The organism is Aeromonas sp. ASNIH2 (genome assembly GCF_002934795.1).
Classification (GTDB): domain Bacteria; phylum Pseudomonadota; class Gammaproteobacteria; order Enterobacterales; family Aeromonadaceae; genus Aeromonas; species Aeromonas caviae.
In genome coordinates, this window is record NZ_CP026406.1 from 3192844 (window position 1) to 3248938 (window position 56095).

Sequence of the window (56095 nt, forward strand, 5' to 3'; positions counted from 1 at the left end):
TCATGTCGTTGATGGTGGCGATGGCCTGGAAGATGCTGCCGAGGGCTGCCTCCGCCTGATCCGCTTCCCCCACCGCCTGATGGGTCAGCTGCTGGCTCTGCTGGATGGCGTTGACCGCGTTGGTGGAGCTGTGGCGGATCTTGTCGATCAGCTCCTGGGTATTCTGCACCGCCTGCTGGGTGTTGCCCGCCAGCTTGCGCACCTCGTCGGCCACCACCGCAAAACCGCGCCCCTGCTCGCCGGCCCGGGCCGCCTCGATGGCGGCGTTGAGCGCCAGCAGGTTGGTCTGATCGGCGATCCCCTGGATGACGGTGAGGATGCTGGTGATCTGCTCGCTGTCGTGAGCCAGCCCTTCCACCACTTCGGCTCCCTTGCCCGCCTCGGCGGCCACCTTGTGCATGGAGTGGATCACCCGCTGGAAGCGTACCTTGCCCTCGTCCGCCGCGCTCTGGGCCTGCTTGGCGGAGTCGGCGGTGTTGTTGGCGTGGGTGGCCACCTCCTGGCTGACGTAGGACATCTCCTGTACCGCGGTCAGCATCTGCTCCATCTCGGCCTGATGATGCTGCAGGTTGCTGTCGGTCTGGCCGGCGATGCGATCGGTATCCCCAGCGTGGCGATGGACCTCGCTGGCGGTCTTCTGCACATCCCCGAGCAGGGCCTGCAGCTTGTCGATGAAGCGATTGATGCCCCGGGCCAGGGCCCCCAGCTCGTCCCGGGAGCGGCTCTCCAGACGCTTGGTGAGATCCCCCTCGCCGTCGGCGATGTCATCCACCAGGCTCACCATCTGGCGGATGGGGCCCGTGATGCTGCGGGCAATGACCAGCATGGTGCCAAGGGCCAGCACCAGCACCAGCAGGGCACCGATGAGCTGCTGGGTCATGGCGGCGCGGTTCATGTCGGTGAGCTGGCGTGCCAGCTCGTCCGCTCCTGCCAGCACCACCTTGTAGGGCAGGGTGACGATGATGGCCCAGTTGCGGGCCATGCCGGGCACCGCGATGGGCACCGAGATGCGAAACGCGTCGGTGAGCTCCTGGCGCTGCACGTCCGGTTTGAGGTACTGCTGCCAGCCGTTGCCGAGCACCTTGTCGGCGCGGCTGCCGAGCAGGCTGGCGTCGCCGCTGGTACCGGTGATGACGCCGGCGGCGCTGACGATCAGGGTCTCCCCCTTGCCGTCATAGATGTTGCTGTTGAGGGACTGGGCCTGGCGGCTGATGGAATCCACCGCCAAATCCAGCGCGGCGATGCCCTTGAACCGGCCATCCACAAGGATGGGGGTGGTGATGGTGCTCACCAGCACCTGCTGGCCGTTGATGTCCACCTTGAAGGGGTCGATGAGGCAGGGGCGCCCCTCCCGTTTCGGGCAGGCGTAGTAGTCGTTGGCCGGGTTGCCGAACTCGTCCGGATCGCTCTTCTCGATGGAGAGCAGCAGGTCGGTGCCTATGCTCTCCTTGTCGCGATAGAAATAGGGAACGAAGCGCCCCTTGTCGTCACTGCCGAGCGCGCTCTGGCCGGCGAAGCTTTCGTCCTGGCCGTCGAAGCCGTTGGGCTCGAAGCCCGCGAAGGCGCCATAGAGCTGGGGCTCCAGGGCAAGCTGGGCCTTGAGCAGATCGGTGGCTTGCTGGCGATCCAGCGGCAGCTTGCCCTCCTGCTGGCGGGCGAAGACGCTGGCCATCTGCTGGGTGTAGGAGAGCCCCTTTTGCAGCAGCTGGGTGATGGTGGCGGCCTCGGCACGGGCGTTGGCGCTCACCTTCTGCCACGCCTCCTGTTGCAGGGCGGCGCGGCTGGAGTCGATGGTGAGCTGCTGGGTCTGCCGGCCTGAATACTGGTTGAGCAGGATCAGGATGACCAGGGCCGTGGTCATGGCGACACCGGCCAGTACCAGGATACGATTCTGGATAGAACGAAACTGCTTCGCGCGTTCCTTGTATCGTTGAGGGTTCGTTGACGGGGTGACTGAAGTATCGGCTGTGCGGGAGATCTCTCCAGCGACCTCGCCTAGCTAAGCGGGAAAAAAGGGAAAATTCTGAGACATCACTCTAAAACAGCGGTTTTTGCGTGAATAGACCCTATTTTCCCCTCTGCCTCGCCATGGTTTTCCCATCCGTCATTGTCGGTGCTAAAATGCGACGGTTTTTTAACGAATTGGCCCAAGGCCCTCTACACAAGGCTTAAAGATGAAAGTCAAAACCCGTTTTGCTCCCAGCCCGACCGGCTTTTTGCATGTCGGCGGTGCCCGTACCGCACTCTATTCCTGGTTGTTTGCAAAGAACCAGGGCGGTGAGTTTGTGCTGCGTATCGAGGATACCGATCTGGAACGTTCCACTCAGGAGGCCATCGACGCCATCATTGAGGGCATGGAATGGCTGGAGCTGAACTGGGATGAGGGCCCCTACTACCAGACCAAGCGCTTCGATCGCTACAACGCACTGATCGACGAGATGCTGGCCGACGGCCGCGCCTACAAGTGCTACTGCTCCAAGGAGCGGCTGGAAGCGCTGCGCGAAGGCCAGATGGCCAACGGCGAGAAGCCCCGCTATGACGGCAAGTGCCGGGATGGCGACCACGATCACCCGGCCGATGCGCCCCACGTGATCCGCTTCCGCAACCCGACCGAAGGCTCCGTGGTGTTCGATGACCACGTCCGTGGCCGCATCGAGTTCGCCAACACCGAGCTGGACGATCTGATCATTCGCCGTACCGATGGCGCGCCGACCTACAACTTCTGTGTTGTAGTCGATGACTGGGACATGGAGATCACCCATGTGGTGCGTGGGGAAGACCACATCAACAACACCCCGCGCCAGATCAACATCTACAAGGCACTGAACGCGCCGGTACCGGAGTTTGCCCACGTCTCCATGATCCTGGGTGACGACGGCGCCAAGCTCTCCAAGCGCCACGGCGCCGTCTCCGTGATGCAGTACCGCGACGACGGTTACCTGCCGGAAGCGCTGCTGAACTACCTGGTGCGTCTGGGCTGGTCCCACGGGGATCAGGAGATCTTCACCCTCGACGAGATGATCAAGCTGTTCAGCCTGGATGCCATCTCCAAGTCCGCCTCCGCCTTCAACACCGACAAGCTCTTGTGGCTGAACAACCATTACATGCGCAGCCTGGATCCGGCTTATGTTGCCAAGCATCTGGCCTGGCACATGGAACACCAGCAGATCGACACCAGCAATGGCCCGGTGCTGGCCGACGTGGTCACCCTGCTGGCCGAGCGCTGCAACACCCTGGTGGAGGTGGCGGCCCAGAGCCGCTACCTGTTCGAAGAGTACGAGGCCATCGACGAAGCGGCAGCCAAGAAGCATCTGCGCGGTGTGGCTGCCGAGCCGCTGGCTCTGGCCAAGACCAAGCTGGCGGCCCTGGAGACCTGGACCACCGAGGCGCTGCACGAGCTGATTGAAGCGACCGCCGCCGAGCTGGGTCAGGGCATGGGCAAAGTCGGCATGCCGCTGCGTGTGGCCGTCACCGGTCTGGGCCAGTCTCCTGCCATCGATGCCGTGATGGCGCTGGTGGGCAAGGAGCGGGTCCTCGCCCGCATCGATCGCGCCCTGGCGTACATCGAAGCGCGCATGGCCGCCGAGTAATTCAGAACGCCGGTACGGGCCAGTCCCCTGGCATCGCCGACGCCGTGATGGCGCTGGTGGGCAAGGAGCGGGTCCTCGCTCGTATCGACCGCGCCCTGGCGTATATCGAAGCGCGCATGGCCGCTGAATAAACATTGGCCATGGCATGAAAAGGGCTCCCTGACGGGGGCCCTTCGTATTTTGGCCTCAAGCGGATTTGCGACGTAAAACAGCGACATAGCGACGAGGTTGGCGGTAAAAACAGCTAACTGCCTGAATTTTGACTAAACGCTCCAGTGGGCGAGAATTTTGGGTTGACAGCAAAGCGGGTGATGCCTATCATGCGCCTCCGTTGCCAGAGATAACTTTGGTAGCGCCGAGGTGAGTTGGGGTTATAGCTCAGCTGGGAGAGCGCTTGCATGGCATGCAAGAGGTCCGCGGTTCGATCCCGCGTAGCTCCACCAAATTCTTCTCGAACAATCTGGAATCCAAGGGGTTATAGCTCAGCTGGGAGAGCGCTTGCATGGCATGCAAGAGGTCCGCGGTTCGATCCCGCGTAGCTCCACCAGGTTCCCGATTGACATGAAGTACCCAGGGCAGTGCGGTGTGTATCACCCAGGCCGACCTTTGTGGGGTTATAGCTCAGCTGGGAGAGCGCTTGCATGGCATGCAAGAGGTCCGCGGTTCGATCCCGCGTAGCTCCACCATTATTGAGGATGAATGGCCGCCAGAACCATTCATTGAGTACCGAATTTGGGGTTATAGCTCAGCTGGGAGAGCGCTTGCATGGCATGCAAGAGGTCCGCGGTTCGATCCCGCGTAGCTCCACCAAATTCAGAGTGATTCAGTGTCACTCACACACATCGGGGTTATAGCTCAGCTGGGAGAGCGCTTGCATGGCATGCAAGAGGTCCGCGGTTCGATCCCGCGTAGCTCCACCATCTTTCGCAAGAAAGCACCAAGGCCACCGCATTGCGGTGGCCTTTTTGTTTGCCTGTCATTTGGATTTCCCATGATCTCGCCCTTTGCATTTGTCTGGCAAATGGCGTTTCACCCTGTCCGCGAGGGCATCAGCGGCCCTGGCCGCCGCTGACGGGGGTGAGGGTGGGGATTGGCGCCGATGCCGCCATGGCCATGGCGCGGGCTGCACGATGCCATCCTCTGCCGCGTGGCGGTTGGCTCGTTCGGCAGCCTGCGATGGCGCTTCACCTTGTCCGCGAGGGTATCAGCGGCCCTGGCCGCCGCTGACGGGGGTGAGGGTGGAGATTGGCGCCGATGCAGCCATGGCCAAGGCGCGGGCTGCGCGATGCCATCCTCTGCCGTGTGGCGGTTGGTTCATTCGGCAACCTGCGGGATACGCTATCCGGCCCCTGGAGTCAGCACCGGGTTTCCCCGTCGGCAGGGTGCCAGCCCCCCGGGAAAGGGGTGAGACGGGGCAACAGGGCATTTATTAATCCCATGATGTGGCCCTTTGCATTTGTTTTTCAAATGGCCTTGGCACAAAAAAAAGCCCGCGATCATCGCGGGCTTTGCACCTGGCATCGAGGATGCCGCGTCTTAGCGACGGCGCCGCCAGGCGAGCGGCAACAGGGCCAGCAGCAGGGCGCCCATGGCGCCGCCACCCCCCTTGCTCGCTTCCTTGAGCTTGAGGTCGACGATGACGGGGTCGTGGTCCGAGGCGCTGAAGGGGTTGTCCGACTTGATGAGATCGCCGGTGTAGGCGCTGCCATATTCGAACAGGTTGCTCTCGAAGGAGTTGATGTGCCAGTCGGCCACCGCCACCACCTTGTCAGCCAGCGCCGGGTTGGCGAGGGCGTAGTCCAGGGTGCCGAGCTCGGCCTCGTAGCTGTAGGAGATGGCCTTCTCCTGGTTGAACTTGACGTTCAGATCCACCAGGCCGTAACCCTTGGCCACCGTCCGGCCCATCTGCTCATAGGGCTTGTCGCCGATGTAGGTGTGGGAGGCGGAGCGGATCTGGCGCTCCCCCGCGACCGGCGCATAGTCGGTCAGCACACGGATGGGATCCTCCTTGGCGTAGGAGTTGAAGTCCCCCACCAGCAGCACCTGGCCCGGCATCTTGCTCACCGCCTCCCCCAGCACCTTGGCGGCGCTCACCCGAAACTCGGTGCACTTGCCCTGCCGATCCGCAGGCTCCGTCTTGCCATCCCCGTTCTCATAGCAGCCCGACCCCTTGGACTTGAGGTGGTTGACCACCAGGGTCAGGGGGGCGTCGCTGCCCGCCACGGTGAAGCGCTGGACCAGGGAGTCCCGCTGACCGGCGCTCTTGGTGACGCCGCCCGTGGTGTAGCGCTGCTGGGGCAGGGGGATGACGTCGGCATCCCCGCTCGGGGTGAGCAGGGCGGGGCGGTAGATCATGGCCACCATGATGGCGTCGCCGCCAAAGAAGCGATCCTCCGTGAGCAGGGCCTTGGGCAGGGTGACGAAGGCGTAGTGCTTGCTCGCCTCCTTCTGCCTGGCGTTGAGGCTCTCCACCAGATCGTGGAGGGCGGCGTGCTCGTCAAAGCCGTTGTTCTCCATCTCCATCAGGCCGAGCAGGTCGGCGTCCATTTCGGTGATGGCGTTGACGATCTTGGCGCGCTGCAACTGGAACTCCTCCAGGCTCTTGGCGCCGCGGTTGCAACCCTTGGCGCTGTCCGCATCCGCCTGATCCGCACAGAGCACGTTGAGGGCGCCCCCCACGCTGGAGTGGCTGGTGAAGTAGTTGAGCACGTTGAAGCTGCCGATGCGAAGGTCAGTGCCATCCACGCGGGCCGGGGCGCTCTGGCGGTCGTTGTCGCCGGTGCGCAGCAGATCCCCCGCGGTGATGGTCTGATCCCGGGGCACGATAAGGCGGTACTCGTTGTAGCTGTAGCCGACCATGGCCTCCAGATTGATCGGGGCATCGCCGATGCGCAGGTAACCCTGCTCCGGCTCCCAGGCGGGCAGCCAGGGGAGCTTGCCGTCCCCCGCCTTGAAGTCCGACTCGAGGAAGACGCGGTTGCTGGCGTTGGCCTCGGCCAGCGCCACGGCCTCGGGGCTGCTCGCCACATGGCGCTGGGTCGGCTTCATCAGCGGGGCGCCGTGAGCGAGCACCAGGTTGTTGCGCCGCGCGGCATAGTCGTAGCTGAAGTTGCGGCTTATCTTGAGGGCGCTGTCGGCGTCAAGGCGCACTCGCATCCCTTCGTGACGCTCCAGGGCTCGGGCCAGGGTTTCCCCCTCCAGTACCCGCAGCGCCGTGGCGGCCGGGGCGGCGCCCTGGGCCAGGGTTGTCAGGCGCGGCGTGCTGCCGTCAAACAGGGGCTTGAGCTGGGTGTGGCCGTAATACTCCTCGACCTTGGCCTCCAGACAGACCAGGGCGCCCGGCTGGATGTCCGGGTACTTGCTGGCGAAGTTCTTGTCGTTGAGGTAGACGAAAATGCCGTCCGACGTCTCGGGGTTGCCGTCCCCCTGCACATCCAGCAGGTAGAAGCCCTTGTTGAGGCTTTCCCCCAGACCCGAGACTACTGCCTTGACCGAGACGCTCTGGGCGCTTTCGAACTGATCGTCCGGGACGAGGGGGCTCTTGTCGCCACTGCCCTGGATGGCGGGGATGGGGGTGAGGGCACTGTCGGCCGGGCAACTGAAGCCGGCGGCGTAGAGAGAGGGGGACGCGAGCGCGAGCCCCACGGCCAGCGACAGCAGGGTAGGTGTTCCTTTCATGGGTATTCCTTTTTTTATTTTTGCCAGTGTTTCCATAGCCTTGGCATCGTGGCCAAGGGTGCGCATTGTCACATTTCTGGCAGCTCTGACCAGTGAACCAACGCACATTATGAGGAGACAAAGGAGCCCATCTGCCATTTTTTGACGTGGCTAACAGTTTGATATTGATGATCTATTTGTCATCAGGTGGGAGCGAAAAGTGTGAGGCCGCCAGCATTCACATATTTTCCTTCGAGAATAAAGATTGAGCAGTGGTCACTTGCTTCCTATACTCGAGCCGTTCCTCACGGAACCCAGGCAAAGGGCAAACCGGCAGTGATGCCGGGACGCAAAGCCTCCGATCTGTCCCATCCGGGCCAGACAGCGGGGTTACCCGCGAATTCAACTTCGAAGTGCGACACTCGCCTATGCCGCCTGACAGTACTCTTCGAATACCTTGACAGGCTGCCTGAATCCGAGACATTTCCGAGGTCGTAGGTTGAGCCACTGCTCCGCTCTCCTGACATCCTCGTCCGTGACCTCTCTCAGGTCTGTTCCCTTTGGGATAAACTGCCTCAACAGCCCATTGCTGTTCTCGTTCAGACCGCGCTCCCACGAAGAGTAAGGGTGCGCAAAGTAAGTCTCGGCACCCAGCGCTTCCTCTATCGCCTTGTGTTCGGCAAACTCGCCGCCGTTGTCAAAGGTGATGGTATGCACCTGCTCGATGTAGGGCGTTAACATCTCGATTATCGCATCCCGCACCACCCCAGCCTGTTTACTCGCGACCCGCTTGACCAGATAGAGCCGGCTCTTGCGCTCCACCAGGGTGACCAGTGCACCTGTGCCTTGCTTGCCCAGCACCGTGTCCGCCTCCCAATCACCGAGCCGCTCCCGGCTATCGACGATAGCCGGCCGTTCATCAATAGAGCGGGCTTCCTTGATGGGAGAACGCAGGCTGCTCGCCCCCTTGCGGTAGCGCTTGTGGCCCTGGCGCAGATGGCGGTACAACTGGCCACCCCGGGCTTTGTCGGCGGCCACATGGCGGTATATCCACTCGTGACTCACCATGAGGCCTATCTGCTTGCCCACCGCGCTTATCTGCTCCGGGCTCCACCACCAGGCGAGTGTCAGCTCGACAAACTGGATGACATCGGCAGATAGCCGAGATTTGGCCGCACTGGCCCGTCGGTGGGTGGCGTGCTGATGCGCATTGTCTGGCTGGTAGCCCTGCGGCCCGGCGTTACGACGCAGCTCCCGGTAGAGGGTGGAGCGATGAACGCCAATGGCGCGTGCGGTGGCAAGGATGGACATCCCCTGTGCGCGAAGCACCGATAACTGGTATCGTTGCCCCTCGGTCAACTGCTGATAGCTCATGGTGATACTGCTTTTACTTTGGCGAGCAGAAGGGTACCACCAATCAGCAGTTGGCCACCTCTCGCCATTCATCCATGAGTGTCGCACTTATTATCTGAATTCCCGACCCAGGGTGACTTGAGGGTTTGTGGCCCGTCCATGGCCTGTTGTCGCTCCCTTGTTCCCTGTTGCGATTGCGCTTTTCCCGGCATTGAAGCCAAGACAAAACAAGGAAGATAACAATATGCAACAGATCTTGAGGCCCAGCAGGCTTGCCATGCTGGTCGCCCTTGCGGCCGTCCCTGCCTGGGCGCAGGCCGCTTACCCCGCCTATCAGGCCGGCACCGCCTACAAGGCTGGCGACATCGTCAGCAACGCAGGCGCCCTCTATGAATGCAAGGAATTCCCTTACTCCGGTTGGTGCGGCGCGTCCCCCTATCACTATGCCCCCGGGGTGGGTGTGGTCTGGGCCGATGCCTGGAAGCTGTATGGTGGCGAGGTGCCGCCACCGTCCCTGGTCGTCGCCATCGGCTCCCCCGCCGTGGGTGCCAGCGTCAGTGAGGGGGCCAGTGTGGCCCTGGCGGTGACGCTGAGCGGCCCGGTCACGGCGCTCGCCCGGGTGGAATACCTCATCGACGGCACCCTGGTCGCCACCGCCACGGCTTCTCCCTGGAGTGCCAGCTGGTCTGCCGCCGGTGCGGGCAATCACGCCCTCAAGGCCCGGGCGCTGGATAAAGACGGCAAGGTGCTGAGCGAGGCGGATTCGAGCTTCAAGGTCGCCGCCGTGGTGACGCCAGAGGCGCCCAGGGTGAGCATCGCAAGCCCCGCCGCCGGTGCCAGGGTGACCCTGGGCCGCGCCCTCACCGTGAGCGGCAATGTCACCGACGCCAATGACGACGTCGCCAAGGTCGAGCTCTTCGTGAATGGCCAGAAGGTTGGCGAGGACACCAGCGCCCCCTGGCAACTGAGCTGGACGCCCCAGAACAAGGGGCTGACCGGCCTCAAGCTGGTGGCGACCGACAAGACCAACCTCTCTGGCGAGTCGGCCCAGGTGGACGTGCAGGTGGAAGAGGCGGCCCTGCCCCCCACCGGCGGCAACCTCTCCTGTGACGTGCGCCAGATCTACCGCGCCGACGGCAGCGAGTGCATGGGGGATGACCACGGCCGCCGCGTCATCGGGTATTTCACCTCCTGGCGCACCGGCAAAAACGGCCTGCCCGCCTACCTGGTGAGCGACATTCCCTGGGACAAGATCACCCACATCAACTACGCCTTCGCGGCGGTGGACGAGCAGAGTCACACCATCAAGGTGGATGACGCCGCCACCAAGCTGACCTGGAACGGAGTGCCGAGCGCCGAGATGGATCCGGAGTTTGCCTATCAGGGTCACTTCAACCTGCTGTCGAAGTACAAGAAGCAGTACCCGGACGTGAAGACCCTCATCTCCGTCGGGGGCTGGGCCGATACCCGCGGCTTCTACGCCGCCACCACCAAGGGCGACTGCTCGGTCAACACCGCCGGCATCAACGCCTTTGCCGACTCGGCCGTGGGCTTCATCCGCCAGTACGGCTTCGATGGGGTGGATATCGACTACGAGTACCCCACCTCCATGAAGGATGCGGGCAACCCCAACGATTTCCCGCTCTCCAACCAGTGTCGCGGCAAGCTCTTTGCGAACTATGAAGTGCTGATGAAGACCCTGCGCAACAAGCTCGACAGCGCCGGTGGCTAATAACATCATGTCGATCAGCCAATAACATCATGCCGATCACTTTTTTTCTGCCCGCGTTTATAGCGTCTTCCTTTTACTCCGCCTGATCGGCATCGGTCAAGTTGGCGCCCTGTTTTCTCATCGATTCTCCCGTTAAGGTCACGCGCACCGCTCTGTGGATCAGTCGGTCCAAGATCGCCTCGGCGAAGGTTGCCTCTCCGATCATCCCGTACCACTTCTCCACCGGCAATTGGCTCGCCACTATCGTTGAGACGTTGCCGTAGCGGGTATCGATGATCTCCAGCAGGTTGCTGCGTTCGCTCGCGTCCAGCATCTCCATGCCCCAGTCATCCAGGATCAGTACCCCTATGTTGCTTACCCGCTCCAGCAGTTTCGGATAGCTGCCATCCGCTTGGGCCAGTCGCATCTCTTCAAGTAGGGTTTTCAGCCGGTAATACCGCACGCCCACTCCTTGCCGGATAAAGTAACGGCCCAGGGCACACGCCAGGTAACTCTTGCCACAGCCTGCCGCGCCCGTTAGCAGCAGGTTTTGTTGATGACTCAGCCAGTGTCCTTCCAGCAGTTGGCGGATCTGCGCTTTGCTCACGCCTCGACCCGCCCGATAGTCGAGCTGCTCCACCTGTCCGGCTAGCCGGAACCGGGCTTGCTTCTCCAGGCGGTTGGTTTTCCTCTGCTCCCGCTGCACCAGCTCATGGCTCAGTAATAGTTGCAGCCGCTCTTCAAAACCCATATCCAGGTACAGCATGCTCTGGGCCTGCTGCTGGTTCAGAGCCTGTTTCATGCCGCTCAAGTGCAGGCGGCTTAGTTGTTCATCGAGGTGTAATTGCATCGGCTTCTCCTGATCCGTGGGGTTAGTGGAAGTAGTGCTCGCCATGGACATTGTCATGACGGATGTCTTGCAGCGGATCCTGTCGCTCGTTGGCAATGAGTTGTTGCTCCTCCAGGCCATGCTTGAGCATGCTGCGGATGTTGTGCAGCCGGTTGGCGCCGGTCAGGTGCCCCCGGAGGCAGGCCGCTTCCAGCCGCTCCTTGCCATAGGTTTTGCTCTGCCCCAGCAAGGCCAGGCAAGGGCGCACCGCTTGCGTCGAATGCTCTGCCTGCCGGATAAAGCCATCCACCCAATGCGTGGTGTAGGGGCCGATGGACGCCGCCCAGCCAAGCAGTCGCTCTGGCGACCACTCCAGCAGTGCCTGATGATGCGCGGGCATGTGTTCACGCAGGCTGCTGTGCTGGCCTTTGTGATGACTCCGCTGGTGTTCGGCCACGATCTTGCCCGCGTGGTACAGCGTGACGGTATGCTCGGCCAGATGCGCCTCCAGCCGCTTGCCCTGCAAGGCATAGGGCACTGAGTAATAGTGCTTTTCCAGATCGACGTGGTAGTCCTTACCAACCAGCACCGGCACTACTTTGGTGTAGTGATAGGGATAATCCGGCAACGGCTTGAGCGCCGGTGCATCGAGCTCGGCAAACAGTGAGGCACGGCAGCCAGGCAGCTTCTGGAAGGATTTCTGGTTGAGCCGGGTCAGCAGTTCACCCATTCGCTGATTGAGCTGGGCCAGGCTATGGAAGGTTTCATGACGCAGCACCGCCAGGATCCAGCGGGTGACGATCTGCACGCCCACCTCCGCCTTGGACTTATCCTTCGGCTTGCGGGGCCGCGCGGGCATGATCGCCGTACCGAAATGGGCCGCCAGCATCTGGTAGGTAGGGTTGAGATCCGGATCGGTATTGCGCGCCACGCTGACGGCACTCTTGAGGCAATCAGGTACCACCAATTGCGGCACACCGCCAAAGAACTCGAAAGCGCGCTTGTGGCTCATCACCCAGTCATCGAGCTGCTGGGAGCGGGTGGCCTCGGCAAAGGTGTAGTTGGAGGCCCCCAGCACGGCGACAAAGATCTGGGCCCGGTAAAGGATCTCGCCGGTATGCGGATCGACAATGGGCATGGTCTGGCCGCAGTAGTCGACAAAGAGTTTTTCGCCCGCAATATGGGTCTGCCGCATCGAGGGTTGCAGCAGCGCCGCCCACTCTTTATAGAGCCGACAGAAGTGGTTGTAGCTGTAGTGGGAGCCTGGATGGCGCTCGGCGTACTCCTGCCATAGCAGCTCGAGGGTCACGCCTTTTTGACCTGGTTTTTTGAGTTCCTGATGCAACAAGGCCCAGTTGGGAGTGGGTTTGTGCTGAGTTTTATGGACAGAGCAGGTCTTGAGAAATGCGCGCTCCAGGGAGACATCATCCCAGGACTCAGACAGGGGCCAGGTCATGATACCCAGTTGAGCCGCCCGGTTGAGGTAATAGGATACGGTGCTAGGAGAGATATGCAGGCTGAGGGCGATCTGCCGATGAGCCAGTTGAGCCTGATATTTAAGGCGAAGAATTTCTTTGAGTTTTCTCACAGTGATAGGCCTCGCAGACATGCACGTTCCTCTGTTGGAGCAGATGGGAAAGTGCGGGTTTAACGAAGCGGGGAGAAAAAGTCACCAATAACATGGATGCCGATCATGGTTTCCCATCGAGGGTAAAAAGTGATCGGCGTGGGATGTTATTGAGTGATCGGCATGGATGTTATTACGTGATCGGCATGAATGTTATTGAGCGATCGCCATGCGTGGGAATATGCAGCCGGCACCGAGGACGGTCGCAAGTACATGCTGACCATCGCCTCGCCGGCCTCGGCCTACCTGCTGCGCGGCATGGAGAACTTCCAGGTCACCCAGTACCTCGACTACGTCAACCTGATGACCTATGACTTCCACGGTGCCTGGAACCACTTCGTCGGTCACAACGCCGCCCTGTTCGACAACAAGGCGGATCCCGAGTTGTCCCAGTGGGGTGTCTACACCCAGGCCCAGTTTGGCGGCATCGGCTATCTCAACTCCGCCTGGGCGGCCCACTACTTCCGGGGTGCCATGGCGGCGGGCAAGATCAACATAGGGGTGCCTTACTACACCCGCGGCTGGCAGGGGGTCACCGGTGGCACCCATGGCCTGGGGGGCAAGGCGGCGCTGCCGAGCCAGAGCGATTGTCAGCCGGGTACGGGGGGCAGCATTGTCCCCTGCGGCAACGGGGCGGTCGGCATCGACAACATCTGGCATGACCTTGACAAGAACGGCAAGGAGATTGGCGGCGGCGCCGTGCCCATGTGGCATGCCAAGAACCTGGAGCACGCGGCCAGCCTCGGCATCACCACCCTGCCGAGCTACGGCCAGGCCTGGGGTCTGGATCCCAACAACCCGGCCCACGTGATGCAAGGCCAGTATGTGCGTTACTACGACGGCAAGGCCCATGCGCCCTGGCTCTGGAACGAGCAGAAGAAGGTGTTCCTCTCCACCGAAGATGAAGAGTCCATGGGTCACAAGCTCGACTACATCGTCAAGCGGGGCCTGGGGGGCGTCATGTTCTGGGAGATGGCGGGGGACTATGACTTCGACGCCGCGAAGAACGAGTACGTGATGGGCAGCACCCTCACAGCCTGGCGTATGAGAAGTTCAGCAAGGCCGACAAGGCGGCCCTGAAGCAGAATGATCTGCCGGCTCCGGCCGCCCAGCTCGACATCGGCGTGAGCCTCTCCGGCTTCAAGGAAGGGGACTCCAACTACCCGATCAACCCGACCCTGAAGCTCACCAACAAGTCGACCCAGACCATTCCGGGCGGCACCCGCATCGAGTTCCTGATGCCCACCTCCACCTCAGACACCATCACCGACCAGAGCGGCATGGGGCTGAAAGTGGTGGAGAGCGGCGGCAACCAGAACTCCGACGGCATCGCCAATGAGAAGGACTTCCACAAGGTGGCTCTGACGCTGCCGGCCTGGAAAGCCTGGACGCCGGGCACCGACGTGGAAGTGGCCATGACCTACTACCTGCCGGCCGCCGGCGTGCCGAGCGGCATGCGCCTGATTGCCGGCAGCCAGACCATAGGCCTGAAGTCCGACTTCCCGGCCCTGGCCGAGGCGGTGCTGGGCAGCAGTGGCGGTGGTGACGGCGGCAGCGGTGGCACCACCTGTGCCAGCCAGAACGTCAACCCGGCGGACTACAATGCCTATCCGACTTGGCCGCGCGGGGATCACGCCAATGGCAACGACCGCATGACCAACGGCAAGGCGGTGTGGCAGGCCAACTGGTGGACCAGCAGCGAGCCCAAGGCGGGCGATGGCAGCTGGAAGCTGGTGTGCAGCTACTGAGTTGTCCCGGCTGCTGTACCAGCAGCGAACTCAGAGTGGGCGACGGCAGCTGGAAGCTGGTGTGCAACTACTGAGTTGTCCCGGCTGCTGTACCAGCCGCGAGCTCAGAGCGGGCGACGGCAGCTGGACGCTGGTATGCAGTGACTGATGACCTGTTGAAGGGGTTGCCCCCTCCCAACGCAACGACCCAATCCGGGGCCCAGGCTCCGGATTTTTTTGTGCCTTGTATCAGGAGAAGGAGGGGGAAAAGGGCAGGGGCGGTGCCATAAAAAAGACCGCTCCGAAGAGCGGCCAATTGCCACCAAGGCAATCTGCGGGGTGACCCCCTTGTCGATGTGTCGCGGCCCGGATGCCGAGTCGGGGAGATCCCCGCCCCGCCAGCCGGGCCGCGCAGCTTTATTGGGTGACGGCGCCGCCCTGCTGCTCTTTCAAGAAGCTGATCCAGGGGGAAGCACGACCACTGACGTTGCCATTCTGGGCGGCCTGAGTGAAGGCGGAGAGCGCCTCCTTGGGCTTTTGCTGCTCAAAATAGGCGACCCCGGTCAGGAACTTCAGATCCGCCCGCTGCTCGCCGCTGGCGTTGGCGGCAGGCTTGGCGGCGAAGGCCACCAGATCCTGGTAGCGCTTGCTCTGGATCATCATGCGCGCCATCTTGAGCTGCAGCTCGGCATTGGGGGCCAGCTTGTAGGACTTGGCCAGGGTGTCGATGGCCGGGTCCAGCTCCTTGGCCTGATGCCAGTAGTTGGCCAGCGTCTTGTAGTTGGCCGCGGTGCTCTCGATCTGCCCCTCCTTCATGGCCTTCTCCATCACGCGGGCGGCGCGGTGGGGAATGCCGGCGAAGGCCAGGTAGTTGGCGAGCCGCTGCAACTCGTTGGCTTCGGTCAGCATGCCGAGGTTGTAGGCCCCTTCCAGTGCCGCCAGGGCCTTGGCATCGTTGCCCGCCTGCATGTGCATGGCCGAGAGCTGGGTCCAGTACTTCTTCTTCTCCGGGTAGCGGTCCACCAGGGCAGTCAGCACCTCGGTGGCCGGCTTGTACTGTTTCAGCTCGTAGTGGGCCGCCATCTTCAGCAGGTACCAGGACTCCGGCGCCTTGCCTGCGGAGAGCTTGATCGCGTTGTCCACTGCCGGAATGGCTTCCCGGTACTGCTTGAGCTGCACATGGGCGTTGGCCAGGGTGATGTAGGCGTGCGGGGTCGGCTTCTCGTCCTTGCCGAGGTTTGCGAACCACTCCTTCATGGTGTTGATGGAACCCTTGAAGTTCCCCTCCGCCATGTAGAGCTGGGCCAGGTTGTAGCGCACCTGCTGGGCCACCGGGGGCGGCAGGCCGCCGGTGGCGATGGCGTCGGCGAAGTACTTGGTCGCCTGACCGTACTTCTCCTGCTGCGCCGCCACGAAGCCCAGGGTCTGCAAAATGACCCCCTTGTCGTAGACCCGCTCGCCGGCGCCGGACAGCGCCTCCTGCAGCTTGGCATTGGCCTCGCCGTATTTCTTCTCGGTGATCAACGCCTGGGCCTTGTTGACCGCGCGGTAGGCGCGGTCAGACAGGGCGGGTTGTTCGGCGGCCCAGGTGGCGGTGCTGAGCAGCACCGCCATGGCCACCGGGGCGAGGATCAGGGTATGTAACTTTTTCATCGCCACCCTCCTTAGTTGGTCGCAAACTCGATCTCTTGCTGCATGCGACTGGCCTGCGGCTTGCCGTCCACCATGGCCGGCTTGAAGGTCCACTTGGCGATGGTCTGGCGCGCCGCCTTGCCGAGGTCATAGCTGCGGGGCTCTTCCTTGACGATGCGGATGTTGCTCACGGTACCGCGCTCGGTGACGGTGAACTCCACCAGCACCTTGCCGGACGCAAGACCGGCCAGGGCCGCCTTGCGGGGCATCATGGGCTCGAAGGTCGCCATCGGGATGGCGCCGTTGTTGCCGCCCATGCCGCCGCCACCGCCGCCGGTGCTGTAGGCACCCAGGGCGTTGCCGCCACCGATGTTGACCGGGATGTCGAGTTTGGGCATGTCCATGGGGGAGCTGTCCATCTTCGGCCTGTCCGTGCTCGCCACCTCCATCTCGGGCGGGGGCGGCGGGCGGTTCGGGGGCGGCGGCTTGGGCAGTTCCCGTTGCTTCTCTTGCAAGGTCTCCTGAGGCTTGAGGCGGATGAAGTCGGTCATGGTGACGTCCTCCCGCTCCGTCAGCTCCCGGTGATCCGGCGTGATGAGCTTGTTCATTCCCAGGAACAGGAAGAACACCACTACGCAGGAGACCGCTAACGATATCAGGTATCTCATGGCATTCGCTCCGGCATCAGCTGCTCTTGTCGGCGGCGATGGAGATGTTCTGGACACCGGCCATGCGGATCTGGTCCATGACCTGCACCACCAGACCGGAACGGGATTCGCTGTCGGCCTGGATCACCACGGCGCTCTCCGGGTTCTCCGCCCGCAGCCGCTCGATGTTGGCGCGCACGGCACCCACTTCGACGACCCGTTTGTCGACCCAGACCTGACCGTTCTCGCGGACCGCGACCATGATGTTCCCCTTCTTCACCGTCTCGGCCGTGCTGGCGCTCGGGCGGTTGATCTCCACGCCGGACTCCTTGACGAACGAGGTGGTGACGATGAAGAAGATCAGCATGATGAACACGATGTCCAGCATGGGGGTCAAATCGATGGCCGCCTCGTCAGCACCGCTGTCGCTGTGACGTTTTCTCATGGCAAAAAACTCCTTGCTTGTTCTGTGCCCCGGCGGGCATGGCCCGGCCGGGGATGTGCATCCTGCATCAGCCGTGTTTCAGGTTATCTTCCAGCTTCTGCACGGCCAGCTTGGCCTTGTGATCGAGCTGGTTGACAAAAAACAGGCCGGAAAGGGCGGCAATCATGCCCGCCATGGTCGGAACCGTCGCCTTGGAGATCCCCGAGGCCATCGCCCTGGGGGAGCCGGTGCCGGTGATGGCCAGGGTATCGAACACCTGCACCATGCCGACCACGGTCCCAAGCAGCCCCATCAGCGGGCAGAGGGCGATCAGCACCTTGATGATCGGCATCCCCTTGTCCACCGCCATGGCGACCCGGGAGACCAGCTCGCGGCGGATCTGCCTGGCAGACCAGGAGAGGTGATCGGTGCGGGCCAGCCAGGCCGTCTTGGTCTGCTTCACCTGCTGGGGATAGACCGCCATGAAGTAGAACCAGCGCTCCAGCAGCAGGGCCCACATCATCAGGGTCAGGAAGAACAGGGCGACCAGCACGTCGCCCCCCAATCCCAGAAACCGGCGGACCGACTCGACTTCTTCAATCAACCAGAACCACATGGGTGACTCCTTAGGCTGCGGCTTTGGCGGCGTGCAGACGTTCCTGATAACGGGCAACGAAACCGGCGCTCTGCTCTTCCAGTACCTGGATCAGACGGCGGCTCTGGGTCTGCACGATGGTGTAGAGGAACAGCATGGGCACGGCCACGACCAGACCCTGCATGGTGGTCACCAGGGCCTCGGAGATACCGCCCGCCATCAGCTTGGGATCGCCGGTACCGAACAGGGTGATGGCCTGGAAGGTGGCAATCATCCCGACCACGGTACCCAGCAGGCCCAGCAGCGGGGCGACGGAGGCGATCAGCTTGATGAGGCTGATGCCCTTCTCCAGCTTGGGCACGTTGCGCAGGATGATCTCGTCGAGCTTGGATTCCAGATCCTCGATGTTGTCACCCCGGTGATCCTGGTAGGCACCCAGCATCTCGCCGATGGGGTTGCCCTTGATGATCTGCTCGGATTTCAGTTGCTTGCGCATGGCACCGCCGATGAGGGAAAGACGGGCACCGCAGAACAGGGCCAGCAGGGTACCGATGACACCCAGCGCCAGGATCACGTAGCCCACGGAGCCACCCTGATCGATGCGCTCCTTGAGGGTCGGCGACTGCACCAGCAGGGAGAGGATCACGCCACGGGACGGGTCGATGAAGATGGGTTCGACGCTGCCGCCACCATGTTCAAACTTGGCGACCGGTTCCAGCACCGCGTTCTCGGGCTGGCGGGAGAGTTGCTCGAACTTGCCGGTCTCCGGCACGAAGGTGAGGTACTTGCCTTCGGAGACGGTGTTGAACTCACCGATCTGGGTGACGGTCTTCTCGGCCTGGTTGCCTTCGCCATAGACCACGGTGGCCGGGATCTGGCTCACCTTGCCACCGTCGACCATGCGGCTGAGGGTGGTGGTCCAGAAGGCGGTCAGGTCATCGCTGGAGGGCAGCTCCTTGCTCTCGGCCAGGCGGGTCAGCAGGGCGGTCTGCTCCGGATGCTCGACCCGGCGGGCAGAGGCGTTGAAGATCCCCTTGAACTCGCCGGCGAACTGGCGCAGCACGCCAAACATCTCGCCCATGTTGCCGGAGCGCTGGCGCAGGGTCTCGGTCAGCTCGGTGAGCTGCTTGTCGTTGGCATCGAAGGTGGCCTTGAGCTTTTCGCCCCTGGCGACTTCGGCGGCGAGATCCGCCTTGGCCTTGGCGAGCAGGGCCCCCTGTTCGTTCTTGTCAGCCAGGAAGCGGGCTTCCCGCTCCTTGTTGAGCTGGGATTCGCTGGTGCTGGCGGCCTTGACCTGATTGAGCAGGGCGTTGAGATCCACCGGCTTCTCGGCGGCGGTCACCGGCAGGGTGACCAGGGTAGCGCCCGCGATCAGCGAGGCGATGGCAAGTTTGATTCCTTTCATGATGCTTTCTCCGCAGTTTGAACCGGCAGCTTGATGAGGGCGGGGGGCGCCTGCTTCTTCGCGATGCGAAGGCCTTGTTCAACCGCACTGCGATACTCCTGGGGCAGTACTTCCCACTGGCGGGTCTTCTTGTTCCACATGCCGGTCTCGTTGCCATCCGGGGATTGGTAGAGCAGGGCGATGCGGCCGACGCGCAGGAACTCGTAGGTCTTCTCGTCCCCATCCTTGTCCAGGCTCGCCTTGTAGGCTTCGATGGTGCGGCTGAAGCCCTCCTCGATCTGGTAGGCCTCGAGGATCTTGCGGTACTTCTCGGAGATGGTGACGTCGGCCCGGTTCATGAGATCGGTCAGGGCCGCCACGCGGTCCTCACGCTCCACCTTCTGGAACGGCAGGTCCAGGGAGACGAACTGCTCGAGGGAGTCGATCATCTTGAGCATCAGGGGCACCACTTCGGTGCTGGTCTGGTCGATCTGGGCGATCTGCTTTTGCATGGAGGCGAGTTCGGCGCTCTGGGAGTCGACCATCTTGCCCACTTGCTCGTTGTAGGCGCGCAGGCTGTCCACCTGGCGCAGGGCGGCCTTGTACTGGGCCAGGGCAGACTCGGCAGACTCGGCGTAGCTGTCGATCTTCTGCTGGGAAACTTTGGATGCATTGTCGGTGGCGGCTTGAGCGTCCACAGCCTGACCGGCGGTGGCGGCACTCAGATTGAAGCTGGTCAGCAAGGCAGCCGAAATCAGGCTGCCGAGGAGCGCTTTCTTCATTGTAATTGTCCTTGTCTTCATAGGATTACCCTATCTCCGTAACTTCCTTGGGACCTTGGGCAAAGCCGGCCCGAACGGGCCGGCTTGTGGTTTGCTGGTGGATTAGAACTTCTGGCTGTAGTCGAGGTAGTAGATGCGACCGTCGATGCTGTAGAGCTCGTCGTCATAGGTGAAGCCATCGCTCTCGAGGGACGGGCCCACGTTGAACATGTTCTTCACGCCGACCTGGATCTTGCCGTTCCAGGGCGCTTCCACACCGACGTTCAGGTTCCAGGTGGTCTGGGACGCGATGTGGCCCACTTCCTCACCGGTATTGGCGATGTAGTCCTGGCTCTGGGAGTCGATGTAATTCGCACTCAGGTAGGTATCCATGTTCCACCATTGGGGAACGTTGATACCCACACCGGAGCTGAAGCGCATCTGGGGCAGACCGTTCTGGCCGATCTTGTCGATGACGGGACCACCGGCGTACAGACCTTCCTTGTATTTCAGGATGTAGGTACCGCCCAGGTCATAACGCACGGTGGCGTAGTTCAGGTCGTAGGTGTAATCCACCTTCAGGTCGAGGCCGGAGGTCTCGAGGGTCCCCAGGTTGACCATGGGAGCGATGGCGCTACCGATCTTGCCCTGGCTGTTGCGGGTGATGCTGCTGGAGCTGCCGCTGTTCAGTTCGTCATAGATGAGAGACTGCAGGGAGTTCAGCTGGATCACGTCCTCGATCTTGATGGTGTAGTAGTCCAGGGAGAGGTTCAGGTCATCCACCGGGCTGTAGGCCACCCCGAAGTTCCAGGTGTCCGCGGTCTCTTCCTTCAGATCCTCGTTGGAGGTACGGGTGGTGGTGTACTGGCGGTTCGGGCAGTCTGCCGCGGAGATGCCGTTGGCCTCGCAGTAGACGTAATCCTTCGCCCAGTCGGCGGACTCGGAATCAGCCGAGTAGAGATCGCTCAGGCTGGGGGCGCGGAACGAACGGGACCAGGAGGTGCGCAGCATCAGGTTGTCCAGCGGCTGGTAACGCAGGCTCGCCTTGGGGGAGAAGGCGCTGCCGAAGTCGCTGTACTTGTCGAAGCGACCGGCCACGTTCAGCTCGATCTGCTCGGTGATGGGCACCAGGGACTCGATGTAGGCGGCAGTCACGTCACGCACGCCACCGGAGGAGTTGCCTGCGGAGCCGATGATGTTGCCGGCTTCGGACTGGGCGTCGTACTTGTCGGCATAGACCCAGTCGTTGTACTCGGCACCGGCGTACCAGCTGACCGGACCGGCCGGCAGTTCACCCATGTCCCACTGGACACCGGCGTACCACTGGTAGAAGTCCATGGTGGCGCGGCGGCTGGTGTCGGCGGCCATGGAGGCCGTGCTCTGGGGGTCGAACTCGCCACCGACGAACTTGCCGTCGGCGATCGCCTGCTGGGCGGCGGACTTCAGCACGTAACCGGTGCCGTTTTCCTTGTTGTCGGTCTTGGAGTACATGTAGCCGGCGTTCCACTGCATGTCGCCGACGCTTTCGGTGGCGATGGTGCCTTCGAAGCCGAGGTTCATGCTGCCGGTGGTGTCGGTGACATAGTTGTCACGGGGACCGACGTTGCTGAAGCGGTAGTAGGCGTAGGCAGCCTCACCCAGACCCTGGGTGGCGGCGGCATCCAGGCCGTTGTCGGTGAAGAACTGGGCGTTCTTCGGGTTGGCCGGGTCAATGGTGAAGGCGCCGGCGGCCGGGGCGAAGCGGCCGAAACTCTCGACCCGGGAGCCGATGATCTGCGGCACGAAGTCCACGTTGTCGTTGATGTGGTAGCGACCGTTTACGTACAGGGTGTCACGGCTGCGGGAGGCCGTGGTGGCCGCGACCTGGCCGTAGTTGAAGTTACAGCCGCCCTCGAAGCCGACGAAGGGCTCCTTGCATGAGCCGTCGGCATTGGTGGCGCCGGCCAGGGGGCCGTATTTCCAGATGGGGTCGCCGTTGGCGTCTAGACCCGTGATCCCCTCCACGTTGCGGCCGTAGGCGCTGGGGGAGTCGTTGCCCTGCTTGGCAAGATAGTCCCGATCGCGACTGTAGATGACGTCCTTCTTGTCGTGCTCGTAGACCGCCATCAGGGAGCCCTTCTCGCCGGCCACCCCTGCCACGATGGAGCCGCTCTTCTCGTCGCCGCCCTCTTCGCTCGGGGAGCCAATGCGGCCCTGGAAGTCCAGCCCTTCGTAGCCCTCTTTGAGCACCACGTTGATCACGCCACCAATGGCGTCGGAACCGTAGATGGCGGAGCCGCCGTCCAGGTTGACCTCGACCCGCTCAACGGCGGCCATGGGGATGGTGTTGAGGTTAATGGAGGTGCCGCCCATGGTGGGGGAACCCGCTACCCGCTTGCCGTTCAGCAGAACCAGGGTACGCTCGGAACCCAGGCCGCGCAGGCCGACGGTGGATTGGGACTGGAAGGAGCTGCCGGAGGCAGGGGAGACGCCGCCAAAGGAGTTGTAGGAGGCTTGCTTGAGGTAATCGGCGACGGTCTGCTGACCGGATTGCTCGATTTTCGCCTTGGTCACGGAGACGACCGGGGTGGAGCCTTCCACATCGACCCGGGAGATCCGGGAGCCGGTGACCTTGATTTTTTGCAGTTTTTCTACGTTCTGGCCCTCTTCGGCCAGGACAGGGGTGGCCACAACTGCCGCGCTCGCCAAGGCAAACGCTACGGCAGCAGAGAGTCTGCTTTTCCTAAGCATCGCTAGTATCCTTCCTGATTGTTTATTGTTTGCTTCCATTACCGCCCTCGTTGGAGCGGTGCGTAAGGCTTATCAAGGTTTGGTGATGGACGTCAAATGGAGCGGCGGGGATGGGGGCTGCAGGGGGAATTAGATGGGAATATGCACTTGATGGAATATTTTTGGCGTTTTATTCCGTAAATGCCGCGTCAACTTATGTAAAGATGTTGTTAAGTTCGATTTTTACAATTTTATTGATTATTTTTGAACTTATCGATAAGTCGCTTGTCACTCCGGTACCGATATCGAAAAAACGATTTTTTGCAGTATTTTCATCTGCTTTTATGGCGAGAGCGTTTTCCGGGGAACGGAGGGTGGGGGCGGCTATCCCTCTTCTTTTATAGGTAAATGAGAAAATAACCCGACTTATCCTTAACTTGTTGATTTTGTTCTGCTTGATATGGATTAAAACACCTGTGTAATTAATTTTTTAATAATTAAAATCGAGTTGGACGGGTAGGCGTAGCAGTTTTTTATATTGAAGTTGGGTTTTTTGGAAAAAATCATCCGCGGGATATGCTGCGGGGGGACATTCCCGGTTGCAGACAGAGTTCTACTTGATTTTTGTTGCAGAGCTTTTACAGTGACCGAGCCGGATTGTCTGTCAATGCCAGTCAATTCAGTGAGTAATGCCAGGTAAGGATAGGCCCGTCACCGGATGTGACTGGCCATAAAAGAACAACAAGGACGAGGTTCCACCATGCTGTCGTATTTCCTACGTCGGATGCTTTTGATCATCCCGACGTTTCTCGGTATCACCCTGCTCGTCTTCACCATCACCCGCTTCGTGCCGGGCGGCCCGGTCGAGCGCATGCTGCTGCAGGCGCAGGTCTCGCAAAACGAGTCCGGCCGCTCCAGTGGCAGCAAGGGGGCGCAGGCACTCTCCGACGAACAGATTGAAGAGCTCAAGGCGTTCTACGGTCTCGACAAGCCCATGCTGGTCGCCTACTGGGACTGGTTGCAGAAGCTGGCGGTGCTGGATCTCGGGGAGTCGACCCGTTATTACGAGCCGGTGTGGGATCTCATCAAGGAGAGGTTGCCGGTGACCGCCTTCTTCGGGCTCGCCACCTTTCTGCTGAGTTATGCCGTCTCCATCCCGCTCGGGGTGGCCAAGGCGCTCAGGCACAACAGCCGCTTCGATTCCCTGAGCTCCATGCTCATCTACATGGCCTATGCGCTGCCCGCCTACGTGGTGGGGATCTTCCTCATCACCGTCTTTGCGTTCCATCTGGAGTGGTTGCCCATGGGGGGCTTCCCGGGGGACGAGTTTGACGGGATGGAGAGCAGCTGGGATCAGATCCGCACCGTCTTCGCCCACGCGCTGCTGCCGCTCATCGCCTACGCCATCGGGGATTTCGCCATCCTCACCATGACCATGAAGAACAGCCTGATGGAGAACCTGTCGGCGGATTATGTGCGCACCGCCGTGGCCAAGGGGTTGCCGTTTCGCAAGGCGGTGACCGATCACGCCATGCGCAACAGCCTGATCCCCATCGCGAGTCACTTAGGGTCGGTGCTCACCGTCTTCTTCGGGGGCTCCTTCCTCATCGAGACCATCTTCAACATCGACGGCATCGGCCTGCTCGGTTATGAGGCCATTGTCGAGCGGGATTACCCCACCGTCATGGGCATTCTGGCCATCACCTCCATGCTGATGCTGGTGGGCAACATTGTCTCCGACATCTGCGTTGCCCTGGTCGATCCCCGCGTGCGGTTTGGAGAGTGAGCATGAACCTGAATCCGGTAACGCTGAAAAAACTCAAGCGCTTCAAGTCGATAAAGCGCGGCTACTACTCCTTTGTCATCTTTTCGGTCCTGGTGGTCATCTCTCTGCTGGCGGAACTGCTGGTCAACAGCCGGGCCCTGGCGGTGAGTTATCAGGGGGAGCTCTATTTCCCCACCTATGGGGACGTGATCCCGGGCCAGCACTTCGGGCTCGACTACGAGTACGAGACCAACTACCGCCAGCTCAAGAGCCAATTTGCGAAGGAAGATAAGGGGGATTGGGTGTTGCTGCCCCTGGTCCCCTGGAACCCCTATGAGCAGGACTTCAAGGAGGAAGCCTATCCGCCCTATGCCCCGAGCCTGGCGGAGCGCCACTTCCTCGGCACCGACACCAGCGGTCGCGATGTATTGGCACGGCTGGTCTACGGCTTTCGCATCGCCATCGGCTTTGCCTTCATCGCGCTGGTGGCGAGCTATGTCATCGGGGTCAGCATCGGCTGCATGATGGGGTTCCTCGGCGGTCGGTTCGATCTCCTGATGCAGCGTTTCATCGAGATCTGGTCCCAGGTGCCCTTCCTCTACGTCATCATGATCCTGGTCTCCCTGGCCAAGCCGAACTTCGGCCTGTTCGTCGGCATCAACGTGCTGTTCGGCTGGATGGGGATCACCTGGTACATGCGCACCCTCACCTACAAGGAGCGGGCGCGGGACTACGTGATGGCGGCGCGGGCCCAGGGGGCGAGCACCAGGCGTATCATCTTCAACCACATTCTGCCCAATACCCTGATGATGATCGTCACCCTGGCCCCGTTTGCCGTGGTGGGCAACATCTCCACCCTGACGGCGCTGGACTACCTGGGTTTTGGCCTGGCGCCGCCGACCCCGAGCTGGGGGGAGTTGCTCTCCCAGGGGATCAACAACCTCGACGCCATCTGGATCGTGAGTTCGGTGGTGGCGGCGGTGAGCCTGGTGCTCATCATGGTCTCCTTCATCGGGGAGGCCATCCGGGAGGCGTTCGATCCGCGCAAATTTACCCGTTATCAGTGAGCGATGGTGCCTTGCCAGGGCACATCGACAGGACCCTTAATGAAGACGCCCCCAGTGCAGGGGCATGACCAGGAAGTCAAACATGAACAATAAAATCAAATGGACAGGTGCTCTCTTTCTGCTGGTGAACGGATCCTGGGTGTGGGCGGCCAGCCTGCCCGCGGATCTGACGTGGGAGACCAACGACACCGACCCCGTGTTCGCCTCTCCCAAGGCGCTGCCCGGCGGCAACCTCAATCTCTTCGTCGACAGCTTCCCGCTGACGTTTCGCACAGTGGGGCCGGATTCCAACGGCTCGTTCCGTTCCTTCATCCTCGACAACCAGATGAGGCTCATCAGCTTCCATCCCAACACGGGCAACCCCATTCCGGCCCTGGCGAATGCCTGGGCCATCGCGCCGGACAGCCAGACCGTCTATTTCAAACTCGACCCGCGCGCCAAGTGGTCCGACGGCAAGCCGGTCACCGCCGATGACTACACCTTCGGCTACGAGATGATGCGCTCCAAGGACATCAAGGGCCCCTGGTTCAACAACTACTACACCACCGAGGTGGTGGCGGTGGAGAAGATTGACGACCACACCATTCTGGTCAAGGCGGGCAGCCGCAAGGCCAAGCTCGATCTCCTCAACACCACCGAACTGTGGCCCCAGCCAAAGCACTACTACAAGATGGGCCCGAACTGGGTGAAGCAGTACAACTGGGCCGTGGTACCCACCACGGGCCCCTACGTGATGAGCGACGTAAAAAAGGGCAAGTCCGTCACCTTCAGCAAGCAGAAGGAGTGGTGGGCAAAAGACGATCGCTACAACCAGCACAGGTTCAACCTCGACACCATCAAGGTGCAGGTGATCCGCGACCACAACATCGCGTTCCGCCACTTCCTCAAGGGGGAGCTGGACACCTTCGAGATGATCCTGCCCAACTGGTGGCATGAGAAGGCGGTCACACCGGAGTACAAGCAGGGATACGTGCAGAAGGTGATGGCCATGACCGACACCAAGCAGGGGGGGCAGGGGGTTCACCTCAACGTGGCCAATCCCAAGCTGGCGGATCTCAACGTGCGGCTCGGCATCCAGCACGCCTTCAACATCGACAAGATGATAGAGACGGTGCTGCATGGAGACTATGACCGCGCTACCACCTTCGGGTCTGGCTTCGGGGCCTTCACCGACATCGCGCTGCCAGAGCGGGCCTACGACATCGCCAAGGCACGGGAGTACTTCGCCAAGGGCGGCTACGGCAAGCAGGGACCGGACGGCATCCTGCAAAACGACAAGGGAGAGCGGCTCACCCTGGCCCTCACCTACACCAGCCAGGAGCACTCCAAGCGGCTGACCGTGCTCAAGGAAGAGGCCAAGAAGGCGGGCCTGGATCTGGAGCTCAATCTGGTGGATGGCGCCACCGGCTTCAAGGTGATGCTGGAGAAGAAACACGAGGCGGCCTGGCTTGGCTGGGGGGGCGGCGGTCTCTATCCGCAATACTGGGAGTCCTTCCACTCCGACAACGCCAACAAGCCCCAGACCAACAACCTGTTCAACGTGGCTGACAAAGCGCTCGACAGCCTGATCGACGCCTACAACGTCGAGTTCGACATGGACAAGCGGGCCGCGCTTTCCCACCAGATCCAGCAGCGGATCTATGATCTCGCCATCTTCGTGCCCGGGGTTCAGCTCAACTACGTGCGAGCCAGCAGCTGGCGCTATGTGATGCTGCCGGAGGTGCCCGCCACCCGCAACACCCCGGATCTGCTCTACTGGCCCATGGATGGCTATCCCCACAGCAGTGGCGGCCTGCTCTGGATCGATCCCAAGGTGAAGGAGGAGACCCAGAAAGCCAAGGCTGACGGCAAGGCGCTGGCCCCCATCACCCTGATCGACAAGACCTATGCACATCATTGATGTGGCCCAGAAGGGAGCAGCAGTCATGCCCAACACACAGGTCACCGCCCCCGGCACCAGCGATCATGAGGGGCAGTCTCTGTCCCCCATCCTCGAGGTGCGGGATCTCGAGGTGGAGTTCGCCGTCGACGACGGCAAGATCAAGGTGCTCGACGGGGTCAGCTTCCAGGTCGCCCCGGGCAAGACCCTGGGGATAGTCGGCGAGTCCGGCTGCGGCAAGAGCGTCACCTCGCTGGCCATCATGGGGTTGCTGCCAAGGCCCCACGGTCAGGTGGTGGCGGGCTCCATCCGCTTTCAGGGGGAGGAGCTGCTCAATCTGCCGCCGGAGCAGATGTACAAGGTGCGTGGCAACCGTATCTCCATGATCTTTCAGGAGCCCATGACGGCCCTCAACCCGGTGCAGACGGTCGGCGATCAGCTGATGGAGGTGTTTCGCCTCCACCGCCCCGATTACAGCAAGGCCCAGCGCCGTGACGCCGCCATCGCCATGTTGAAGAAGGTGGGGATCCCCGAGCCTGCCCAGCGTTTCGCTGCTTATCCCCACAATCTTTCCGGCGGCATGCGCCAGCGGGTGATGATCGCCATGGCGCTGGCCTGCGAACCTGCCCTGCTCATCTGCGACGAGCCGACCACGGCGCTCGATGTGACCATCCAGGCCCAGATCCTGGATCTGATGAAGGAGCTGCAAGCCCAGACCGGCATGGCCATCATCTTCATCACCCACGATCTCGGGGTGGTGGCGGAGCTGTGCGACGAGGTGGTGGTGATGTATGCCGGGCGTGCGGTGGAGCGGGCCGATATCTATGAACTGTTTGACCACCCGCGCCATCCCTATACTCATGGTCTGATGGCCTCGATCCCGCGTCTGGAAGATGTGCCAAAGAGCCTGCTCAAGACCATCAAGGGTCAGGTGCCCGCCCTGCACGAGATGCCGGCGGGGTGCCGTTTCTCCAACCGCTGCCCCCATGCCACGCCCCTTTGCGTGGAGACCATACCGATGACCGAGCAGTTGAGCGAACGCCACGGGGTGGCCTGCCACCACTGGAAGGAGGTGAGCCTATGAACGGCCTGGTGTGGGTACGGGGTGTCGCAGGGCAGCCAGGCGGCGGGAAGGCGACCAGGTCGTCTGCTGCCATGAATCGTCGGGGATGAAAGTCATGACCAGCTTGTTGTCGGTAAGCAATTTAAAGCAGCATTTCAAGATGGGTGGCGGTTTCTTGCGCAAGCAATACACCGTCTACGCGGTGGATGGCATCAGCTTTGATCTCAGGCAGGGGGAGACCCTTGGCCTGGTGGGAGAGTCGGGATGCGGCAAATCCACCTTGGGGCGTTCGTTGCTCAAGCTGTTCGAGCCGAGCGCCGGCTCCATCACCTTCGAGGGGCGTGACATCACCCACCTCTCGCCCAAGGAGATGCGATCCCTGCGTCAGGAGATGCAGATCGTGTTCCAGGATCCCGCAGAATCCCTCAACAGCCGCCACACGGTTGGGCAGATCCTGGAGGAGCCTTTCATCATCCACGGCAAGGGCAACGCCGAACAGCGCCGGACATGGGTGCAGGAGCTGCTGGAGAAAGTCGGTTTGCCCGGCAGCGCGGTGGATCGCTATCCCCATGAGTTCTCTGGCGGCCAGCGACAGCGCATCGGCATCGCCCGCGCCATCGCCCTCAAGCCCAAGCTGCTGGTGTGTGACGAGGCGGTGTCGGCGCTCGACGTGTCGGTGCAGTCCCAGATCGTGAACCTGCTGCTCAATCTGCAGCGGGAGATGAACCTCGCCATCATTTTCATCGCCCATGACCTGTCGGTGGTCAAGCACATCTCGGACAGGATTGCGGTGATGTATCTGGGCCGGATCGTCGAGCTGGCCGAGGCCCAGGCACTCTACCTGGCACCGCGCCATCCCTATACCCAGGCCCTCATCTCCGCCATTCCGGTGCCGGATCCACGGCGGCGCAGCCAGCGCATCCTGCTTACGGGGGATGTGCCGTCCCCCATCTCGCCGCCGAGTGGCTGCCACTTTCACCAGCGCTGTCCCCATGCAACGGATCTGTGCCGCACCCGCTCGCCCGCCCTTGAGGCGTGCGGCGGGCAGGGGCATCAGGTGGCCTGCCATTTCCCCTTGCCCGTGCAGGAGGCGGTCCCGTTGGGAAAGGCGATATGATGCCGGCGCCCGCCGCGTCGCGACCGGCATCGCTGCAAGGTGGCACCGAGGAGGCGCAATAAAGGCGGAAACGGGATAAAAAAATGGGGCCTGCGGGCCCCATCTTCATGGTTGGAGTTCAGGTTTGGCCGTGGAAATTCTGGCCCGGGCAGGACAGCGCCCCGATGGGGGTGGCTGCTGTGTGGATTGCTGAGTTGTTTTGTGGTTTTATTACGTTGCTAATTTCAACTTCCGGACAGGCGATATCAGGCGCCATAACGGAAGTAGTAATTGCGGGTTGCAGGCGCATAAGTGTCTTTCTCTTCAGCACCTTTCTTGCTGGTTGCACCCTTCAGGTGGAACAGCACTGCCAGATTCTCGAACATATGATGACCTCGTTTCTCTGTGGTTCATGGGTTGTGTGACCTTGGTCACGTTCTGATCCTAGGGGCATATGTGAGCTGGATCAACTTTTTGTGTTGTAAATTTACATAAATCATGGAAAGGGTTTTCAAATGCAGACCTGTTCATGGATACGGTTTCATGCCAGTGCCACGTATGGAGTCGGGGATATGAGAGAGGTGGCCGAGGAGGGAGGACAAAAAAGATGCCCCGCACGGGGCGGGGCATCGGTATGGTCGTGAGTTGGCTTACTTGGCCGGGATATGTTCCAGCACGTGAACCAGCAGTTGCCAGAAACGCTCGACCGCCGGGATGTGTACCTTCTCCCCCGGTGCGTGGGCGCCACGGATGGTCGGGCCGAAGGAGACCATGTCCCAGTCCGGGTAGGCGCTCTTGAACAGACCGCACTCGAGGCCTGCGTGGATCACCATGACGTTCGGCATCTCGCCAAACAGGGTCTGGTAGCTGCTTCGCACCAGTGCCATGACCGGTGAGTCAACGTTCGGGGCCCAACCCGGGTAGGCGCCGGTGAACTCGCAGCTGGCGCCGGCCAGGGTGAACAGGGAGCGGGTCATCTGCTCGATGTTCTCGCGACCGGAATCGATGAGGGAGCGGATCAGGCACTGCACATAGACTTCCCCCTCGAGTGTCTTGATGACACCCAGGTTGGTGGAGGTCTCGGTCACGCCCGGGATGGCGTCGCTCATGCGCATCACCCCGTTCGGGCAGGCCATCAGGGCATCCAGCAGGCGGCTTTGCAGGGACTCGCTCATGAGCTGGGCCGGTTTCTCCCGGGCGGTGAGCAGCACGGTGAGGTTGGCCTCGGTGGCGGCCAGCTCGCTCTGATAGATGCCGGCGTAGCGGTCCACCAGGGCCTTGAAGTCAGCCACGCTGGCGGCGGGCACCAGCAGGCTGGCACGGGCCTCGCGGGGGATGGCGTTGCGCAGGGTGCCGCCACTGAGATCGCCAAGGCGCACCCCCAGCGGTTCGGCGGCCTTGAGCAGACGCACCAGCAGCTTGTTGGCGTTGCCGCGGCCGCGATGGATGTCGACCCCGGAGTGGCCGCCGCGCAGGCCCTTGACCTGCAGCTCGAAACCTTCACCCTCGGTGGCAGCAACCCGCTCCAGGGGGAAGCGGATATTGGCATCCACCCCGCCGGCGCAGCCCATGTAGACCTCGCCATCCTCTTCGGAGTCGGTGTTGAGCAGGATCTCGCCCTCAAGCCAGCCCGCTTCCAGACCGAAGGCGCCGGTCATGCCGGTCTCTTCGTCGGTGGTCAGCAGCACTTCCAGCGGACCGTGCTTGATGGTCTTGTCGGCCAGCACGGCCAGGCAACCCGCCATGCCCATGCCGTTGTCGGCACCCAGGGTGGTACCGCGGGCGGTGACCCATTCGCCATCGATGTAGGCATCGATGGGATCGGTGGTGAAGTCGTGCTGGGTGTCGGCGTTGGCCTGGGGCACCATGTCGATGTGGGCTTGCAGCACCACGGCCTTGCGGTTTTCCATCCCCGGTGTGGCCGGTTTCTTGATGATGATGTTGCCGACGGCATCTTGCTTGACCGCCAGGCCTTCTCCCTGGGCCCATGCGACGATCCAGGCGCTCAGTTGGGCTTCGTGCTTGGAGGGGTGGGGGATGGAGCAGATCTGCTCGAAGAATTGCCAAATCAACTTGGGAGACAGAGAACTGAGCTGTGCCACGTCGGGACTCCTTACCAGCATGGAAAATGTCGGGCCCCACTCTGCGGGCCGGGGAAGAGGATAACGATAATACAGTCAATCACGCAAAAATGTGAGCGATCAGCGCAAATGACGCTCTGCTTGTGCTGGGAAAGGGAGCATGGATGGCGAACTTCACTGCCTGCCTTATTCGTGTCAGCACAACATCAATTATGTGATGTTGGTCACAAAAATATTGTCTTTTTGGTGGCGGGTGGTAAATTAGCCGCCGTGGCCAGCCCACTTGTCAGGATGACAATCAATGCCTCCAGGGAACCGAAGCAAAGCAAGTGCGCCTCCATGGAACCGAGTGTCAGTTCAAGGATGTGAACCCGCATTAAGGTACGTAACTTGTTAAGCAATCAGGAGTTTATGATGTCAGGCAGCAATTCAACCTATTGGTTTGCCCAATCTCTCTATACCCAGGGCTTCAACTACCCGAATCCCTACGCCACCCGCCGTTAAGGCTCGCAGGCGTCACAGGTAACAGCAGCAGGTGCGTGAGGATCCTCTCCTCCCCCTGCTATTTTTTTGCCCGAATGTCATGGAATGTGTGTCAAACGGCTAACCTGTCGGTGTCGCCGGAGCCCTCCCAAAAGGGCGACAGAGCGGGAGATGGCGGACATTTCCTGTTTTTTGCATACGTTTGCCGCTCAATTTATCCATAAAGAGTGCTATCATACCGGCCCAACAGCCGGCCCGAGATCGGGAGTCCACCCGACATGGCCGCCAGCTACACCCCATCCCTGTTCGCATTGCATCCGTTTTTGCCGCCGAGGCGTCAGCCCCGAGGCCGAAAAAGTGCAAGCAAAATTCGGGAAACGGGGTGCCAGAATTGACCTGAACCCGTCTCTTTGCCGGGTTTCGCCTCATAAGTGATTGCTTTATAACTCGTTGAGATCGATAGCATGCCAAAAAAGTTCTACGCTCTTTGGTGTGCTGGTTTATTGGTTATTTTATTTGATGTAAATCAATAGTTTATTGTTGTTCACTGAGGTGGTGATGGTCTCGGTGGCGGCAAAGTGGCGGCGGAAAAATTGATGATCGAGAGTGGCGGCAGAGTGTAAGCTCTGCCGCCATTTTTCATTCTGGCAGCTCTTCCAGCTTCACTTCGAGTTGTACGCGGTTGGTGTAGCCCTGATTGGTGAGGTCGTGCATCACCTGGGTGAGCAGCCAGTCGGCCTCGTCAATCTGGGGTTTGAACCCTCTGACGGTGGTGGGTTGCTCCGGGTAGAGTTCAGGGCGCCCCATCGCCAGGGTGATCTGGAAGTCGGCCACGCCGCGTTGCAGTTTTTCCCATTCGGCCCGGGCGGCCCGCATGGCATTTGCCTGGCTGGCATAGACATGCCGCAGCTCTTTGACGTTCTCGCTGCTACCGACCAGCAGTTCGTTCTCTTGCTTGTTGACCATGACCCCCGGGGGCAAGGGCCGTTCCGGCGATGGCTTGCTCTTCTTCTTGCGCTTCACCTCGACTCTCTTCTTTTCCGCCTCCTTGTTGTCTTGCCAGTATGCGGTCACGCCGGTGTAGGCATCCCGGTCAGCCACTGAGAAGCGGTGCTGATCGCCATCTTGGCGGGTGATGGTGATGGCTGGTAGAGGCTGACCGCTGGCGGTGGTGCCCTGGCCAGCTTTGATAAACAGCAGGCGGCCATTCTTGACGGTGGCAATGCCATCGCACTGACCAGCCAGGCGGGTGAGGAAAGCGAGATCGCTTTCGTTGGTCTGGTCGATGTGGTCGATCAGCATGCCCTTGAGTGAGTCACCTACGCATGGCGTGAGCTGGTAGCGGGCGGCGACCTGGCTGACGATGCCGCTCACTGTGGTCTGGTGCCAACTTTGCTCACGCAGCTTGTTCATGCCGCCGCGCAGGTCGGCTGACTTGCCCCGTATGGTGAGCACATCCGGGGCCCCGCCGTGCTCCACCTCGTCGATTTTGTAGGTGCCCTTGTCGACCAGGGCGCTGCCTTGCCAGCCGATGAAGGCACGCAGGGTTGCCCCACGGCGAGGCATGTCGAGCTGGCCGTCGCTGTCATCGAGGGTGATCTCGATGGTGTCGGCGGTGAAGCCCCGGTTGTCGGTGATGGTCATCGACATCAGACGCGGCCTGATGGCGGCCGAGATGTCTTTGCCATCGACCAGCACCTGGTAAGCCGGTGCCGGGTGGCCTTGGCGCAAGGTGTCGAGCGGATTGGTCAGCCCCAAATTCTCTGCCAATCGCGTGCCGAACTGGTCGAATGCCCCCATCAGAGAAGCCCCCCGAGCTTGTTGCCGATACTGCCGACCAGCTTGCCCAGACCCAGGCGGCCGAAGAGGTTGCCCGCGGTGCGTCCAAGCAGGGTCTGGCCAAGGGATCTGTCGTTGTCATCAACCCGCTTGAGCTTGATGGTGAATTCGATTTTTCTGGCGGTGCCATCGGCGAAGAACTCGCTGCGGGTGGTGCTGATGCCTTCGATCACGAACGAGCCGCGCATCACGCCATCCCCCTGGATCAGGGGGAAGGCCTGGCCGCTGTCGCCCATCAGGTTGAGCATGTCGAGGGAGACAGGGCCGCCGGTCAGCTCTGGCAGCAGCACCCCGCTCAGAGTGCTGGTCTCATCGTCAGGGCCGAGGTACTGATAAGCCGGGCGGGCGCCGACCCGGTTATTGCCCGGGTGGCGCCATGCCCGTTCGTCTTGTTGAGAGAGGGGGGCGAGGGTCGAGCGCATAAACACGAACCAGCCCAGGGTCATCATCATGGTGGTTGCTCCTTAGTTGCGGTCGCCAAATCGGGCGCGGCCCTGTGCCTGGTTGGCCCGCTCGCTCTCTTTGAGCTTGTCCATCACCAGTTTGCCGAGCTGAGCTTCGTTCATTCCCGGCGCAGGGTTGACGGTGAGCTGGTAGAACGGCTGACTGTGGATGGTGGTGGTACTGACCTTGGGCTTGAGCTTCGGAGTGTCGGCGATACGGTGGCCATAGCCATTACCCCCCGCCAGTGCGGGTTGGGAGAGGTTGCCCGTCAGGTAACCCGACTGGCTCACCGATGCTTTCACCTCCGAACCGCCCTTCCACCAGTCCGGCAGCAGGTCGGTCATGGCGCTGATCTTGGTTTTCAGCTCTGCCCACTTATCAGAGATCCCCTTGAGCAGGCCATCTATCAAGTCAGAGCCAAATTGGGTGAAGTCGGCGATCACCTGGATGAATGATTTGCCAAGCCCGCCCAGCCACAGCCCGAACCGGTGTCCTGCGTTGGTTGCGCCGTCCAACTCTTGCTGGGTGGTTTTGAGCGGGGTTAACAGGTTGGTCACCCATTCCCATGCCGTACTGAGGGCGCTGCTGATGCCGTCCCATATCGGTTTGAGTGGACTGAGGGCGCTGGCCATCGCCTCAAACGCGGGCGCGAACACGGCAGCGACCGGCCCAAGCCCCTCTTTTAGCCCCTGGAAGAAGCCCGAGAAGAATGCTTTTATTGGCTCCCAGTAACGGTAGATGGTCAGGGCTGCGATGCCGATGGCGGTGACCAGCAGGCCGATGGGGTTCATGAGCAGCAGCCTGCCAACAAAGGCGATGGTCTGGCCCACCAGTCGCAGGGCGCCCACGAAAGCACCCTTGAGGAGGGAGATGACGCCGCCCACACTCCCCTTGAGCAGGTTCATTGATGTCCCCATGACGCCATTGGCCGCGACATAGGCATAGGTGGCGGCGATAGCACCCCTGAGCCCGTTTATTATTGACGCGAACTTGGCTGCTGCGGCCGCCTTTGAGGCTGCCAATTGTGCCGTCACATAGCGCCATGTTGCGGCAGTCATTGCGCCAATCTTCGATGGCATGCTGGTGATCGTTGTCAGCATGGTTTTCATGCCAGCCCCCATCCCGGCGAACGTCAGGCTTTTGATGGCGGTCCCCAAGGCTGCCCATTTCGCCAGCAGCGGGGCGGCCATGCGGCTGTTCAGGCTCATTAACCGAGCGAGCATGGACATTCCCTCCGCCGTTTTTCCGGTAGAGGTTGAAAGTCCGCCAAAGCTCACCCCGAGTGTGCCAATGGTCAATTTCATGATGGCCATGGGGCCAAGCAGGGCGGCGACGGCCAGGGACAGCCCGCCGAAGGTGAGGGTGACGGCGGTAACCACGGCCCCCACTTTCATGATGGTGTTGGCCAGTTCAGGGTTCGCTTCGACCCAGCGGCGCACGGCTCCCGCCGTTTGTTGGATGAAGCTGATGATGTCCATCAGGGAGCCGCGCAGTTGTGCGCCGATGGCGGACTGTACGTTATCGAGCCCCGCCTTGAGCAGCAGCCACTGCGCCGAGAGGGAGTCGTTGCCGATGTCGGATTCCCGCTGCATCGAGCCCTTGGCCTTTTCATCGTTCACCAGCTTTAGCTGGCGGTGGAGTTCGTCCAGGTTGTTGGCTAGCTTGGCGGCGTCATCCCCATACTCTTTGCCAAAGAGTTGGGTGGTGACGGTCATCTGGTCTTCGGCTTTGAGGGTTTTGATTTTCTCCAGCACCTTGACGATGGTGCCCATGGCATCGGTGCTCATGGCTTTCTGGATTGCTTTATCATTTAGCCCCAGCGCATCCAACCCTGCACCAAAGTTGTCCCCCTGCATGGTGGCGATGCCGAGTTCGCGCACCATGGCATTGGCGGCCGAGGCGGCTACTTCTGCGGTGGCCCCGAGGGTCAGGAAGGTGGAGCCGAGCGCGGCGGCCTTTTTAAAATCGAGTTTGTCGGCGACGCCGCCCATGCGCTGCAGCACGTTGATGATGTCGCTGCCCTTGGATTGGGCGCTGTCATCGAGGTAGTTGATGACGTCGCCGAGCTGTTCGATGTTGCCGATGGGGATCTTGTAGAGATTGGCTATCTTGCCCATGTTTTCGGCGAGCTGGTCGGCTGGCAGCTCGAAGGCACTGGCCGCCTTGGCCGCTATTTTGGCGAAGGTGAGCAAGTTGTCTTTGCCCTGAATGCCCATGCGGGCGGCCCCTTCGACCAGGGCGGCGATGTCGACTGCGCCATTGAGCTGGGGGATCTCTTCTGAAATGGCCTTTATCTCCTTGGCCATGTCGTAATAGATGCTGGTGAGTCTGCCATTGCTGTCGCGTGCGCCATCGACCTGCTTGGCGACCCCTTTCATGGCATCTTCGAAACGCGAATATTCCTTGATGGTGCTGACGATGGGCAGTGCCATGGTTGTGCCGGTGGCCAGCGCGGTGGCGCCGTGGCCAGCAATCTGGCCGCGCAGCTCCTGGGTCTGGCGGTAGTTGGCCTTGACCTGATTCAGGCGCTCTTGCTGCTCTCTCAACTGGCCGAGCTTGGTGCGTTGTTGGTCGAGCCTGGTGTTGGCCGCGACGGCTGCGGTTTTTAGCCGTTCTTGGGCGGCGGTCAGGCTGTTTGCCCCGATGGTGACTGATTGCAGCGATTGTTTGGTTTCGTTATAGCGATGGACCAGCGCACGCTCTTTCTGCTCTAGGGCGCTGGCGGCCTGCTTGGCTTTTTCCAGTGCCCGCGTCATGGCTTGGGTCGGGCGCTCTGATGATGCTATGCCCAGGCTCAACTGCACGACTTCCCCTTGGGCTTTGCGCAGTTCGGCACGAGTGGCACCGATGGTTCTGCCGAGGGAGCGAAAACCGTCAATTTTGGCGCTCTGCTTTTCAAGGTCACGGACGGTAGTTTTTGCGGCGATCAGATCTTGGGCAGTGGTGCGGCTTTGGCCGCTGATGGTTTTGAGGGGGGCGGTGAGTTTGTCGACCGCCCCGAGCAGGATTTGCAGTTTGAGAGGGTTCATTGTTCTTCGGCCCCGTTGACGCGGTTGTGAATCTCAACGAGGCGTTGGTGCCAGCCCATCAGCTCGCTGATCTCCATGGCCGCCATCTCGGACGGCGGCCAGTGGGCGATGATGGCGATGTCGGCCATCAGGTCATCTATGCAGTGAGGTAATCCTCCTGCTGCGAGCCCATCAAAAAACCGGTCACCACTACCCCGGCTTTGAGCAGATCGGTTGGGGAGAGGTCAGCGGCCTCGGTTTCGCTCAGCTCAGTCAGACGTGGCAGCAGTTTGATGAGGGTATCGACGTTCATCTGCACGATGTCCATGGTATTGAGGCCGCGCAGGTGGCCGGCCTTTTTCGGGGCTCGGATGGTCAGTTCGGTAACGGTGGTGTCGCCGCGCTGAATGGGGGTGTCGAGGGTGATGGTTTTGTTTTCCATGGTGTTTGTTCCTGTTGTTGATGTGGTGAGGGCGGCACTTTCTGTTGGGATAAGGGCCGCCCGTTGGGTTGTTGGGTGGGTTAGAGGCCGATGGCTTTGCGGTGTTCGGCCATGCGGTCGACGCCGTCGGGGCCAATCTCGACCATGTTGATCAGGTCAATCTCGTGCATCACCCGGCCGTTGATGGTCTCTTTGTAGTAGGTGTTGACCATGCTGACCTTGGCCTGGGTGTTGTCGCCTGCCTTGAGGGTGCCGCGGTCGAGCTCTTTGAAGCGGCCACGACAGACGATCTCGACGGCGACCACTTCGCCGGTGTCATCACGCTGGACTGATCCGGCAAAGCGCAGGCTGGCGCCGTCGGCTTTGGGCTCACCCATGCAATTCAGCAGGGGTTCGCCGTAGCCGCCGAAGGTGAATGAGACATCGAGGGCGCTGTCATCCAGCCCCATGTCGATGTTGACAGCACCCCCCATACCGCCGCCGCGATAGGCTTCAAACTTGCGGGACAGCTTGGCCGGGGTGAAATCTTCCGCTTCACCGACCCAGTTATCGCCATTGAGGAAGACGTTCAGGCGTTTGAGTTTGCGTGGCAGTGACATGGTGGCTCCTTATGCGGCGGCCGCGACGCGGGCGCCGAAGTCGATGAGGTAGGTGTCGGTGATGCGCTGGATGAAGCCGAGGTCTTCGAGCGGCGGCACCGGGGTGTAGTTGTAATCGATGCGCAGCTTGCCGGCCTTGAGGGTGTCTTTGTCGTTGAGCTCCTCGTTGTACCAGCAGTCAAAACCGAGCAGGTAACCGCCTGCCACCAGTTCCCGGCCCTTGGCCTTGATGCCCTCGATGATGTCTTTCACCAGGGTGGGGGTGAGCGGTTTGTCGTTGGCCCACATGTGCGCCTCGGCCATGGTGTCGGCCAGGATCTGGGCGGTGCGGGTGTAGTTCTCGAAGGCGAACAGCGGGTCATCGGAACAGGTGCGGTTACCCCAGTAACGGAAACCATCGGACCGGATGAGGGCGGTGATTTCGTTGGCGTTGAGCAGGCCGACCTCTGTATCGGGGTCTTGCAGATCCCAGAACAGGGCCTTGGTCATGCCGTCGACCCCGGTCACGCCGACGTTCGACAGGGTCTTGTGCCAGCCAATCTCCTTGTCGATGAATGCCCGCATGGCAGCTGCCTTGAGGCAGGCATCGAGCTTGATGCTGGCATTGGCGGTGGTGTCCCAGGCGGTCCAGTCGCCGTGGATCGGCATCAGTTCGCGGCTGGAGAAGTTCTCGCGGTAGGCGAGCGCCGCCTCGACGGTGTCGGCAATGGTTGGCACATAGGCGAAGGCGCGCAGCTTCTTGGCCGCACCCGCCAGGGCGGTGGCTACGGCTAAGGTGCAGTTGTCCGGCACGCAGAGGATGCGGGGCTTGACGCCGGTGGCCGGGGCGGCCCGCTCCAGCGCCTTGAGGCCGGTATAGCTGCCATCCGGCAGTATGGTGCCGATGATGTTGCTGGTCAGCTCGGCGGCGTCGGCGCCATCGGCCACGCGTACGGCGATGACGATGGTGTTGACGGTGTCATAGATGGTTTGCAGCGAGCGCTTGAGGTTGCCGGTGCTGCCCGCCTTGGCGATGGCCGCCGGCAGGTTGGCAATCAGCACGGGTTTGTTGAGGGGGAAGTAAGCGGCATCCGCATCACTGCCGGTGCAGATGATGCCGATCACCGCCGTGGCGACGGTGCGGATGGTGCGCGTGCCCTCGTTGACTTCCACGACGCGCACGCCGTGGTGAAATTGGTCCAGTGCCATAGGTTCTCCTGTTGTCCGGACGGAGCATTCTGTGCGTAGGTAATGCATGTGATGCGAGCAGGGTCAGGATGCAGGGGCAGAGGATGACAGGCGAGCGGCGGCCAGTGTGTGAGGGCCGTACACACTGGCGAGGCGGTGACAAGGTGATGGATGATGGAAGTAACGAAAAACCCCGCACAGGGCGGGGTGGGGTGGTTGTTGAAGGTATGGGATTACTGGCCTGTTGGCCAACCTACGCCGATGTCGTAGGCGTCCAGTTCGGCCTGGGTTTGCAGGGCGGCGATGGCCTGGCAGTGCACCACTTCGGCGGCGAAGCATGCGCGAACGTGCGAGGCCACGGCTTGGGCGATGGGCTCAATCTGTGCGAGGGTGACCCGCACAAAGGTGCCGTCCGCCGTCTTCCAGGGCGTGTCCGGGATGAGCTCACTTTTGAGCGAGGTGTAGGTGCTGGAGATCTGCGCCTGGGACTCGCGATCCGTCTTGATGAGGTTGCCCGCCACGACGATACCACTGGTTTCGACTTGCCAGCGTTTTTCGGCGACGGCGGCCAGCACGACCGCTGGCGAACGAACTCGCGCGGACGGGGCGATAGCAATGGGATAGCCGATATCGTTTGTAGCTATCGGCTTACCACTCTGAATCAGCTCGATATAGATGTCGTTGCTGATTTCTACTGCATCACTTGGGATGTCTTTGCCGTGGATGGCATCGTCGTAGAAGCCGTTCGTTTCTTTGCTATAAAACTTCATTGAGTTTCTCCTGCTTATTTCCCAATCGCAATCCACGCAATCTGATCCTCGTAGTACGTGTTGGGAGCCAATAATGCGGACACCTGATATTGGGATCTAGACACAATTACAGCAGCGCCACGGGCGCTGCCCGATACCTTTGCCATCGACCCGCAGATGCACAGGCAAGCAGTTGGGAATGCTATTGGGAACGGGTAGGTTGCGGGGCCAGACGAAGACCCAATGACTGTCCCCCACTGAATGATCATCCCACCCATCCATGTCGGAAATGCAAGATACCCGGCAGTGGCAAAGGATGCTGCAAACCCGGCGCGCAGCTTCTTGGGGGTGACTGCCACATCATCTGCTGCCCCCGCATCCGTCTGCACTTGAGTCGCCACCTTCATCATGCCGAGCACGCTTTCACTGGCCTGCTTGACCCAGCCCCACAAGGTTTTCGCCGTGACAACGGCATCGGCTTTCTGATTGGCGGTGACAGTCTCATTCACTTCGGCCTGGGTGGCATAGCGGGTAAAACCCTTGGCTGTCTCACTGGCATCCGGGTGGTCGCGGCTTTGTTTGTGGGCGGCAATCAGGTCATCGACATACTTGCGGGTTGCCAGTACCACGGCCGGGTCAATCTTGAGCTCTACCGCGCTGGTGTCGCTGACTATGAGCACGATGCGGATCACCTGGGTGCGGCCCGCGCCACTGCTGAGCAGTGGCTTGTAGGTGTCGGGGCAGTTGGCGATGGCCACCAGGGTGCCATCTTCCGAGAACACACCTATTTCACGGATCCACCAATCCCCCACGTCTTCCGGAATGATTTGCTCAGCGACCAACTGCGACTGGTTGGTGGGGTCTTGAAACAGGGTGTTGATGGGTGCGCGCCGCCGCTCCCTGACCAGTGCTGTCTGGGCGGCGTTTGGCGTGACGGGCTGACCGTTGCCATCGCCGACGGCCATGTTGGTGATTTTCAGCGGCACGCCCAGCGCGAGGGCGTTTGCAATTTTGGCCTTGCCGGCATCGGTGAGGATGGCGAAGTAGATAGCGCTCAAGCAGCACCTCCTGTCTGTTGCGGTTGAATGGTCATGGTGTCGATGGTGTGGGTGATGCCGCCGTGCCACGCTTGGCCACTGACTTCAATAACGCCAGGGCTGTAGGGGTAGATGGTCAACTCGTCGCCCAGGTAGCAGGCGGCGGCCATGTAGATCTGGCCGCGGGTTTCCATGCTGATGGCGAGGCCCGTCATGTGGCGGGTCATGGGCTTGGCGTCGGCGATCAGCCGCTCCAGCTCCTGATACATGGCTTCGGTGATGCCGGTATCGAGCACCCCGATGTCGAGCTTGAAGGTGCCCCGGGTGGCGGCGGGCGTCTCCTGCCACCATTCCAACACCCGGATCAGATAGCCCAGCGGTTCCACCACCCGGCGGATGGCGCCGATGGTGCCCTTGCGGCTGTGCACGAAGTAGCTGTTGGCAATGACCTGGCGCTTGGTGGCCTCTGGCCAGTTGTCATCCCAGCGATCAACACTCCAGCTGGCAGCCAGATAGGGCAGCAGGTGAGCGGGGCACGTCCAGGGTGACCAGAGCGTGCGTAATGGGATTGGCAACTGCTGGGCTGCGGCGCCCGCCGTGGCCAGGTTGCGTTCGGTGCGGCTGGTGCTGGGTGGCAGCAGGGTGGTCATGGTGCCCGCTCCACGGTGAAGCCGGTGCAGTAGGCGGCCTGGGTGGCGCTCGGGGTGATGTCGACCCAGCCTGTCAGCTCGACCTTGCGCACGCCCTGCACGTGCAGGGCGGCATCGATGGCGGAGCGCGGCACCTCGACCCCGATGCGGCGGCGGTGATTGATAAAGGCGGCGAGCTGTTCGCGGGCAGCCTGCAGGATCACATCCACCTCGGCCCCCTGACTGTCGATGTGCAGCTTGGCGGTGATGGTGTAGTTGATGATGCCAGCGCTCTGCACCGTGAGCCGGTCGGCCACCGGGCGCCTGTCTTCCTGGCTCAGGGCTTGGGTGACTTTGGTGATCAACGCCGCATCGGCGCTGCCGTTCCCCTCGGTGCTGAGGATGGTGACTAGCGCCTCGGCGGGCGCTGGGCTGGACCCTTTGGCGTCAGCCACCTTACCGTCAGCCGAGAGGGCGAAATACTCATAGGCGCCCGTCGGGCCCGCCACGCTGAGGCCATCCCACGCCATCAGGGCACGCAGGATCAGCGCCTCGTCATCTTCTTTGATTTCCGGTACCGGCGGTGTGGCGGTGGGGTCACCCGGCTGGATGGTGAGGCGGGTGACTTTCCAGTTGGCCACCAGGTTGTCGAGATCGCTCCCCTTGGCCCATGCCAGCATGTTGGCGACGGCGGCTTCGTTGATGCGCTGGCGCAGGATGAGTTCGCGATAGGCATTCTCTTGCAGCAGCTTGGTGATGGGTTCTGATTCGAGGGCCAGGGTGGCTTCGACGCTGGCTTGTTGGTCAGCCGGGTAGAGGCTGACGAAATAGGCCTTGCGCTCGGCCAGGATGGTTTCGAAATCGAGCAGCTCGATCACATCGGGCTGGGGCAGTTGGGAGAGGGTGATGGTGCTCAACTGGCGGCTCCTGTGGGAATGGCAATAGTGGCGCTCTCTGTTCCGGTACCCGGCGCGCCGCCGTCTTTGCGCTGCCAGGTGAGCTCGACGGTGAGGGCGCCATCCATGCCGCCGCCCAGCACATCGACCCGGGTGATGGTGATGCGCGGGTCCCAGTTGATGAGGGCCTGCACGGTGGCGGCCATCAGGCGCAGGCGGGTGGCCTGATGCTGTGGCTGGTCGATGAGGTAAAACAGCTCGCTGCCGTAGTCGCGGCGCATGACCCGGGAACCCACCGGGGTGATGAGGATGTCGCGCACCGACTGCACGATGTGGTCGGTGGCGCTGATGGCGCGGCCAGAGGCTGCATTCATGCCGAGCCAGTTCATTGCGGGCCCCCGGATGTGCCGCTGCCGGTGCTGACGTTGCCGTGCTTGTGGGTGGTCACCTCGATGCCGCCAATCTTGGCGGTGGGAGCGGTGATCTTGCCGCCCGCCTCGATGGTCGAACCGACCTTGAGTGCCTGGGTGCATTCCACCATGGGGGTGATCAGCTTGACGGTAACGGAGGCCGAGAGGGTGGCGGTCTTGATGCCGGTGGCGTTGAGCGCGCCGGTGGCCGGGTTGTATTCGATGATGGCGCCATCGCTGTATTCGGTGCGGTCGAGGTCCGGATTGTCATCGCCTGCCAGCGGTTCAGGGAAGGCGTCGCAGTGGATGGGACCGACGATGTAGGCATTGCGCAAATCGCCGCTGACCGAGAGCATCAGCACCTGTTCGCCAATGGAGAGGCGATGGCGGGTGCGATTCTTCCCGGCCCGCGCAGTTGCGTAGGGCCGCCAGTTGGTGATGAGGTCGCCGGTCTTGACGCGACATTCCCCTGAGCGCACGGCGGTGACGGTGCCGATGCGGATCAGGTTGTCGATCAGGCGTTGGAGTTCGGTCGGGGTCGGTTGCATGGGGCCATTGTTTTGGGCAATGGCGAGTAAGGCGAGGGGCGGCCAGTGTGTACGGCGCTGGCACACTGGCGGCGGTGGTTATAGTCCTTTGGTGAGTTGGGCGAGCAGCAGGTCTTCGACCTTGTCGATGTCTTTGGCATCCATGCCCAGCAGGGGCCGTTCTGGGTACTGGATGTCTTGCCCCTTGCTGCCTTTGTCTTTCAGGCCGTAGTGGTGGATATGGGCCACCTTTTCGGCGGTGCTGGCAAAGTAGACCTCGGCGCGATCGCTGTAGCCCTTGGCCTTGAGCCACTTGGATTTAATGAGGCGGGAGAACATCTTGCGCTTGAGTTTGCTCTTGTTGATGGCGTCGCCCTTGCCTGCATCGACCTTGATGAAGCGCTTGATGCGGGATCGTTTGAAGGTGCGAATGGCGCCGCGCATGATGTCGAAGCCTGTGATTTGGCTGCGGGTGCCGCGCCAACTCTTTAGATGACGGACTTCGGTGCCACTCATGGAGTAGATGAATTTGATTTCACTGTTGCCCCGCTGCGGCTTGCGCGGGTCCATCTGTTCGCCGGAGGGGGTGACGTTGGCCTTGATGCGCGCGGCGTTGCTCTCGCGCATCTCTTTTGCCATGTCGTCGGCAAAGCGGGCCAGTTCCCGTTGTGACAGGTTGGCCCGGATCAGCTCTACCCTGGCGGCAAAGTGGGTCAGTCGGTCGAGATCGGCGGCCATGGCTGATATTCCCCGTTGATAAACAGTTCCCAGGTGATGCCGTCGTAGGGGTCTTCTGGCGGTTCTGGCAGGTGTTCGAAGTGCAGGCCCTGCTCATCCTTCCAAACCTTGACCCGCTCGGTCAGCGGCAATTTGATTTCGATGTCGCAGGTTTCGTTGTTCTGGATCTCGACTTCGAACCGCATGGCGTTTTCGCGCTTGTCGCTGTTCATCATCAGTTCTGGCTGGTACTGCCTGATCCACGCCAGCAGCGGCACCATGACGGTGTTCACGTTCTGGGCAAAGTCGGCCACGATGATGGTCAGTTCGTACTGGTATTCAAACGACAGGCTGGCGGCGCCGGTGGCAACCAGCTTGCCCTTGTCGACGAATATCATCATGTGATCCGGGTTCTGGCGCAGCAGCGGGACGCACTGCTGCAGCACCTCACGGATCTGTTTTGGCTTTTCCATGCTCCCTCCCGTTCTGGTGTCGTTGCTGGCAGGTGATGAGGCTATCGACCTGGGCGGCGCAGGTGGCCCAGGCGGCCTCGGTCTGGGTCAGCTGATCCATGAGGTCGCCGTTATTGGCCGGGCTGGCCGGTGGCAGTTGGCAGGGCGCCGGGGCTGGACAGGTGAGCCTGATAATCTGCGGCGCCGGTGAGGGCGGGGCGCTGGAGCAGCCTGACAACAGGATCAGGCAGAGGGCGATCAGCCCACTCCTTGAGTTCAGCATTTTCACGTTTGAGCCTCTTGATGGTGTCGGCCCGGGTGGCGGCCGTGATGGTCAGATCGCCAAGCTGGCGTTGCAGCGTGGCGGCGGCGGTTGCCTGGGCGTCCAGCTCGCCGGTGAGGGTGTCTATGGCCCCGTCTTTGGTCTTCTCCCGCCGCTCGGCCTCAACGGCCTTGTCGTTGGCTGCGTTGAGGTCGCTTTGCAGGGTGGAGACTTGGCCCTTGGCGGTCGCCGCAGAACGAGCCGACCAGCCCCAGCCGGCCAAGGCGATGGCCAAGGCCAGCAGCAACCAGGTGAGGGGGGAGCGCAGGAGGCTACGCCACATCCGCCACCTCCTTCACCGGGTAGACCTTGGCAAAGTGGTCGTATGCCTTGGCGAGCTTGGTGTCGTAGTCATTGTCCTTGTAGGCCGGGCCGTTGTAGCGGCGGGCAAAGTCAGCCCACTTTCGACCCTGCAGGGCCTTGTGCATGGCGGGATCTTGCTGGATGAAGCGGCACAGGGCGGTGAGGTGTTCGACCTCGCTGCGCTGCATGGCACCCATCCAGTCGCTGGCGCAGGCAAAGCCGAGCGCTTGCCAGTGGTAGCCCATGATCTGGAACATCCCCCAACTGGCCGACTCGATGGCGGCATCCCGGTGCAGGCTGATGGCGAGTTGCAGCCGCTCCCACTCGGCCGCCCCGCCCGCATAGCCGCCGCGCTTGGGGTTGACCAGGTTGGGGTAATGGGCGGCCATCTGGTCGGCGGCGGCCTTGCCCAGGTGCTGGGTGAGCTGCTTGTAGAACACATGCCGCTCGAACAGCACCACCGGGCGCATGTCGGTGGTGAACCCCTCGCCGATGCTCTCGACCTGGGCGACGGTGGCCATGGTGGCCAGCGGCAGGCCCAGCAGGTCAGCGCCAGCCTGCATGTCGCCGATGCGCAACTGGTTGCCCCGCTCGCTGCCGAGCAGGGCGGCCATGGTGCGGGGGCCAGCCTGGCCGATGGCGGTGATCATGTAGTCCCGCTGAAAGGCGAGCAGGGCGCGCTCGGTGGCATCGCCAAACCAGCCATCCGGATCGAGCGGATAACCGGCTTTGGCCAGGCGACGCTGCAGGTCGGCGACGGCGGCGCCGGTATCCCCTTTTTTCAGGCTCATGGTTGAAACCTCCCGTTCAGATGGCTGGCGGTGGTTGGTTGCTGACGACGGCGCGGAAGCAGGCGCATGACGGATCCGCGAGAACCGATCAGGGCTGTGAGCAGTACGGCGGCCAGCAGCACCGCGGCTGGATCTGGCGCGGGCATGACACCGAGCAGGACGCGCAGCGGCACGGACCCAGCGGCGACGGTGATGACCCATGCCAACAGGGCCGGCAGGGGGCGATAGTCGCCCCCATTGCGGTTGAAGGTAGCCACTCGCAGGGCGATGGCGGCGCAGATCATGGCGTAGAGGATGGTCAGCATGTCAGCCCCCTTTGCAGGCTTGGCGCTTACGCCGAGCCCATTTGATGAACTGGATTACCACTCGCGTCAGTTCAATTACGAATGCGCAAGCTAATGCGCAAACGACCGACGTTACGAAGGAATTCAGCGGGTTGAATGGTGCGCCTCTCAAAAGTTCAACCAACATCAACAACAAGCAGACAGCTGCCCATTGCCACGCTGATTTCTCAACAACTTTCAGTAGCCCCACAATCCACAAGACCTTGGAGAAGGCTTTACTGTCTTGTTGGTGCATATCAGCCCCCTTTGCGAAGTCTGAGCAGGTCTTCCGGCGTTTTGCGCAGGATCCACTGCAACAGGTGGACGGCCAGCGCCGAGGCCAGCATTGCGCCGACGGCCCTGGGCACTTCGACACTGAGCGGCAGCACGCTGGCCAGCATGGCGGCAACCAGTGGCGCAGCCAGCGCGCCCGCCACGAAGGCGGCAACGAACAGGCCCGCCTTGCGCAGGTTGCCCAGCTCGGCGGTGGTGGCGATGAACACCAGCGCCCCGGCGAATGCACCGAGCAGGACGCCGGGGTCAACGCCCGGGAAGAGGGACAGCAACGCCAAGGCGCTCAGGGTGCTGGTTGCTGCACTGGATGAAATGGGTTCTGGCATCGTGCTCTCCTATCGTTTGCTGCCGTAGTGGCGAGCGGTTTGAAATTCGTGGATGGTCTGGCACTCGGCGCAGCGTTCGCAGCCCCGGATCGCTTCACGGCGCGCCTGCGGGATGGTGTTTTCGCAGTCGATGCAGTAGTGCGGGCCGGTGCCACTGATGCGGGCGGCGTGGATGCGGGCAGCCAGTTGCTGCTCGCTGATGTCGGCCAGTCGTTCGAGTTCGTCGTCGAGGCGGCTCATGGTCAGTTCCATAGCTGGATCAGCGGCTGCTCGGCCTGGGTGGGGGCCGCTGGCATTGTGATGAGGGTTCCGGTCGGGAGGATGGGGCCGAGCGCGGCCAAACCGGGGTTGAGTGCGAGCACCTGCTCGGTGATGCCTGCGGTATAGCCGTAGTGCCGGAACAGGATGAGATCGAGGGTGTCGCCCTGCTGGCTGCGCAGTTGCATCAGATCAGCTCCACCGTGTTATGGGTGGTGCCGAGGATGTCGCGGATGGCAAAGCGGGCGTCGCGGTAGAGGTCGTCAGAGCTGATGACTTTGGCATCCGCCCCTTTGGCGCCGTCACCGGTGGCGCTGTAGTCGGTGTAACGCTCTAGCAGGTTGGCGCGAGTCATGGCGTAGACGGCGCGCCGGTAGCTGTGCAGGTGCACCGATTCGCCATTGATGACCTCGCTCGGGACGGCGGCCAGAGTGGCGTGCCCTTCTGCCTGACGGGCGCGGCGCCAGTCAGCCAGATCCCGGTTGACGCTGGTGATGGCGTCGATCACGGCATGCTTGAGGCGGGCCGTGGTGACGGTGCCATCGAGCCGGACTGTCTCGCGCAGGTCAGGCAGCGAGATCGCCGGCCAGAAGGGGCTGGAGTCTATCTCCCCTTCGGCTGGCGACGTGGGGGCATTGGCAATGAATCCGGTGCTCATGGGGCTCCTGTGTTTGTTTATCCGCAGGTTGGGCGGTGGTCGGGCCGTCTGGTATGCCGCTGGCATTCGTCAGGCCCGAGCCGCCCAGGGTGCGGGGTTCGCTCGGTTAGCTGCCGCCGCCTTGGGCGTCGGGCTGCTGTTCTTTTTTCAGTTCACGCTCGAGCACTTCGAGCTCTTTCTTGATGCCGACCTTGTCGTGTAGTTCGATGGCGCGGCGGTAGTGCTCGGCGGCTAGTTGCTTGCGCCCATCGGCGAGGCAGGCGCGCCCTACTGCCTTGAGCAGCTTGGCGCGCACCTGGTCGAAGATGTCGCTACCGTGCAGCAGGGCCATGTATTGGCCTAGCAACGACGTTGATGGACCCGCGGCGGCTTCTTGTTGTTTGATGGCGGTGTCGGCGACCTCTTCGGCGATCATGGTGGCGGCCGTGCGCTCGTAGCGATCGGGGGTACTGAGCCCATGGCGGATCACGTAGGACGCCATGGGTAGGGCACCTTCCAGATCGCCGGTGTCGAGGGTCCAGAGCATGATGGTCACAAGGACGTCATCTTGGCCGCCGCGATTAGCGGCAAGCAGTCCGTCAATCCACGGCTTGTAGACCGGCAGCATGGTGCGCTTGGCGTCGATCTTGCGCTCGATGCTCTGGATGCCCTTGAGGGTGCGGCGGTGTTCGGCCAGCTGCATCAGCTGCAGCTCGTAGGCATTGGCGCGTTGTTGGTCGAACTGAGGATTGGCCGCCCCTTGCAGGGCGGCCAGTTTGCGTTCGCGGTTGCGACGGGCAGGTGATGTCATGTCGCCCCCTTAACCGCCAGCGGCCGGTTTCGGCCCGATGACGATGTTTTCGATCAGGGCGACGCAGTCGTAATCCTCTACCACGTAGGCATCGTTGGAGCTTTCGTAGTTGACGATACGGTCGCGCTTGGGCTCTTCCTCGATGTGACGGCGGCGGGCGCCTTCCTGCCAGTAGATGGACAGGTTTTCCAGCGTGGTGATCAGCATGGCGTCATCCGGGAAGAAGGGGACGCGCACGGCTTTGAGGCCGCCAATCTGCTTCTGGCTCACCAGCACCTGACCGGCCAGCTTGTCCTGGTTGTTGTCGGCGTTATTGATGATGGGGAAGTATTTGTCGGCCAGCAGTTTGCGACCGCAGATGACCACCAGATCGGTGTCGTCTTGATACCAGGGGGCGATAGCCTCGTTAACGGCATCGAACACCAGGGCGTCGAGGTTGTGGTAGTCCCCTTCTTTGGTGTCGGCCTCCCCCTTCGGTTGGTAGATGTAGATCTTGCCGGAGCCTTCGGTACCTTCATCCATCACTTTGGCCGGTGCATCCACACGGATGTGTTGCAGCCAGCCTATGTTGACGTCTTCCAGCATGGGGTGGGTGGTGCGGTTGGTATCTGCCGCCACGCTGGTGCCGTGCCAGCCAATCATGATGCGGTCGAGCCCCTGGCGTTTGAGGATAGCGTCGCGGATGCGGGTCTGGAAGTCGGGGAACTTGGCCCAGATATCCAGCTTGTTGTAACCCAGACTGGTGTCGTAGTTGGTCTTTGCGCACTCGTAGTCATGCGGATAGAGGGCGCTCGGGTCATTGGGCTCGCGGTCTTTGTCGCTGGTATTGGTGCGGCCAGCGATGGTGCTGCCGATACCGATACCGACCTTTTGCCCCTTCATATCCGGTACCGGGATGACGTTGATCATTTGCAGGAATTCGACCGACTCCTGCATTTTGGTTTCCAGGGTCTGCTGGACGCTGGGCTGCACGTTGAACTGCACCATGGCGCTGGTGATGGCGTTGAGTTTGGCCAGCTGGCCGGTGAACGCGTTGAACTTCTGGCGGGTTTCGTTACGCATTAGGCATGGTCCTTAGCAGTCGGTTTCGATGGTGGAGCCTTTGTCGCCGGTGGCGGGCTGGCGCTTGTGGCTGAAATCTTCCTGGCCTTCCAGCTTGGCGGTGAGGTCAGCCAGCGCTTTGGCGGTGGCTTCCTGCTGGCTGGTCAGTTCGGTGATGGTGGCGGCCTGTGCGGTGAACTTCTTCTGCAGGGCTGCGTCGATGGTGGTCACTTCTTTGGCCACGGCTTCGACGGCCTGATGCACGTCACCGATATCCGCGGTGGATTGCTTTTTGTGGCTGCTGAATATGGATGTGATGCGCTCGGCCAGGGTGGGGCCTTTGTCGGCTTCGTCTTCGAATTCGATGACGGTTTCCAGCGCTTCGGTGAACAGGCATTCCTTGTACTGCTTGCGCTCGGCCAGCGGGTTGGTCGATGCCTTGCTGCAGAACTGGAGCATTTCGGTGCCGAGACTGGCCGGGCTGTCGGTAACGGCCAGCCCCATCAGGTAGGCGCCTTTCTCGTTCAGGTTGGGGTGAATTTCGACAGAGGTGAACACCTTCTGACGCTTCTTGTTCAGTTCGACCAGTTCAGGGGTTGGGTCGATTTGCACGAACAGGGCCAGGCGCTTTTCACCTTCCATATCGACCTCTTCGGTCTTGGCGGCGGTGATGTCGCCGTACATCTTGAACTGACCGGTCGGGTCATAGCCCCGGATGTGTTCCATATTGACCCGGGCGCCATAGGTGGACTGGTTATAGCGCTTGGCCATCTGTTCAATCCATTCGCGGGTGATGGTGCGGCCATCGGTCGTGCCCCCTTCGACGGCAACACGGAAAAATTTGGACTTAGCCATGAGCTGGGATCCCTTTTGTGATTGGGTGGTGATGTCGCGGTTATGGTCTTGGTGACAGGCGGGATCGTGCAATCGGCGGCCAGTGTGTACGGCGCTGGCACACTGGCGCGGTGGAGTTTGGAGCGGTAGCGGCTGGGTAGACTGGCGCCATGACGACAGCACCCTTACTTTTCCCCCATATCGAACCCAGACGGCAGGCCATGCACCTGTTCTTTCAGGGCTACCCGCTCCGCGCCATTGCTGAATTGCTGCAGACGCCGGAGGGGACAGTCTCGACCTGGAAGAAGCGCGACGGCTGGGATGACATCAAACCCATTGACCGGGTCGACTTCGCCATTGAGGCGCGGATGTGCCAGTTGATCGCCAAGGATGTGAAGAGCGGCGGCGACTTCAAGGAGATTGACCTGCTTGGCAGGCAGTTGGAGCGCATCGCCCGGGTCAACAAATACAGCAATGGCGGCAATGAAACCGACCTCAATCCCAAGGTGGCGAACCGCAACAAGGGGCCGAAGAAGGCGCCCGAGCGCAATGTGGTAGAGCCCGAGCAGCAAGAGCGGTTAATCGAGCGGTTCGAGTCGACCATGTTTGGCTATCAACGCACCTGGTACGAAGCTGGCAAGCTGCACCGGATCCGCGATCTGCTCAAGTCGCGCCAGATTGGGGCCACTTACTTCTTTGCCTTCGAGGCGTTCATTGATGCCCTGGTGACCGGGCGTAATCAGATTTTCTTGTCTGCCAGCAAGGCGCAGGCCCATGTGTTCAAGCAGTACATCATCCAGTTTGCCAAGGAGGAGGGGGTTGAGCTGAAAGGTGACCCCATGGTGCTGCCGAACGGGGCGCACATGTATTTTCTTGGTACCAACGCCCGCACCGCCCAGAGTTACCACGGCAACATCTACATGGATGAGTATTTCTGGATCCATGGCTTTCTTGAGTTCCGCAAGGTGGCCTCTGGTATGGCGATGCACAAGAAGTGGCGCCAGACCTACATTTCCACCCCGTCCAGCCTCTCCCATCCCGCCTATGCGTTCTGGTCCGGCGCCAATTTCAACCGGGGCAAGGCCAAGGCCGACCGGGTCGAGATAGATCTGAGTCACGCCAATCTGTCTGGCGGCAAGCTCTGTGCCGATGGCCAATGGCGGCAGATTGTCACTGTCGAGGATGCGGTGCTCGGCGGCTGCGACCTGTTCGATCTGGAGCAGCTGCGTAGTGAGTATTCCGATGATGAATACAGCAACCTGCTGATGTGCGAGTTCATGGACGACACGGCCAGCGTGTTCCCGCTCGCTACCCTGCAGCGTTGTATGGTCGACAGCTGGGAGTTGTGGGAGGACTACAAACCTCACGCATTGCGTCCACTTGGCAACCGCGCTGTGTGGATCGGTTATGACCCGGCCAAGGGCGGTAAGGGTGATAGCGCGGGCTGCGCCGTGCTGGCCCCGCCGGCTGCACCGGGCGGCAAGTTCCGGGTGCTGGAGCGCCACCGCTGGAGCGGGATGGACTTTGATGCGCAGGCTAAGGCCATCCGGGCCATGTGCGATCGCTACAACGTTACCTATATCGGCATCGACTCAACGGGTATCGGGGAGGGCGTTTTGCAATTGGTGCGCCAGTTCTATCCCGCGGTGACTGCAATTCAGTACAGCGCCAACGTAAAAATGCAGATGGTGATGAAGGCGCAGGATGTGATGAACAAGGGGCGGCTGGAGTTTGACAGCGGTTTTACTGACTTGGCCCAAGCGTTTATGAGTATCCGTCGAGGGTTAACGGCTAGCGGCAGGATGCCGACCTTTGAGGCCAGCCGCTCCGAGGAGATCAGCCACGCCGATATTGCCTGGGCAACGATGCAGGCCCTTTTACATGAGCCGCTGGCAGGTGCCAACGGTGCCAATACCAGTTCTATGGAGTTTTTCTAATGAGCAAACGCCGTACTCGTCGACCCTCTTCATCCCCCACGCCACCGGTGATGGCAACCCAACAACCCGGAAGATCCATGGAGGCATTCACCTTTGGCGAGCCGGTACCGGTTTTATCGCAGCGGGAGGTATTCGATTACCTGGAGTCAATGCACAACGGCCGCTGGTATGAGCCGCCGCTCTCCCTCAACGGGCTATCACGGGTCTATCGGGCCGGGGTGCACCATGCCTCGGCCATCCAGGTGAAGCGCAACATCCTGCGCTCGTGCTTTATCCCTCATCCGAAACTGAGCCTGGCAGGCTTTACCGGGCTGGCACTGGACTATCTGATTTTTGGCAACGGCTACCTGCAGGCGGTGCAGAACCGGATCGGCGGGGTGCTGCGCTATGACCATCTGCGCGCCAAGTACACCCGGCGCGGGCTGGATCTGAACCAGTATTGGTGGATTGCCCAACCCGGCCAGGAGCAGGAGCTGCCTGCAGGTCGGGTGGGACACGTGATGGAGAGCGACATCAACCAGGAGATCTACGGCATCCCCGACTATGTGGGCGGGTTGAATTCGACCCTGCTGAACGAGTCAGCCACCCTGTTTCGTCGCCGGTACTATGAGAACGGCAGCCATGCCGGCTTCATCATGCACATCACCGACCCAACGCAGAACGAGCAGGATATCAAGGACCTTAAAGAGGCGCTGCGCCAGAGCAAGGGGCCCGGCAACTTCCGCAACCTGCTGCTCTACACGCCTGGCGGCAGCAAGGACGGGGTGAAGTTGATCCCGGTGGCCGAGGTGGCGGCCAAGGATGACTTCTTGAGCATCAAGAACGTGAGCCGGGATGACCAGCTGGCCACTCATCGGGTACCGCCCCAGCTGATGGGGGTGATGCCGAACAGCACTGGCGGGTTTGGCAATGTGACGGAGGCTGCCCAGGTGTTCGACGTCAACGAGATCGACAGCATCAAGGCCAGCCTGCTGGCGATGAACGACTGGGCAGGGGAGGAGATCATCAGGTTCAATCCGTACAAGCTCGCCGCCGGTACCGAACCGGCCAGCCAGGGTGATCAGCGGCGCTGACCCGGCCAGCCCATCCCGACAACCCCGCCATCATGCGGGGTTTTCTTTTGCCCTGTCACTGGCCAGGCAGCACCTGACCGGCCAAAGTTCAGGCATTGCCTCAGTCACCCCACGCATACGTACACTAGCGGCTTGCTGTGCGATCGCGCTTCAAACCCACGCAGCCCGCAAGGCCGGATCCAGCACGTGCGCCCTGCGCTCGCTGGCGTGGCCGACTGGGGGGTTGGGACCCTGCCGCGCAGCGAGAGCGCGCCGCAAGACCCCGCCTCGCCTGCCCGCTTTATGTGTGGAAAATCATGCAGGTGAACGACTGTGGTCGGGAAACGGCTCCCCGCGCCAGCGCTGGCCGCGCGCGGGATTCTAGATCCTCTCCGCGATCCTTCACTTTCCGTCAGATCCTTTCATCTGACGGCGGAGTGTGTCCGAAGCGTATTGCCATGGATCTCTGTGTCGAGGAGAGAGCAGGCCAGATGGTATGAACGTGACTTAGCTTCATGGCGGAAAGGTCTTGCTGGTACTTATCCCGCTTGAGATTGACCTTGAAGAAAGATGGGCTGTGGTCGATTTTGTGACACTGGAGCCGCCACAGCACGATGAATGCGTACTTTGGGGTTAGATAATGGTTCTTTCTGTAGTAATCGAGAGCACCTATCAGTCGCTCATCGTTCTCTGCTTTGGCCAGGGTCTCCAGTGACTTAATGCAAGATTGCTGATGCATTTGTTGCGTTAGTCGTGCCAGCTTTTTCTTGGCATCGCTCGCTGAGAGCCTGCGACCATTTTCGAAAACTGAGAGGCCAAACTTCAGGATGCAGTGGGAACCAACCCATAGGGTGTTCCCTGTAAGGCTGTTTCGAATCTCGAAGTGATAACGCAGCGACTCTTGCTCACATAGTTGGCAGGTTTCTATGGGTTGCTCATGATCTTCTGTGTGCTCGGTGAACGTCCATTCTTCGAATGCCTCTGGCAACGTACTTCCAACAGACAATGGAAGGATGTTGTCACGAACTCTTTGCGGATAAGTGCTCATTATTTTCCCCTTAAGCATGACCCTCGGCCATGGTACTCGCCGCAATGTGACCGGCCAATCCTATGACTTTGTGACCGGTCACACTTCACTGACTTTTATAATGTGCTCGGTTACAGCGTGATGGTTTTATCCCCGGCGGTGTGCCAGCACTCTTGCTGCCCTTTGAATGCACCGCCGCATCCAGCAGGCAGAGCGCATTCGCAGTTCGGGCAGGTCTGCGCGGCCAGCTCTGCTTGTTGTTGCTGCCAGCGTTCCCAGTCGCGGCGCAGCAGGGTACTGATGTACTCGTCGGCGCTGTAGGGCTCGCCGGATCCGGCGCGCGCCCGGCATAGGTGCTCAAGTTGCTCGCGCTCACGGGTGGAGAGGGCTACTTCGACCCGCTTGATGCCGAGTGCGGCCTGCCTCGCACGCTGGGCCTGTTTTCGATCCTTCGCCTCCTTTGGTTTGCTCATACAGCCCTCCTTCTGGTAAACGCCCCCTGTCGCGCCCGGGTGGCCTTCCATACCTGCTTGGGAGCTGGGCCGACAGGCAGCACCCGCTTTGCCTTCTTGGGTGGGGTGATGGTGTCCAGCTCGCCCTGGTAGAAGGGGAACCAGGCATCCTCGAACCGGATGACCCGCTCCATGCGGTCGAGCAGCAGATCACAGATATGACGGTCAGTGGCCGGCATGCTGTCGAGCGTGCTGGTGATAGCGGCACGACCCGCCGATCCCGGCGGGTGCTGCTTGATGGTGGACCAAAGCTGCTGGCAGAGTGGCAGCAGGCGTTCGACGTCGCCGCGGCTGATGATGTCAGTCACGCAGCACCCCCACATCGACCCGGATATTGTTGAGCGCGCCCTCGACCATGTCGCTGAACGATGACCACTCTGCCGGCCCGCAGTCTCTGAGTTCCTGTGCCTGTGCAACCAGCGCAGCAGCCAGCATCTCAATGTGTTGCATTGATGGCTTCGAGCTATCTGCCTCTGGTGCCTGTATCCCGAATACCACAAAGCTTTGCTTCTGGCCCTTTGGATCGCGGCTCATTGACAGACCCAGCGGGTGCAGAATCTCGCGGTTGATGCGAACGATAAGGCCCAGTTCGCTGGCCTGATTCCAGTTGATAGTTTTCATGCCGCACCCC

Annotated in this window: 53 protein-coding genes, 5 tRNA genes, 2 pseudogenes and 1 riboswitch (2 of these 61 running past the window's edge); of the genes and pseudogenes, 15 read left to right on the forward strand and 45 right to left on the reverse strand. The window is 61.4% G+C overall.

The annotated features are described in order from the left end of the window. Positions 1–1861, reverse strand: partial view of a methyl-accepting chemotaxis protein gene (locus C3F36_RS15205; protein WP_104455354.1) — the 5' portion only. It extends 191 nt beyond the left edge of the window; only the first 1861 of its 2052 coding nucleotides appear in the window; the start codon lies at positions 1859–1861; the stop codon falls past the left edge of the window. 313 nt (positions 1862–2174) lie between these two features. Here C3F36_RS15205 and gltX point away from each other — a divergent pair, with 313 nt between their 5' ends. The 6 genes from gltX (at position 2175) to C3F36_RS15240 (ending at position 4510) form a co-directional block, all read left to right on the forward strand. Further along, complete coding sequence (gltX, locus tag C3F36_RS15210; protein WP_104455355.1) at positions 2175–3590, forward strand: glutamate--tRNA ligase; 1416 nt, start codon at positions 2175–2177, stop codon at positions 3588–3590. Between the two features lie 367 nt (positions 3591–3957). Next, positions 3958–4033: transfer RNA gene (locus C3F36_RS15220), tRNA-Ala, on the forward strand. Between the two features lie 28 nt (positions 4034–4061). Next, positions 4062–4137: transfer RNA gene (locus C3F36_RS15225), tRNA-Ala, on the forward strand. Between the two features lie 63 nt (positions 4138–4200). After that, positions 4201–4276: transfer RNA gene (locus C3F36_RS15230), tRNA-Ala, on the forward strand. Positions 4277–4324: 48 nt separating this feature from the next. Further along, positions 4325–4400 (forward strand) — tRNA-Ala (locus C3F36_RS15235). Between the two features lie 34 nt (positions 4401–4434). Next, positions 4435–4510, forward strand: a tRNA-Ala gene (locus C3F36_RS15240). 616 nt (positions 4511–5126) lie between these two features. Here C3F36_RS15240 and C3F36_RS15245 read toward each other — a convergent pair. Together C3F36_RS15245 and C3F36_RS15250 are read right to left on the reverse strand one after the other, a co-directional pair. After that, entirely contained in the window at positions 5127–7268 is a 2142-nt protein-coding gene (locus tag C3F36_RS15245) for an ExeM/NucH family extracellular endonuclease (RefSeq protein WP_104455356.1), read from the reverse strand. A gap of 293 nt (positions 7269–7561) precedes the next feature. Then, positions 7562–7645: riboswitch (cyclic di-GMP riboswitch) on the forward strand. A gap of 28 nt (positions 7646–7673) precedes the next feature. Then, a complete protein-coding gene (locus C3F36_RS15250; protein WP_104454191.1) occupies positions 7674–8621 on the reverse strand; it encodes an IS30-like element ISAs2 family transposase in 948 nt (315 codons plus the stop codon). Between the two features lie 256 nt (positions 8622–8877). Between C3F36_RS15250 and C3F36_RS15255 the strand changes: the two are divergent. Continuing rightward, positions 8878–10326: pseudogene (locus C3F36_RS15255) on the forward strand (Ig-like domain-containing protein); the annotation flags it as partial. 79 nt (positions 10327–10405) lie between these two features. Here the strand turns inward: C3F36_RS15255 and istB are convergent. Then, a complete protein-coding gene (gene istB, locus C3F36_RS15260; protein WP_043851824.1) occupies positions 10406–11161 on the reverse strand; it encodes an IS21-like element ISAs27 family helper ATPase IstB in 756 nt (251 codons plus the stop codon). A gap of 22 nt (positions 11162–11183) precedes the next feature. Beyond that, positions 11184–12749: an IS21-like element ISAs27 family transposase gene (gene istA, locus C3F36_RS15265; RefSeq protein WP_043851823.1), complete on the reverse strand. Its 1566-nt coding sequence runs from the start codon at positions 12747–12749 to the stop codon at positions 11184–11186. Between the two features lie 201 nt (positions 12750–12950). Here istA and C3F36_RS15270 point away from each other — a divergent pair. Beyond that, positions 12951–14515: pseudogene (locus C3F36_RS15270) on the forward strand (chitinase C-terminal domain-containing protein); the annotation flags it as partial. A 396-nt stretch (positions 14516–14911) separates the two neighbouring features. On the opposite strand, the gene C3F36_RS15275 reads toward C3F36_RS15270, so the two are convergent. From C3F36_RS15275 to C3F36_RS15305, 7 genes are all read right to left on the reverse strand, one after another. After that, entirely contained in the window at positions 14912–16147 is a 1236-nt protein-coding gene (locus tag C3F36_RS15275; RefSeq protein ID WP_042014300.1) for a tetratricopeptide repeat protein, read from the reverse strand. A gap of 11 nt (positions 16148–16158) precedes the next feature. Then, positions 16159–16794 carry an energy transducer TonB gene (locus tag C3F36_RS15280; RefSeq protein WP_043154309.1) on the reverse strand — a complete coding sequence of 212 codons (636 nt, stop codon included), beginning with the start codon at positions 16792–16794 and terminating at the stop codon, positions 16159–16161. Positions 16795–16810: 16 nt separating this feature from the next. Beyond that, a complete protein-coding gene (locus C3F36_RS15285; protein WP_104452349.1) occupies positions 16811–17218 on the reverse strand; it encodes an ExbD/TolR family protein in 408 nt (135 codons plus the stop codon). A 67-nt stretch (positions 17219–17285) separates the two neighbouring features. Beyond that, positions 17286–17813, reverse strand: coding sequence for a MotA/TolQ/ExbB proton channel family protein (locus C3F36_RS15290; RefSeq protein WP_104455357.1), 528 nt, complete (start codon positions 17811–17813; stop codon positions 17286–17288). Positions 17814–17823: 10 nt separating this feature from the next. Further along, on the reverse strand, positions 17824–19197 hold the full coding sequence (locus C3F36_RS15295; protein WP_104452351.1) for a MotA/TolQ/ExbB proton channel family protein: 1374 nt from the start codon (positions 19195–19197) through the stop codon (positions 17824–17826). Beyond that, on the reverse strand, positions 19194–19958 hold the full coding sequence (locus tag C3F36_RS15300) for a DUF3450 domain-containing protein (protein ID WP_010675473.1): 765 nt from the start codon (positions 19956–19958) through the stop codon (positions 19194–19196). The genes C3F36_RS15295 and C3F36_RS15300 overlap by 4 nt, the downstream gene beginning before the upstream one ends. Positions 19959–20060: 102 nt before the next feature. Next, entirely contained in the window at positions 20061–22667 is a 2607-nt protein-coding gene (locus C3F36_RS15305) for a TonB-dependent receptor plug domain-containing protein (RefSeq protein WP_104455358.1), read from the reverse strand. A 739-nt stretch (positions 22668–23406) separates the two neighbouring features. On the opposite strand from C3F36_RS15305, the gene C3F36_RS15310 reads away from it, so the two are divergent. The 5 genes from C3F36_RS15310 to C3F36_RS15330 all read left to right on the forward strand — a co-directional run bounded on the left by C3F36_RS15310 (position 23407) and on the right by C3F36_RS15330 (position 29537). After that, the gene (locus C3F36_RS15310; RefSeq protein WP_010675471.1) at positions 23407–24432 is read left to right on the forward strand and encodes an ABC transporter permease subunit; all 1026 of its coding nucleotides are present in this window, start codon (positions 23407–23409) and stop codon (positions 24430–24432) included. 2 nt (positions 24433–24434) lie between these two features. Then, a complete protein-coding gene (locus tag C3F36_RS15315) occupies positions 24435–25478 on the forward strand; it encodes an ABC transporter permease (RefSeq protein WP_041212459.1) in 1044 nt (347 codons plus the stop codon). An 82-nt stretch (positions 25479–25560) separates the two neighbouring features. After that, entirely contained in the window at positions 25561–27378 is a 1818-nt protein-coding gene (locus C3F36_RS15320; RefSeq protein WP_104455359.1) for an extracellular solute-binding protein, read from the forward strand. A 25-nt stretch (positions 27379–27403) separates the two neighbouring features. After that, entirely contained in the window at positions 27404–28441 is a 1038-nt protein-coding gene (locus C3F36_RS15325; protein ID WP_104456064.1) for an ABC transporter ATP-binding protein, read from the forward strand. Between the two features lie 94 nt (positions 28442–28535). Next, positions 28536–29537, forward strand: a complete 1002-nt coding sequence (locus C3F36_RS15330; RefSeq protein WP_041212969.1) for an ABC transporter ATP-binding protein — start codon at positions 28536–28538, stop codon at positions 29535–29537. A gap of 629 nt (positions 29538–30166) precedes the next feature. Here C3F36_RS15330 and C3F36_RS15340 read toward each other — a convergent pair. The 28 genes from C3F36_RS15340 to C3F36_RS15475 all read right to left on the reverse strand — a co-directional run bounded on the left by C3F36_RS15340 (position 30167) and on the right by C3F36_RS15475 (position 50957). Continuing rightward, positions 30167–31618, reverse strand: a complete 1452-nt coding sequence (locus C3F36_RS15340) for an aminoacyl-histidine dipeptidase (RefSeq protein WP_039040348.1) — start codon at positions 31616–31618, stop codon at positions 30167–30169. Positions 31619–32719: 1101 nt separating this feature from the next. Further along, positions 32720–33880: a phage late control D family protein gene (locus tag C3F36_RS15350; RefSeq protein WP_104455360.1), complete on the reverse strand. Its 1161-nt coding sequence runs from the start codon at positions 33878–33880 to the stop codon at positions 32720–32722. After that, positions 33880–34371, reverse strand: a complete 492-nt coding sequence (locus C3F36_RS15355) for a phage tail protein (RefSeq protein ID WP_104455361.1) — start codon at positions 34369–34371, stop codon at positions 33880–33882. The genes C3F36_RS15350 and C3F36_RS15355 overlap by 1 nt, the downstream gene beginning before the upstream one ends. A 12-nt stretch (positions 34372–34383) precedes the next feature. After that, the gene (locus tag C3F36_RS15360; RefSeq protein ID WP_104455362.1) at positions 34384–37392 is read right to left on the reverse strand and encodes a phage tail tape measure protein; all 3009 of its coding nucleotides are present in this window, start codon (positions 37390–37392) and stop codon (positions 34384–34386) included. Further along, entirely contained in the window at positions 37389–37520 is a 132-nt protein-coding gene (locus tag C3F36_RS15365) for a GpE family phage tail protein (RefSeq protein WP_104455363.1), read from the reverse strand. The genes C3F36_RS15360 and C3F36_RS15365 overlap by 4 nt, the downstream gene beginning before the upstream one ends. Before the next feature lie 8 nt (positions 37521–37528). Beyond that, positions 37529–37813: a phage tail assembly protein gene (locus C3F36_RS15370; RefSeq protein ID WP_104455364.1), complete on the reverse strand. Its 285-nt coding sequence runs from the start codon at positions 37811–37813 to the stop codon at positions 37529–37531. 80 nt (positions 37814–37893) lie between these two features. Beyond that, complete coding sequence (locus tag C3F36_RS15375) at positions 37894–38412, reverse strand: phage major tail tube protein (protein WP_104455365.1); 519 nt, start codon at positions 38410–38412, stop codon at positions 37894–37896. A gap of 9 nt (positions 38413–38421) precedes the next feature. Further along, entirely contained in the window at positions 38422–39600 is a 1179-nt protein-coding gene (locus C3F36_RS15380) for a phage tail sheath protein (protein WP_104455366.1), read from the reverse strand. 212 nt (positions 39601–39812) lie between these two features. Continuing rightward, positions 39813–40349 (reverse strand): DUF4376 domain-containing protein, encoded by a 537-nt coding sequence (locus tag C3F36_RS15385; protein WP_104455367.1) that lies wholly within the window; start codon positions 40347–40349, stop codon positions 39813–39815. A 14-nt stretch (positions 40350–40363) separates the two neighbouring features. Next, complete coding sequence (locus C3F36_RS15390; protein WP_104455368.1) at positions 40364–41386, reverse strand: phage tail protein; 1023 nt, start codon at positions 41384–41386, stop codon at positions 40364–40366. Next, positions 41383–42015: a phage tail protein I gene (locus C3F36_RS15395; protein ID WP_104455369.1), complete on the reverse strand. Its 633-nt coding sequence runs from the start codon at positions 42013–42015 to the stop codon at positions 41383–41385. Before C3F36_RS15395 ends, C3F36_RS15390 begins: the two co-directional genes overlap by 4 nt. After that, positions 42012–42911: a baseplate J/gp47 family protein gene (locus C3F36_RS15400; protein WP_104455370.1), complete on the reverse strand. Its 900-nt coding sequence runs from the start codon at positions 42909–42911 to the stop codon at positions 42012–42014. The genes C3F36_RS15395 and C3F36_RS15400 overlap by 4 nt, the downstream gene beginning before the upstream one ends. After that, positions 42908–43279, reverse strand: coding sequence for a GPW/gp25 family protein (locus C3F36_RS15405; RefSeq protein ID WP_104455371.1), 372 nt, complete (start codon positions 43277–43279; stop codon positions 42908–42910). The genes C3F36_RS15400 and C3F36_RS15405 overlap by 4 nt, the downstream gene beginning before the upstream one ends. Then, a complete protein-coding gene (locus C3F36_RS15410; RefSeq protein ID WP_104455372.1) occupies positions 43276–43848 on the reverse strand; it encodes a phage baseplate assembly protein V in 573 nt (190 codons plus the stop codon). Before C3F36_RS15410 ends, C3F36_RS15405 begins: the two co-directional genes overlap by 4 nt. A gap of 78 nt (positions 43849–43926) precedes the next feature. Beyond that, complete coding sequence (locus C3F36_RS15415; RefSeq protein ID WP_104455373.1) at positions 43927–44565, reverse strand: phage virion morphogenesis protein; 639 nt, start codon at positions 44563–44565, stop codon at positions 43927–43929. Beyond that, on the reverse strand, positions 44541–45017 hold the full coding sequence (locus tag C3F36_RS15420) for a phage tail protein (protein WP_048209095.1): 477 nt from the start codon (positions 45015–45017) through the stop codon (positions 44541–44543). The genes C3F36_RS15415 and C3F36_RS15420 overlap by 25 nt, the downstream gene beginning before the upstream one ends. Then, on the reverse strand, positions 44992–45234 hold the full coding sequence (lysC, locus tag C3F36_RS23855) for an Rz1-like lysis system protein LysC (protein ID WP_233759659.1): 243 nt from the start codon (positions 45232–45234) through the stop codon (positions 44992–44994). The genes C3F36_RS15420 and lysC overlap by 26 nt, the downstream gene beginning before the upstream one ends. Beyond that, positions 45128–45601, reverse strand: coding sequence for an Rz-like lysis system protein LysB (lysB, locus tag C3F36_RS15425; RefSeq protein WP_104455374.1), 474 nt, complete (start codon positions 45599–45601; stop codon positions 45128–45130). The genes lysC and lysB overlap by 107 nt, the downstream gene beginning before the upstream one ends. Further along, a complete protein-coding gene (locus C3F36_RS15430) occupies positions 45591–46412 on the reverse strand; it encodes an N-acetylmuramidase domain-containing protein (protein ID WP_104455375.1) in 822 nt (273 codons plus the stop codon). Before C3F36_RS15430 ends, lysB begins: the two co-directional genes overlap by 11 nt. Beyond that, positions 46409–46717 (reverse strand): phage holin family protein, encoded by a 309-nt coding sequence (locus C3F36_RS15435; RefSeq protein ID WP_104455376.1) that lies wholly within the window; start codon positions 46715–46717, stop codon positions 46409–46411. The genes C3F36_RS15430 and C3F36_RS15435 overlap by 4 nt, the downstream gene beginning before the upstream one ends. Before the next feature lies 1 nt (position 46718). Further along, positions 46719–46991 (reverse strand): hypothetical protein, encoded by a 273-nt coding sequence (locus C3F36_RS15440; protein ID WP_104455377.1) that lies wholly within the window; start codon positions 46989–46991, stop codon positions 46719–46721. Between the two features lies 1 nt (position 46992). Continuing rightward, positions 46993–47355: a putative holin gene (locus C3F36_RS15445; RefSeq protein WP_104455378.1), complete on the reverse strand. Its 363-nt coding sequence runs from the start codon at positions 47353–47355 to the stop codon at positions 46993–46995. A 9-nt stretch (positions 47356–47364) separates the two neighbouring features. Further along, positions 47365–47595, reverse strand: a complete 231-nt coding sequence (locus C3F36_RS15450) for a TraR/DksA C4-type zinc finger protein (protein ID WP_193758501.1) — start codon at positions 47593–47595, stop codon at positions 47365–47367. A 2-nt stretch (positions 47596–47597) separates the two neighbouring features. Continuing rightward, positions 47598–47801, reverse strand: coding sequence for a tail protein X (locus C3F36_RS15455; RefSeq protein WP_104455380.1), 204 nt, complete (start codon positions 47799–47801; stop codon positions 47598–47600). Beyond that, positions 47801–48271 (reverse strand): head completion/stabilization protein, encoded by a 471-nt coding sequence (locus C3F36_RS15460; protein ID WP_104455381.1) that lies wholly within the window; start codon positions 48269–48271, stop codon positions 47801–47803. The genes C3F36_RS15455 and C3F36_RS15460 overlap by 1 nt, the downstream gene beginning before the upstream one ends. A 106-nt stretch (positions 48272–48377) precedes the next feature. Beyond that, on the reverse strand, positions 48378–49061 hold the full coding sequence (gene gpM / locus C3F36_RS15465) for a phage terminase small subunit (RefSeq protein ID WP_104455382.1): 684 nt from the start codon (positions 49059–49061) through the stop codon (positions 48378–48380). A 9-nt stretch (positions 49062–49070) separates the two neighbouring features. Then, the gene (locus C3F36_RS15470; protein WP_104455383.1) at positions 49071–50123 is read right to left on the reverse strand and encodes a phage major capsid protein, P2 family; all 1053 of its coding nucleotides are present in this window, start codon (positions 50121–50123) and stop codon (positions 49071–49073) included. A 12-nt stretch (positions 50124–50135) separates the two neighbouring features. Beyond that, complete coding sequence (locus C3F36_RS15475; protein WP_104455384.1) at positions 50136–50957, reverse strand: GPO family capsid scaffolding protein; 822 nt, start codon at positions 50955–50957, stop codon at positions 50136–50138. A 149-nt stretch (positions 50958–51106) separates the two neighbouring features. On the opposite strand from C3F36_RS15475, the gene C3F36_RS15480 reads away from it, so the two are divergent. Then, positions 51107–52873, forward strand: coding sequence for a terminase ATPase subunit family protein (locus C3F36_RS15480; protein ID WP_104455385.1), 1767 nt, complete (start codon positions 51107–51109; stop codon positions 52871–52873). Then, entirely contained in the window at positions 52873–53946 is a 1074-nt protein-coding gene (locus C3F36_RS15485; protein WP_199769605.1) for a phage portal protein, read from the forward strand. The genes C3F36_RS15480 and C3F36_RS15485 overlap by 1 nt, the downstream gene beginning before the upstream one ends. A 391-nt stretch (positions 53947–54337) precedes the next feature. Here the strand turns inward: C3F36_RS15485 and C3F36_RS15490 are convergent, their stop codons facing one another. The 5 genes from C3F36_RS15490 to C3F36_RS15510 form a co-directional block, all read right to left on the reverse strand. Then, positions 54338–54973 carry a hypothetical protein gene (locus C3F36_RS15490; RefSeq protein ID WP_104455387.1) on the reverse strand — a complete coding sequence of 212 codons (636 nt, stop codon included), beginning with the start codon at positions 54971–54973 and terminating at the stop codon, positions 54338–54340. Positions 54974–55083: 110 nt separating this feature from the next. Further along, a complete protein-coding gene (locus tag C3F36_RS15495; RefSeq protein WP_104455388.1) occupies positions 55084–55425 on the reverse strand; it encodes a hypothetical protein in 342 nt (113 codons plus the stop codon). Further along, complete coding sequence (locus C3F36_RS15500; protein ID WP_104455389.1) at positions 55422–55772, reverse strand: hypothetical protein; 351 nt, start codon at positions 55770–55772, stop codon at positions 55422–55424. The genes C3F36_RS15495 and C3F36_RS15500 overlap by 4 nt, the downstream gene beginning before the upstream one ends. Further along, positions 55765–56085, reverse strand: coding sequence for a DUF7415 domain-containing protein (locus tag C3F36_RS15505; RefSeq protein WP_104455390.1), 321 nt, complete (start codon positions 56083–56085; stop codon positions 55765–55767). The genes C3F36_RS15500 and C3F36_RS15505 overlap by 8 nt, the downstream gene beginning before the upstream one ends. Then, positions 56082–56095, reverse strand: partial view of a 3'-5' exonuclease gene (locus C3F36_RS15510; protein ID WP_199769606.1) — the end only. Its footprint extends 577 nt past the window's final position; 14 of the gene's 591 nt are visible here — the last part of the coding sequence; its start codon lies beyond the right edge, outside the window — the gene reads right to left on this strand; the stop codon is at positions 56082–56084. The genes C3F36_RS15505 and C3F36_RS15510 overlap by 4 nt, the downstream gene beginning before the upstream one ends.

Bases quoted from the DNA above. Each gene is read 5' to 3' on its own strand.
- gltX (WP_104455355.1), top strand. From the start codon at position 2,175: ATGAAAGTCAAAACCCGTTTTGCTCCCAGCCCGACCGGCTTTTTGCAT.
- C3F36_RS15245 (WP_104455356.1), bottom strand. From the start codon at position 7,268: ATGAAAGGAACACCTACCCTGCTGTCGCTGGCCGTGGGGCTCGCGCTC.
- C3F36_RS15250 (WP_104454191.1), bottom strand. From the start codon at position 8,621: ATGAGCTATCAGCAGTTGACCGAGGGGCAACGATACCAGTTATCGGTG.
- istB (WP_043851824.1), bottom strand. From the start codon at position 11,161: ATGCAATTACACCTCGATGAACAACTAAGCCGCCTGCACTTGAGCGGC.
- istA (WP_043851823.1), bottom strand. From the start codon at position 12,749: ATGTCTGCGAGGCCTATCACTGTGAGAAAACTCAAAGAAATTCTTCGC.
- C3F36_RS15275 (WP_042014300.1), bottom strand. From the start codon at position 16,147: ATGAAAAAGTTACATACCCTGATCCTCGCCCCGGTGGCCATGGCGGTG.
- C3F36_RS15280 (WP_043154309.1), bottom strand. From the start codon at position 16,794: ATGAGATACCTGATATCGTTAGCGGTCTCCTGCGTAGTGGTGTTCTTC.
- C3F36_RS15285 (WP_104452349.1), bottom strand. From the start codon at position 17,218: ATGAGAAAACGTCACAGCGACAGCGGTGCTGACGAGGCGGCCATCGAT.
- C3F36_RS15290 (WP_104455357.1), bottom strand. From the start codon at position 17,813: ATGTGGTTCTGGTTGATTGAAGAAGTCGAGTCGGTCCGCCGGTTTCTG.
- C3F36_RS15295 (WP_104452351.1), bottom strand. From the start codon at position 19,197: ATGAAAGGAATCAAACTTGCCATCGCCTCGCTGATCGCGGGCGCTACC.
- C3F36_RS15300 (WP_010675473.1), bottom strand. From the start codon at position 19,958: ATGAAGAAAGCGCTCCTCGGCAGCCTGATTTCGGCTGCCTTGCTGACC.
- C3F36_RS15305 (WP_104455358.1), bottom strand. From the start codon at position 22,667: ATGCTTAGGAAAAGCAGACTCTCTGCTGCCGTAGCGTTTGCCTTGGCG.
- C3F36_RS15310 (WP_010675471.1), top strand. From the start codon at position 23,407: ATGCTGTCGTATTTCCTACGTCGGATGCTTTTGATCATCCCGACGTTT.
- C3F36_RS15315 (WP_041212459.1), top strand. From the start codon at position 24,435: ATGAACCTGAATCCGGTAACGCTGAAAAAACTCAAGCGCTTCAAGTCG.
- C3F36_RS15320 (WP_104455359.1), top strand. From the start codon at position 25,561: ATGAACAATAAAATCAAATGGACAGGTGCTCTCTTTCTGCTGGTGAAC.
- C3F36_RS15325 (WP_104456064.1), top strand. From the start codon at position 27,404: ATGCCCAACACACAGGTCACCGCCCCCGGCACCAGCGATCATGAGGGG.
- C3F36_RS15330 (WP_041212969.1), top strand. From the start codon at position 28,536: ATGACCAGCTTGTTGTCGGTAAGCAATTTAAAGCAGCATTTCAAGATG.
- C3F36_RS15350 (WP_104455360.1), bottom strand. From the start codon at position 33,880: ATGGGGGCATTCGACCAGTTCGGCACGCGATTGGCAGAGAATTTGGGG.
- C3F36_RS15355 (WP_104455361.1), bottom strand. From the start codon at position 34,371: ATGATGATGACCCTGGGCTGGTTCGTGTTTATGCGCTCGACCCTCGCC.
- C3F36_RS15360 (WP_104455362.1), bottom strand. From the start codon at position 37,392: ATGAACCCTCTCAAACTGCAAATCCTGCTCGGGGCGGTCGACAAACTC.
- C3F36_RS15365 (WP_104455363.1), bottom strand. From the start codon at position 37,520: ATGGCCGACATCGCCATCATCGCCCACTGGCCGCCGTCCGAGATGGCG.
- C3F36_RS15370 (WP_104455364.1), bottom strand. From the start codon at position 37,813: ATGGAAAACAAAACCATCACCCTCGACACCCCCATTCAGCGCGGCGAC.
- C3F36_RS15375 (WP_104455365.1), bottom strand. From the start codon at position 38,412: ATGTCACTGCCACGCAAACTCAAACGCCTGAACGTCTTCCTCAATGGC.
- C3F36_RS15380 (WP_104455366.1), bottom strand. From the start codon at position 39,600: ATGGCACTGGACCAATTTCACCACGGCGTGCGCGTCGTGGAAGTCAAC.
- C3F36_RS15385 (WP_104455367.1), bottom strand. From the start codon at position 40,349: ATGAAGTTTTATAGCAAAGAAACGAACGGCTTCTACGACGATGCCATC.
- C3F36_RS15395 (WP_104455369.1), bottom strand. From the start codon at position 42,015: ATGACCACCCTGCTGCCACCCAGCACCAGCCGCACCGAACGCAACCTG.
- C3F36_RS15405 (WP_104455371.1), bottom strand. From the start codon at position 43,279: ATGAACTGGCTCGGCATGAATGCAGCCTCTGGCCGCGCCATCAGCGCC.
- C3F36_RS15410 (WP_104455372.1), bottom strand. From the start codon at position 43,848: ATGCAACCGACCCCGACCGAACTCCAACGCCTGATCGACAACCTGATC.
- C3F36_RS15415 (WP_104455373.1), bottom strand. From the start codon at position 44,565: ATGGCCGCCGATCTCGACCGACTGACCCACTTTGCCGCCAGGGTAGAG.
- C3F36_RS15420 (WP_048209095.1), bottom strand. From the start codon at position 45,017: ATGGAAAAGCCAAAACAGATCCGTGAGGTGCTGCAGCAGTGCGTCCCG.
- lysB (WP_104455374.1), bottom strand. From the start codon at position 45,601: ATGTGGCGTAGCCTCCTGCGCTCCCCCCTCACCTGGTTGCTGCTGGCC.
- C3F36_RS15430 (WP_104455375.1), bottom strand. From the start codon at position 46,412: ATGAGCCTGAAAAAAGGGGATACCGGCGCCGCCGTCGCCGACCTGCAG.
- C3F36_RS15435 (WP_104455376.1), bottom strand. From the start codon at position 46,717: ATGCTGACCATCCTCTACGCCATGATCTGCGCCGCCATCGCCCTGCGA.
- C3F36_RS15440 (WP_104455377.1), bottom strand. From the start codon at position 46,991: ATGCACCAACAAGACAGTAAAGCCTTCTCCAAGGTCTTGTGGATTGTG.
- C3F36_RS15445 (WP_104455378.1), bottom strand. From the start codon at position 47,355: ATGCCAGAACCCATTTCATCCAGTGCAGCAACCAGCACCCTGAGCGCC.
- C3F36_RS15450 (WP_193758501.1), bottom strand. From the start codon at position 47,595: ATGAGCCGCCTCGACGACGAACTCGAACGACTGGCCGACATCAGCGAG.
- C3F36_RS15455 (WP_104455380.1), bottom strand. From the start codon at position 47,801: ATGCAACTGCGCAGCCAGCAGGGCGACACCCTCGATCTCATCCTGTTC.
- C3F36_RS15460 (WP_104455381.1), bottom strand. From the start codon at position 48,271: ATGAGCACCGGATTCATTGCCAATGCCCCCACGTCGCCAGCCGAAGGG.
- gpM (WP_104455382.1), bottom strand. From the start codon at position 49,061: ATGACATCACCTGCCCGTCGCAACCGCGAACGCAAACTGGCCGCCCTG.
- C3F36_RS15470 (WP_104455383.1), bottom strand. From the start codon at position 50,123: ATGCGTAACGAAACCCGCCAGAAGTTCAACGCGTTCACCGGCCAGCTG.
- C3F36_RS15475 (WP_104455384.1), bottom strand. From the start codon at position 50,957: ATGGCTAAGTCCAAATTTTTCCGTGTTGCCGTCGAAGGGGGCACGACC.
- C3F36_RS15480 (WP_104455385.1), top strand. From the start codon at position 51,107: ATGACGACAGCACCCTTACTTTTCCCCCATATCGAACCCAGACGGCAG.
- C3F36_RS15485 (WP_199769605.1), top strand. From the start codon at position 52,873: ATGAGCAAACGCCGTACTCGTCGACCCTCTTCATCCCCCACGCCACCG.
- C3F36_RS15490 (WP_104455387.1), bottom strand. From the start codon at position 54,973: ATGAGCACTTATCCGCAAAGAGTTCGTGACAACATCCTTCCATTGTCT.
- C3F36_RS15495 (WP_104455388.1), bottom strand. From the start codon at position 55,425: ATGAGCAAACCAAAGGAGGCGAAGGATCGAAAACAGGCCCAGCGTGCG.
- C3F36_RS15505 (WP_104455390.1), bottom strand. From the start codon at position 56,085: ATGAAAACTATCAACTGGAATCAGGCCAGCGAACTGGGCCTTATCGTT.